At 44.5% G+C, this 57,671-nt stretch carries 50 protein-coding genes, 2 pseudogenes and 1 riboswitch (1 of these 53 running past the window's edge); of the genes and pseudogenes, 37 read left to right on the top strand and 15 right to left on the bottom strand.

Features of this window, described 5'->3' with window-relative positions:
• Together QUA25_RS11990 and uvrB are read right to left on the bottom strand one after the other, a co-directional pair.
• Nucleotides 1–76: the 5' end (the start) of a DUF433 domain-containing protein gene (locus tag QUA25_RS11990; RefSeq protein WP_333037911.1), read on the bottom strand. 128 nt of this gene lie to the left of the window's left edge; the window shows 76 of its 204 coding nt (coding positions 1–76); the start codon lies at nt 74–76; the stop codon falls past the left edge of the window.
• Nucleotides 77–92: 16 nt separating this feature from the next.
• Nucleotides 93–2,105 carry an excinuclease ABC subunit UvrB gene (gene uvrB / locus QUA25_RS11985; RefSeq protein WP_333037910.1) on the bottom strand — a complete coding sequence of 671 codons (2,013 nt, stop codon included), beginning with the start codon at nt 2,103–2,105 and terminating at the stop codon, nt 93–95.
• A gap of 180 nt (nt 2,106–2,285) precedes the next feature.
• On the opposite strand from uvrB, the gene QUA25_RS11980 reads away from it, so the two are divergent.
• A complete protein-coding gene (locus QUA25_RS11980; protein WP_333037907.1) occupies nt 2,286–2,768 on the top strand; it encodes a hypothetical protein in 483 nt (160 codons plus the stop codon).
• Nucleotides 2,769–3,196: 428 nt separating this feature from the next.
• Nucleotides 3,197–3,889 carry a histidine phosphatase family protein gene (locus tag QUA25_RS11975; protein ID WP_333037903.1) on the top strand — a complete coding sequence of 231 codons (693 nt, stop codon included), beginning with the start codon at nt 3,197–3,199 and terminating at the stop codon, nt 3,887–3,889.
• Between the two features lie 673 nt (nt 3,890–4,562).
• Here the strand turns inward: QUA25_RS11975 and urtA are convergent.
• Both urtA and QUA25_RS11965 read right to left on the bottom strand, forming a co-directional pair.
• The gene (gene urtA, locus QUA25_RS11970) at nt 4,563–7,493 is read right to left on the bottom strand and encodes an urea ABC transporter substrate-binding protein (protein ID WP_333037902.1); all 2,931 of its coding nucleotides are present in this window, start codon (nt 7,491–7,493) and stop codon (nt 4,563–4,565) included.
• Between the two features lie 1,435 nt (nt 7,494–8,928).
• The gene (locus tag QUA25_RS11965; protein WP_333037901.1) at nt 8,929–9,162 is read right to left on the bottom strand and encodes a hypothetical protein; all 234 of its coding nucleotides are present in this window, start codon (nt 9,160–9,162) and stop codon (nt 8,929–8,931) included.
• Between the two features lie 311 nt (nt 9,163–9,473).
• Between QUA25_RS11965 and QUA25_RS11960 the strand changes: the two genes are divergently transcribed.
• The 11 genes from QUA25_RS11960 (at nt 9,474) to QUA25_RS11910 (ending at nt 20,991) form a co-directional block, all read left to right on the top strand.
• Nucleotides 9,474–9,773 carry a hypothetical protein gene (locus tag QUA25_RS11960; protein WP_333037898.1) on the top strand — a complete coding sequence of 100 codons (300 nt, stop codon included), beginning with the start codon at nt 9,474–9,476 and terminating at the stop codon, nt 9,771–9,773.
• 970 nt (nt 9,774–10,743) lie between these two features.
• The gene (locus QUA25_RS11955) at nt 10,744–13,887 is read left to right on the top strand and encodes a peptidase domain-containing ABC transporter (protein ID WP_333037896.1); all 3,144 of its coding nucleotides are present in this window, start codon (nt 10,744–10,746) and stop codon (nt 13,885–13,887) included.
• A 180-nt stretch (nt 13,888–14,067) separates the two neighbouring features.
• Nucleotides 14,068–15,876 (top strand): HlyD family efflux transporter periplasmic adaptor subunit, encoded by a 1,809-nt coding sequence (locus QUA25_RS11950; RefSeq protein WP_333037894.1) that lies wholly within the window; start codon nt 14,068–14,070, stop codon nt 15,874–15,876.
• A gap of 59 nt (nt 15,877–15,935) precedes the next feature.
• The gene (locus tag QUA25_RS11945) at nt 15,936–16,406 is read left to right on the top strand and encodes a HetP family heterocyst commitment protein (protein ID WP_333037893.1); all 471 of its coding nucleotides are present in this window, start codon (nt 15,936–15,938) and stop codon (nt 16,404–16,406) included.
• A gap of 404 nt (nt 16,407–16,810) precedes the next feature.
• Nucleotides 16,811–17,086 (top strand): hypothetical protein, encoded by a 276-nt coding sequence (locus QUA25_RS11940; RefSeq protein WP_333037892.1) that lies wholly within the window; start codon nt 16,811–16,813, stop codon nt 17,084–17,086.
• Nucleotides 17,087–17,162: 76 nt separating this feature from the next.
• Nucleotides 17,163–17,438 (top strand): hypothetical protein, encoded by a 276-nt coding sequence (locus tag QUA25_RS11935; protein ID WP_333037889.1) that lies wholly within the window; start codon nt 17,163–17,165, stop codon nt 17,436–17,438.
• 76 nt (nt 17,439–17,514) lie between these two features.
• The gene (locus tag QUA25_RS11930; RefSeq protein ID WP_333037887.1) at nt 17,515–17,790 is read left to right on the top strand and encodes a hypothetical protein; all 276 of its coding nucleotides are present in this window, start codon (nt 17,515–17,517) and stop codon (nt 17,788–17,790) included.
• 322 nt (nt 17,791–18,112) lie between these two features.
• On the top strand, nt 18,113–18,355 hold the full coding sequence (locus QUA25_RS11925; RefSeq protein WP_333037883.1) for a hypothetical protein: 243 nt from the start codon (nt 18,113–18,115) through the stop codon (nt 18,353–18,355).
• Between the two features lie 40 nt (nt 18,356–18,395).
• Nucleotides 18,396–18,716 (top strand): TonB-dependent receptor, encoded by a 321-nt coding sequence (locus tag QUA25_RS11920; RefSeq protein ID WP_333037880.1) that lies wholly within the window; start codon nt 18,396–18,398, stop codon nt 18,714–18,716.
• Nucleotides 18,717–18,859: 143 nt separating this feature from the next.
• Complete coding sequence (locus QUA25_RS11915; RefSeq protein ID WP_333037878.1) at nt 18,860–20,626, top strand: GNAT family N-acetyltransferase; 1,767 nt, start codon at nt 18,860–18,862, stop codon at nt 20,624–20,626.
• A 41-nt stretch (nt 20,627–20,667) separates the two neighbouring features.
• On the top strand, nt 20,668–20,991 hold the full coding sequence (locus tag QUA25_RS11910; protein ID WP_333037876.1) for a hypothetical protein: 324 nt from the start codon (nt 20,668–20,670) through the stop codon (nt 20,989–20,991).
• 140 nt (nt 20,992–21,131) lie between these two features.
• Here QUA25_RS11910 and QUA25_RS11905 read toward each other — a convergent pair whose 3' ends face one another.
• Nucleotides 21,132–21,329 (bottom strand): hypothetical protein, encoded by a 198-nt coding sequence (locus tag QUA25_RS11905; RefSeq protein WP_333037874.1) that lies wholly within the window; start codon nt 21,327–21,329, stop codon nt 21,132–21,134.
• A 537-nt stretch (nt 21,330–21,866) separates the two neighbouring features.
• Here QUA25_RS11905 and QUA25_RS11900 point away from each other — a divergent pair.
• Both QUA25_RS11900 and QUA25_RS11895 read left to right on the top strand, forming a co-directional pair.
• Nucleotides 21,867–22,874: a calcium-binding protein gene (locus QUA25_RS11900; RefSeq protein ID WP_333037873.1), complete on the top strand. Its 1,008-nt coding sequence runs from the start codon at nt 21,867–21,869 to the stop codon at nt 22,872–22,874.
• An 85-nt stretch (nt 22,875–22,959) separates the two neighbouring features.
• Nucleotides 22,960–23,700 (top strand): peptidylprolyl isomerase, encoded by a 741-nt coding sequence (locus tag QUA25_RS11895; protein WP_333037871.1) that lies wholly within the window; start codon nt 22,960–22,962, stop codon nt 23,698–23,700.
• A gap of 119 nt (nt 23,701–23,819) precedes the next feature.
• Here QUA25_RS11895 and QUA25_RS11890 read toward each other — a convergent pair whose 3' ends face one another.
• The 3 genes from QUA25_RS11890 to recQ are packed head-to-tail and all read right to left on the bottom strand — an operon-like array spanning nt 23,820 to nt 27,886.
• Nucleotides 23,820–24,506, bottom strand: a complete 687-nt coding sequence (locus QUA25_RS11890) for a hypothetical protein (protein WP_333037869.1) — start codon at nt 24,504–24,506, stop codon at nt 23,820–23,822.
• Nucleotides 24,503–25,630: an AAA family ATPase gene (locus QUA25_RS11885; protein ID WP_333037866.1), complete on the bottom strand. Its 1,128-nt coding sequence runs from the start codon at nt 25,628–25,630 to the stop codon at nt 24,503–24,505. Before QUA25_RS11885 ends, QUA25_RS11890 begins: the two co-directional genes overlap by 4 nt.
• Nucleotides 25,631–25,690: 60 nt before the next feature.
• On the bottom strand, nt 25,691–27,886 hold the full coding sequence (recQ, locus tag QUA25_RS11880; RefSeq protein ID WP_333037864.1) for a DNA helicase RecQ: 2,196 nt from the start codon (nt 27,884–27,886) through the stop codon (nt 25,691–25,693).
• Nucleotides 27,887–27,983: 97 nt separating this feature from the next.
• Here recQ and QUA25_RS11875 point away from each other — a divergent pair, with 97 nt between their 5' ends.
• Nucleotides 27,984–28,268, top strand: a complete 285-nt coding sequence (locus tag QUA25_RS11875) for a DUF427 domain-containing protein (protein ID WP_333037862.1) — start codon at nt 27,984–27,986, stop codon at nt 28,266–28,268.
• 68 nt (nt 28,269–28,336) lie between these two features.
• Here the strand turns inward: QUA25_RS11875 and QUA25_RS11870 are convergent, their stop codons facing one another.
• Entirely contained in the window at nt 28,337–29,002 is a 666-nt protein-coding gene (locus QUA25_RS11870; protein ID WP_333037860.1) for an L-threonylcarbamoyladenylate synthase, read from the bottom strand.
• A 75-nt stretch (nt 29,003–29,077) separates the two neighbouring features.
• On the opposite strand from QUA25_RS11870, the gene larC reads away from it, so the two are divergent.
• The 6 genes and pseudogenes from larC to QUA25_RS11845 all read left to right on the top strand — a co-directional run bounded on the left by larC (nt 29,078) and on the right by QUA25_RS11845 (nt 34,132).
• Nucleotides 29,078–30,487 (top strand): nickel pincer cofactor biosynthesis protein LarC, encoded by a 1,410-nt coding sequence (gene larC, locus QUA25_RS11865; RefSeq protein ID WP_333037858.1) that lies wholly within the window; start codon nt 29,078–29,080, stop codon nt 30,485–30,487.
• 409 nt (nt 30,488–30,896) lie between these two features.
• Nucleotides 30,897–31,196, top strand: a complete 300-nt coding sequence (locus QUA25_RS29470) for a helix-turn-helix domain-containing protein (RefSeq protein WP_445304865.1) — start codon at nt 30,897–30,899, stop codon at nt 31,194–31,196.
• Nucleotides 31,197–31,351: 155 nt separating this feature from the next.
• Nucleotides 31,352–31,783, top strand: a pseudogene (locus QUA25_RS11860) (transposase); the annotation flags it as partial.
• Between the two features lie 25 nt (nt 31,784–31,808).
• Nucleotides 31,809–32,165, top strand: coding sequence for a tyrosine-type recombinase/integrase (locus tag QUA25_RS11855; protein ID WP_333037855.1), 357 nt, complete (start codon nt 31,809–31,811; stop codon nt 32,163–32,165).
• Nucleotides 32,152–32,340, top strand: a pseudogene (locus QUA25_RS11850) (transposase); the annotation flags it as partial. The gene QUA25_RS11855 and the pseudogene QUA25_RS11850, both read left to right, overlap by 14 nt.
• 37 nt (nt 32,341–32,377) lie before the next feature.
• Nucleotides 32,378–34,132, top strand: coding sequence for an ATP-binding protein (locus QUA25_RS11845; protein ID WP_333037854.1), 1,755 nt, complete (start codon nt 32,378–32,380; stop codon nt 34,130–34,132).
• Nucleotides 34,133–34,808: 676 nt separating this feature from the next.
• Here the strand turns inward: QUA25_RS11845 and QUA25_RS11840 are convergent.
• Both QUA25_RS11840 and QUA25_RS11835 read right to left on the bottom strand, forming a co-directional pair.
• Complete coding sequence (locus tag QUA25_RS11840; protein WP_333037853.1) at nt 34,809–37,157, bottom strand: alkaline phosphatase PhoX; 2,349 nt, start codon at nt 37,155–37,157, stop codon at nt 34,809–34,811.
• Nucleotides 37,158–37,651: 494 nt separating this feature from the next.
• Complete coding sequence (locus tag QUA25_RS11835; RefSeq protein WP_333037852.1) at nt 37,652–37,975, bottom strand: hypothetical protein; 324 nt, start codon at nt 37,973–37,975, stop codon at nt 37,652–37,654.
• Between the two features lie 289 nt (nt 37,976–38,264).
• Here QUA25_RS11835 and folK point away from each other — a divergent pair, with 289 nt between their 5' ends.
• The 5 genes from folK to QUA25_RS11810 all read left to right on the top strand — a co-directional run bounded on the left by folK (nt 38,265) and on the right by QUA25_RS11810 (nt 42,589).
• Nucleotides 38,265–38,753 carry a 2-amino-4-hydroxy-6-hydroxymethyldihydropteridine diphosphokinase gene (gene folK / locus QUA25_RS11830; RefSeq protein ID WP_333037851.1) on the top strand — a complete coding sequence of 163 codons (489 nt, stop codon included), beginning with the start codon at nt 38,265–38,267 and terminating at the stop codon, nt 38,751–38,753.
• A gap of 181 nt (nt 38,754–38,934) precedes the next feature.
• Nucleotides 38,935–39,483 (top strand): NUDIX hydrolase, encoded by a 549-nt coding sequence (locus tag QUA25_RS11825; RefSeq protein WP_333038012.1) that lies wholly within the window; start codon nt 38,935–38,937, stop codon nt 39,481–39,483.
• 149 nt (nt 39,484–39,632) lie between these two features.
• On the top strand, nt 39,633–41,084 hold the full coding sequence (locus tag QUA25_RS11820) for an FAD-binding domain-containing protein (RefSeq protein ID WP_333038011.1): 1,452 nt from the start codon (nt 39,633–39,635) through the stop codon (nt 41,082–41,084).
• A gap of 115 nt (nt 41,085–41,199) precedes the next feature.
• Nucleotides 41,200–41,847 (top strand): Uma2 family endonuclease, encoded by a 648-nt coding sequence (locus tag QUA25_RS11815; protein ID WP_333037849.1) that lies wholly within the window; start codon nt 41,200–41,202, stop codon nt 41,845–41,847.
• Nucleotides 41,848–41,941: 94 nt separating this feature from the next.
• Nucleotides 41,942–42,589 carry a Uma2 family endonuclease gene (locus tag QUA25_RS11810; RefSeq protein WP_333037847.1) on the top strand — a complete coding sequence of 216 codons (648 nt, stop codon included), beginning with the start codon at nt 41,942–41,944 and terminating at the stop codon, nt 42,587–42,589.
• 102 nt (nt 42,590–42,691) lie between these two features.
• On the opposite strand, the gene QUA25_RS11805 is transcribed toward QUA25_RS11810, so the two are convergent.
• Complete coding sequence (locus tag QUA25_RS11805; protein WP_333037845.1) at nt 42,692–43,141, bottom strand: hypothetical protein; 450 nt, start codon at nt 43,139–43,141, stop codon at nt 42,692–42,694.
• A gap of 97 nt (nt 43,142–43,238) precedes the next feature.
• Here QUA25_RS11805 and QUA25_RS11800 point away from each other — a divergent pair, with 97 nt between their 5' ends.
• Genes QUA25_RS11800 through QUA25_RS11790 form a run of 3 tightly spaced genes read left to right on the top strand, consistent with a single transcriptional unit; the run spans nt 43,239 to nt 46,103 of the window.
• Nucleotides 43,239–43,565: a hypothetical protein gene (locus tag QUA25_RS11800; protein WP_333037842.1), complete on the top strand. Its 327-nt coding sequence runs from the start codon at nt 43,239–43,241 to the stop codon at nt 43,563–43,565.
• 15 nt (nt 43,566–43,580) lie between these two features.
• A complete protein-coding gene (locus QUA25_RS11795; RefSeq protein ID WP_333037839.1) occupies nt 43,581–45,713 on the top strand; it encodes a pentapeptide repeat-containing protein in 2,133 nt (710 codons plus the stop codon).
• A 57-nt stretch (nt 45,714–45,770) separates the two neighbouring features.
• A complete protein-coding gene (locus tag QUA25_RS11790; protein ID WP_333037836.1) occupies nt 45,771–46,103 on the top strand; it encodes a DUF2834 domain-containing protein in 333 nt (110 codons plus the stop codon).
• A gap of 396 nt (nt 46,104–46,499) precedes the next feature.
• Here QUA25_RS11790 and QUA25_RS11785 read toward each other — a convergent pair whose 3' ends face one another.
• From QUA25_RS11785 to QUA25_RS11775, 3 genes are read right to left on the bottom strand one after another with little or no spacing between them, the layout of a single operon-like run.
• Nucleotides 46,500–48,074, bottom strand: coding sequence for an FAD-dependent oxidoreductase (locus tag QUA25_RS11785; RefSeq protein ID WP_333037834.1), 1,575 nt, complete (start codon nt 48,072–48,074; stop codon nt 46,500–46,502).
• 9 nt (nt 48,075–48,083) lie between these two features.
• Nucleotides 48,084–48,302, bottom strand: coding sequence for a hypothetical protein (locus QUA25_RS11780; protein WP_333037833.1), 219 nt, complete (start codon nt 48,300–48,302; stop codon nt 48,084–48,086).
• A 20-nt stretch (nt 48,303–48,322) separates the two neighbouring features.
• Nucleotides 48,323–49,063, bottom strand: coding sequence for a Uma2 family endonuclease (locus QUA25_RS11775; protein ID WP_333037831.1), 741 nt, complete (start codon nt 49,061–49,063; stop codon nt 48,323–48,325).
• Between the two features lie 174 nt (nt 49,064–49,237).
• Nucleotides 49,238–49,384, top strand: a riboswitch (cobalamin riboswitch).
• Nucleotides 49,385–49,445: 61 nt separating this feature from the next.
• Between QUA25_RS11775 and QUA25_RS11770 the strand changes: the two genes are divergently transcribed.
• The 7 genes from QUA25_RS11770 to QUA25_RS11740 all read left to right on the top strand — a co-directional run bounded on the left by QUA25_RS11770 (nt 49,446) and on the right by QUA25_RS11740 (nt 57,449).
• A complete protein-coding gene (locus tag QUA25_RS11770; RefSeq protein WP_333038009.1) occupies nt 49,446–50,165 on the top strand; it encodes an energy-coupling factor ABC transporter permease in 720 nt (239 codons plus the stop codon).
• Nucleotides 50,166–50,168: 3 nt separating this feature from the next.
• Nucleotides 50,169–50,501, top strand: a complete 333-nt coding sequence (locus tag QUA25_RS11765; protein ID WP_333037829.1) for an energy-coupling factor ABC transporter substrate-binding protein — start codon at nt 50,169–50,171, stop codon at nt 50,499–50,501.
• Nucleotides 50,498–51,298 carry a cobalt ECF transporter T component CbiQ gene (gene cbiQ, locus QUA25_RS11760; protein WP_333037827.1) on the top strand — a complete coding sequence of 267 codons (801 nt, stop codon included), beginning with the start codon at nt 50,498–50,500 and terminating at the stop codon, nt 51,296–51,298. The genes QUA25_RS11765 and cbiQ overlap by 4 nt, the downstream gene beginning before the upstream one ends.
• 385 nt (nt 51,299–51,683) lie before the next feature.
• The gene (locus tag QUA25_RS11755) at nt 51,684–52,706 is read left to right on the top strand and encodes a DUF2207 domain-containing protein (protein ID WP_333037825.1); all 1,023 of its coding nucleotides are present in this window, start codon (nt 51,684–51,686) and stop codon (nt 52,704–52,706) included.
• Nucleotides 52,707–53,139: 433 nt separating this feature from the next.
• Nucleotides 53,140–55,233 carry an SPFH domain-containing protein gene (locus QUA25_RS11750; protein WP_333037823.1) on the top strand — a complete coding sequence of 698 codons (2,094 nt, stop codon included), beginning with the start codon at nt 53,140–53,142 and terminating at the stop codon, nt 55,231–55,233.
• A gap of 93 nt (nt 55,234–55,326) precedes the next feature.
• Nucleotides 55,327–55,998, top strand: a complete 672-nt coding sequence (locus QUA25_RS11745; RefSeq protein ID WP_333037821.1) for a leucine-rich repeat domain-containing protein — start codon at nt 55,327–55,329, stop codon at nt 55,996–55,998.
• 464 nt (nt 55,999–56,462) lie between these two features.
• Nucleotides 56,463–57,449, top strand: a complete 987-nt coding sequence (locus QUA25_RS11740; protein ID WP_333037818.1) for an ABC transporter substrate-binding protein — start codon at nt 56,463–56,465, stop codon at nt 57,447–57,449.
• Nucleotides 57,450–57,671 lie beyond the last annotated feature (222 nt).

Below are 57,671 nucleotides of genomic sequence, written 5' to 3'. Positions count from 1 at the left end.
CAGTAATTCGCATTCCTCGAATGCAAGCTCTTCCTCCCATAATTTTTGGATCGAAGGTAATGCGATCGAACATCATATCCTCCCACTCTTCCTTAATGTCCCAATAGCTTATCCCGCAAATGCTTAATCCGATCGCGCAATTTACCCGCCTCCTCAAACTCCAACTTCTTAGCCGCCGCCTTCATCTGCGCTTCCAACCGCCCGATTAACTGAGGAATCTCATCCAAAGATAACTCGTTTACCTGTTCGTAAACCTCCTCCAACTGCTGAGAATTCAGCTTGCGCGACACGTCCAAAAACGCCAAAATCGCATTACTTGATCGCTTTTTCGCGATCGGCTGCGGCGTAATTCCGTGCATCTTATTGTACGCTAGCTGAATCCCCCGGCGGCGGTCCGTTTCGTCGATCGCCTTAACCATACTATCCGTCAAATTATCCGCGTACAAAATAGCCTGTCCCTGAACGTGCCGCGCCGCCCTTCCAATCGTTTGAATCAACGAACGTCCCGATCGCAAAAACCCCTCTTTATCCGCATCCAAAATTACCACCAGCGAAACTTCCGGCAAATCCAAACCTTCCCGCAGCAAGTTAACACCAATCAATACATCAAACTTACCATCCTGCAAATCTTGGATAATTTCGATGCGTTGAATCGACTGAATTTCCGAGTGCAAATACCGGACTTTAATCGCCCTCTCCTGCAAATATTCGGTTAAATCTTCCGCCATCCGCTTCGTTAAAGTCGTCACCAACACTCGCTCGTCCCGACTTACTCTCTCCTTGATTTCCCCCAACAAATCATCAATTTGTCCTTCCGTCGGGCGCACAAAAATTGTCGGATCTACTACTCCCGTAGGGCGAATTACTTGCTCTGCAACTCTGCCTTCCGATATTTCCATTTCCCAATCCCCAGGCGTAGCAGAAACAAAGATGCACTGATTCTCTTTTGCCCAGAATTCCTCTGCTTTTAAAGGGCGGTTATCGGCCGCGCTGGGCAAGCGGAAACCGTGTTCGATCAATACTTTTTTGCGCGCTTGGTCGCCGTTGTACATTCCCCGAATTTGCGGCACGGTGACGTGAGATTCATCTATCACCAACATCCAATCTTTCGGGAAATAATCAATCAAACATTCTGGCGGTTCCCCCGCATTTCTCCCTGCTAAATGCCGCGAATAATTCTCGACTCCGTTGCAGTAACCTACCTCGCGCAGCATTTCTAAATCGTAGCGTGTGCGCTGTTCCAACCGCTGAGCTTCTAATAGTTTCCCCTGTTTTTCAAATTCTGCCAGTCGGTCTTCTAATTCGAGTTCTATTCCTTGGCAAGCAGCCTCTAATTTATCTTCTGCCGTGACAAAGTGGCGCGCTGGATAAATATTTAAAGCCGTTGAACTTTGCAGGATTTTACCTGTTACGGGGTCAACGTAGCGAATGGCATCAATTTCGTCGCCGAAGAATTCAACGCGAATAATTCTATCTTCGTAAGCGGGGCCGATTTCCAAAACATCGCCTTTGACGCGAAATTTGCCTCTGCCTAAATCTATGTCGTTGCGGCTGTATTGGACGTTAACTAAATCGCGCAAAACTTGCCGCTGGTTGACTTCCATTCCTACTCGCAAAGGAATAGCCGCTTTCAGGTATTCTGCGGGCATTCCCAAACCGTAGATGCAGCTAATTGAAGCAACTACAATCACGTCGCGGCGTTCAAAGAGCGATCGCGTGGCTGAGTGTCGCAACATATCGATCTCGTCGTTAATTGCTGCTGTTTTCTCAATGAAAGTATCGGTGACGGCGATGTATGCTTCAGGTTGGTAGTAGTCGTAATAACTGACAAAGTATTCGACTGCATTGTTCGGGAAAAAATTTCGCAGTTCGTTGCACAGTTGAGCTGCCAGGGTTTTGTTGTGTGCTAGGACTAAGGTTGGTCTGCCAACTTTTTCAATCACCGAGGCAATGGAGAAGGTTTTGCCCGTACCTGTAGCGCCGAGTAAGGTTTGAAATCGATCCCCGGCTTCGATGCCTTTGACAAGTTGCTCGATCGCTAGCGGTTGGTCGCCTGTGGGCTGGAAGGGCGCTTGCAATTGAAAAGATGCTGCCGCAGTTACCATAGGAAAATGTAGCTATTACCCATAAATCTTAACAAAAATGCAGAGATTCTGCAATTTCGTTAAAAAAATAGTTAGACTTTGTAATATTATTTTAATCATCGGCCGAAATAGAAAGCAGAAAGCCCACAAAAGCAGTTGTCCGAACCCAGCAATCAACAGCAATAAACGAGGAAAAGAATTATGGATACGAGGAGCACAGGTACAGGCAAAGGCAAAGCGATCGCCCGCCGCGGCAAAGGAGGTTCCAAAAGCCAACCGACAGAACCCACGGATGCCAAAGCAACAGGAATTCAACTTTATCAGCCGCCACACCTGCATGACAACCGCCCCGTGGGGCCAGACGATTTTACCATCAGCGAGATCGTCTCGATATCGGGGGAGCGCCCGATCGGCACTAGCACCCTGCACATCAGCGAAACCTACGGCATTGTAGGCAATCGCCCGGTCGAATCCAGCGACTTTGAAGTGGTTGCTACACTCGGCAATCGCCCGATCGGTTCCAGCGCCATGCAAGTCAGCGAAATGTTCAGTATGTCCGGTGCCCGCCCTATTGGCATCAGCACTCTGCACATTGATGAAGTTTACTCCACAATGGGAGGAAACCGCCCTATTGCCTCAAACGAAATTGACGATAGCTCGGCATTAATGGGCTTCTTAGATTAATTAGTCATTAGTCATTAGTTATTAGTTTTTCGCTGTTAACTAATGACTGATTAAACTTTTTATACAAGTTATTGAGGAACCGGATCGAGCAATTGAATCGTCTCAAGTGATTTATTTAAACCTGCCAATTTTAATAGTCGGCGTTGCGGATTTATGGTATGAACAACTCAATCTGCAAAAAATGAAACAAGCGCTTCAGGGGGCATCTCAAGGAAAGCAGCCAAGCCCAAAATTGGAGTTAGGAGCCAGGAGGAAAGAGTAAGAAGGAAGGAGGAAGAAGGATGGAGCCAGAAGAAGTGTTTTTACAAATAAGAGATGCTCCCGCGCTTCAGAACATTTTCGGAATTTCCCAGTTATCTATTTTCATCCCGTGATTCATCAACGCCCTAGAAGTGATTTTTACCCTAAATGAGAGGGAATATCAAACCGTGTCTATTTGGATTATTCGTCATGGTCAAAGTCAATCCAATGCAGGGTTGGCAACTATTGGACCCCATGAAAACGCCTTAAGTGAATTGGGCGATCGACAATCAAGATGTATTCCAACCGCCGTTAAACAAACTCCCGACTTGATTGTGACTTCACCTTATCTAAGAACACAACTCACTGCTCAACCATTGATTGAAAAATTTCCACATACACCCGTTGAGGTTTGGCAAGTTCAGGAATTTACCTATCTGGGTCTACAGTTCGACCAACCAACCACAATCCTGGATCGCAAACCTCTGAGCAAAGCTTACTGGGATCGCTGCGACCCTGAATATGTCGATGGAACCAACGCCGAATCCTTGGTCCAACTGATGGAACGAGTCCGAACTTTCATAAACCAGTTACAACAACAATCCGGTTTTGTAGTTGTCTTTTCACATGGATTTTTTATCAAAGCAATGCTGTGGCAGATGTTGGCTAACCCAAAGTTAATTGATGCCGTTGCGATGAATCGGCTTTTGGGATTTTCGCGAGGATTTCCAGTACCGAATGCGTCAATTTTGCAGATGGAATTTGATTCAGGTGGGATACCTCATTGGAGTTCCTTCATGACCAATCATCTGCCACCGGAGCTAGAATCGGTAGCACCTGATGCAACTGTGGCCAGTGATGCAGGCGATCAACCCTCGTAACCTACCTTCACTGGAACAATGCCCCAACTAACGCCTGAGTGGCGTTCCTGATTTATGGTATGAACGACTCAATCTGCAAAAAATGAAACAAGCGCGTCAGAACATCTTCGGAATTTCCAACTTATCTATTTTCATACCGTGACTCAGCAACGCCAACAATCTTTTCGCCATTGTTAAATACATCAACTGGGTCATGAAAAGCACGAGCGAAAAAGCGCTACAAATCTCTATTCCTAATGCGGTCACAGGTTAGCCAAAGAACTTGAGTTCGCTGGCAAAGCGAACTACTCAATCCACAAAATCTCACTTTTTAGTTACAACAAGAGTGTCCGATATGTTGGCAGGAGAGCGATTAAATATTAAAATATTTTTGGTAAGTGGTAACAGTTCTAGCAGAAGACCTTCGGCAGAAAACTATCCCAGCAATAATTTCAACAATTAATAACGTCCTCAGCGTCTTCGCGGTTGCTATAACTCTTAATAATTCACAACATTTAACAGTTGATATTTCACATTTGACAGTTCAAGGGCTAATGACTACTGATATCGTTTGCGGTTGCATCGGTATTGTTTAAATGTCTAAACAGTCAGTTGTTCCGAAATCATAATTTTAGTCAACAGTCAACAGTCAACAATATCTTGCTCGTGCAAGCAGAATAGATATGACTAATAACTACTTCCCCAGACCCTGATATTTGCTCAATAAAGCAGCAAAGCGCTTGTAATCCACAGGCTTCCTCACATACTCCGCCGCTCCCAATTCCAAACCCTGATTTTGGTCGTCCAAAAAAGTTATCATAATCACTGGAATATCAACCAAATCTCGATCGGCTTTCAACGCCGACAGCACCGCCCAGCCGTCCATACTTGGCATCATCACGTCCAGAATAATCGCGTCCGGCAGCAAATTCTTAGCCAACATCAGCCCCCCTTGACCGCTAGCCGACGATCGCACCCGAAATCCCTGTTTCGACAAGCAGCGGGTCATCAAATCCCGCGCGTCCGGATCGTCGTCAATCACTAGGACAGTAGCAGCATTGGGCAGCTCCAGCGCTTGCGATCGTACTGCTTTTTGCTTCGCTTCAGTCGATTCTGCACTCGTTTCTAAATCGTCGTCGGAAGACTTCGGCTGCATTTCTGCGGTTTCTCGATCGTCCTGCGCTTCTTTCGGGCTTGTAACCGCAATCGGCAACCGGATCGTAAAACTAGAACCGCAGCCAAACTCGCTATCAACCGTAATGTCGCCGCCCATCATCTGGCAAAACTTCCGGCTAATTGTCAGCCCCAAACCGGTGCCGCCGTATTTGCGGGTAGTAGAATCGTCCGCTTGAGCGAAAGCTGCGAACAGCCTCGACACCTGATCCTCAGTCATGCCGATGCCGGTATCGGTTACTTGAAAGACGATCGCAGGCTGTTGACACCGAGAAAAAGCTGCCGAGAGTTCTTCGGAATTGTCGAGCGGCAAAACCTCCCCTTCTTCTTTCCAAACATTAATCGTAATTTTGCCTCGATCGGTAAACTTAGCAGCATTGGTCACCAAATTCAACAGCGCTTGCCGCAGCTTTGACAAATCGGAGTATATCGTGCCAATATTGCGATCGCAATTGACCATCAAAGTATTGCCATTTTTCCCTAGCTGGGGTTGAACAGTAGTGACAACCTCCTCGATCAAATTCCACACCTCAAAAGTCTCCAAGAAAAGAGTCACCTTTCCTGCTTCAATTTTAGAAATATCCAGGATGTCACTAATAATGGTGAGCAACTGCTTGCCTGCCATATTAATGCTTGCCAAATCCATCACAAACTCTTCTTCGCCGAGTTCCAGAGCCTCTTCTTGCAGCAGCTCGCTGTACCCAATAATCGCATTCAAGGGCGTCCGCAACTCGTGAGTCATATTTGCCAAAAAAGTGCTTTTCGCCCGGTTAGCAGCTTCGGCAGCGTTCTTAGCAACTTCCAATTCGCGCGATCGTTCCTCTAGCTGCCGCTGCCGCACTTCCAAACCGTTGAGCAAACTGCTAATTTGCTGAGCCATTGTATTGAGAGTAGAAGATAGCACCCCGATCGCGTCATTAGAAACCACCGGCGATCGAGCCGTCAAATCACCGCTCGCCATCTCTTCGGCAGTTTCCCGCAGCAAGCCGAGATTCCGAATAATTGCCGACACCGACACAAAAGCCACTATCCCCGCGATCAAACTCAAACCCAAAGCTGCCAGCAGCCAGTGCTGAGTGCGGCTCGCCACAAAGAGAGTTTGCTGCACCAGCACCGCCATTGCTGCCTCAGAAACCCCAGCCCCCGGATGTGAGGCAGCCTCTATTGTCAGCAAATAGTTCTTCATCTCCACAGAACCCATCCACCCAACTCCCACCGCCATCCAAGTTATCAGCACCAAGATCACAAACAACCCGCTCAAAGACGCCCGAGTTCCCAGAGCAATTCCCCTCGTAGCCAGTGCCGCCGCCCAAGGATAGCCTTTGAGAAAAGGATCTGGCTGCACCGGTGCGCCGGAATTCCAAATTTCCTCAATTTGACCGTCCAACCTCACCTTACCAATCCGTACTGTTTTCCAGGTATGCTGCGTTTGGGCATCTATTTTTACCTTGCCCGATGGCGCTGCAAACTCAATATTTTTAGCAGCAGCCCTGACTTTAACCACATCTGTCGAACCAGCTTTTTCTACTGCTTGCTTCCACAGGTAAACGCCCAAATAAGCCGCTTCGATCGGGTCATCCGTGACTCGATTTTCCCCGTATCGGGCTTTATAAGCCTTGACAAATTTACGATTTTCCGGTGTATCCACCGTTTGAAAATAGTTCCACACCACCAAATGTCCGGCAATATTGGACGGCCCGATCGCCCGCACTTCTTCTTCTGCTACGCTGACCGACATCACTGGCAAATCATCGGGTTTCACGCCAGCTTCCCGCAACTTTTGGAAAAAAGCCACATTGCTGTCCCCGTTGAGAGTGTTGAGAATAGCATCTGGTTTCACTGCTAAGATATGTGCGATCGCCTCGCCCACTTCCCTCGATCCCAGCGGCAGATACACTTCCCCCGCTAACTCTCCCCCCTGTGCAGCCAGTTGAGCTTTCACAATCCGATTTGCCGTGCGGGGAAAGAGATAATCCGAACCCAACAGGAAAATTTTCCGCTTCCCCTGTGCCAGCAAGTAATTCACCCCAGGCACAATCTGTTGGTTTGGGGCAGCACCAGTGTAGACAATATTCGCACACTGTTCTAGCCCTTCATATTGCACCGGATAGAACAGCAACCCTTTGCCCTGGTCGAAAGCCGGCTGTACAGCTTTGCGGCTCGCCGAAGTCCAACAGCCAAATACCACCGCCACCTGAGCTTCTAAGAGCAATTGCTTAGCTTTTTGAGCAAAAGTTTGCAAATCGCTGGCTCCATCTTCTATAACCGCTTCCAAGGGGCGTCCGAGCACCCCTCCTGCCACATTAATTTCCTCAACAGCCAACAGCGTCGCATCTTTAACAGAAATTTCGCTGATGGACATCGTGCCCGTCAGCGAATGCAACACACCTATTTTGATCGGCTCACGAGTCGGGCCGGCTGCTGCGAGGGGTTTACTGCTCCTTGATCCCATAGGGTTTTAGATAATTTTTACCAAAAAATGGGGTTTAAAGCCCCGCACTTAAGTGCGGCTTTTATCTAGGACTTTCCTTAATAAAAAGTGCTGAGGTTTGATATAATCATACCATGATAGTAAGAGAAGCCAAGCTAAAAAATGGAACGAGAGACCAATACTGTGCACTTGATGAAGCCATCCGAACAGGCGAGTTCATTAGAAACAAAGCTGTCAGATTTTGGATGGACAACGCAGATGTTAGTAAGGCCATCTTGTACGTACTCGGCAAAGATATTGCCTGCATAGCGCTTTCGCGAAAAAGCTCTAGTCAGCCGCCCGTCAAGCCAGTGCCGAATGCGCTGGGGCTTCTCTATCTAGCTTCTATAGCCGCTGTAAAAAAGGCGAGAAAAGGAAGGGTTATCCTAAATTCAAAAAGCACTGTCGCTCTGTACAGTACAAGGTGTCAGGCTGGAAACTAAGCTGTTGTACATTTAAAGTGTGATACGATCATTACCCTTGTTTTTGATTTTTCGCTCCCATTGAATTATTAATTGTCCTTATTTTAAGAGGATCTTCCATAAATAATCTAGCTCTTCAATTGATGTAAATAGCCTATGGGCAATACATTCTTTGGTCTAAGGCAATACTAATTCAATTTAGTTATAGTCTCTGCTGTATTTTGGAATAAATTATAAACAAAAATCACGCATTTCTGTTTCATTTTTTTTAGGTAGTCTTCTTTCTTATGAAAACTAGCATTATCAAAAAAACTCACTATTTTTGCTTTGTTTTTAGCCACTTGTGAGGCTGGATTACCTGTTTATACCCATTCATTAAGTAGCTCTTTATGAAAAACTTTTAGCACTTAATAAAAATTATGTGAATTACCTTTAGTGATAAATTCTACCCACCTTTTTTTATCTGAATACCTCACTCCTCTTATTACATTAACTATTCCCTTTCTTCTGTCTCCTCTGACATTTTTTCGGATGCCTTTTTTACACCTGTTCTTTCTTCAGATGACTCTTAAACTAAATCCACTCTCCTACCCCAACCCGACCTGTAATCGTTCTGTAGTTAATTTTTCTATTTTTAAATATTCCGCTATTTTTATTTTAAACGCTTTTATTTCGGGATTTCTATGGGACTCTAGGCTATACTTTCCCCAAATGTAAACATACTTTTTTTTCTTTAATATCCTCCGAACTTATCCTCCACTTAATTTTATTCCTGTGGATTCCTCTAAGTATGTTGCTAGTCTCTGCGAGAGCATCTCCTATTTGTAATAACACTTCTTCTGGCTCCTTCCTTCTTCCTCTTTCCTCGCAGCAAGAGAGCCTCGCAGCAAGAGAGCCTCAAAACTCCAATTTCTAGCTTGGCTGCTTTCATTGAGATGCTCCCGTCTCTGCGCTGTTTATCTGACAAAATCATCTCCTAATTCTTGAGGGTCTCTTTATATGGTTGTTAATAATATTTCTATCAATCCCGGTTTCAACAGTGTCGGTAATTGAAAATACAAATAATTGCCACTACCCGTCGGCATGACAATCATCATATCCCGTTTTTGTAAAGCAGCTTCGACAATTTCCTGCAGCCCCGAGTTCAAAGAGTCATAGCCAAAAAAATTTTTGAGCACTTGTTCCAGGGACAGTGGCACAGAAGATGTTGGCGGATGAGACGCTGACATTTGCAGTAGTTGGTTGTTGGATTCTACAGTCTTTCATGCTTTTGGAGAACAAATACACTGAGTGCGATCGCACAAAATTCGTTAAGCAGAGAAACGGATACTTTTAATCCGGGTTTAGACCCATAGTGATGGGTAGGGATAGTGATGGGTAGGGGCCCTCACAGAAGTCACCCCCAAATGAAAGGCCGTTATCAACAGCAGAATTTTCCACTTTACTTTAATTCGTTACATACCCAGGGTAAGGTCATCTAATTTGGTATAGTATGAACTTGACAAATCAAACAATATCAGCATAAGTGACATGGTATAATATGAACTTGACATCAGAGCAAGATAAGTGTGATAACACCAATACGGCCGTTGAAACACTCAAAAAATTAAGTTTTATGTCGGAAGGATTTGATACTCAATCTGCCGAGACCAAGAAAAGTTTTCTTGCTCAGAAAAAGCCTACAAAAGTAGCATTCATTGGAGCTATTCAACAGAGCTTAGTGGAGTATTTTGGAGAGTTCAAATACCCAATAATAGAGCGGACTAAGAAATATCAACTCACAGACATTATCGCACGAAAATTCGTCAAGTCTGGTCTGCTCCAGTTGCTGCCATTGTAGTTCTTTACCAGCCTCGACTATGGGCAGGACTTCAGAGTGTTGTTATGGTTGTCCGGATGCGTCATCTTTGGAATCAAGCTAGCCGTGAAGTTCAGTTTTATCTGATTTGTTTACACAGTGATGCTCAACTTTTAGGTCGAGCTATCCAAAAAGATTCGGGGATGGAAAACCACGCTCACTGGACAGGTTTATTGTACTTTTGCAGAAGATTCTTGCGGCATTCGCTCTTTCCACAGTCCCCATAATTTTTCTCTCCTCCGGCGCATTGCTCTCAATGCCCTCAATCGCGAATCGGCTTACAAACGTAGTCTCGGACCAAAAATGAAGCGGACGGGTGTGGACAACAATTATATGATTAGAGTTTTCCCTTCTTGTTTCATTGACTCTACATTAGATTCCTCTGAGTCCTTATGTCAAGCAGGATTGAGCTGCTTTTAGCCTGGGTCACATAGCCAGATTAGATGGTAAATTAATTGCTTGAATTGCTGCTACAAACTAACAGCAATCAATATTTCTTTACCACGATCGGGCCCTGGACTTCACAAACAAGCGCCGAAAATTGATGGTTTTTTGCATCCTGAAGGGAAATTTTTACGTAGATATACGTATACCGGGCAGAACATTGACCTCCCCAGCTTCACAGAATCTTCATAATTATGCCGTAATAATACGGTAGATTTATAAAGATTCGGTAAAGATTGCCCTTACAGGTAGCCAAAATCACGATTCTGTAAGTTAAACTGGGAGCCAACCAAAACCACACTTACGTAATCACCACACAATCCTGAAAAAACGCAATTTTATATATCCTAAAGGCGTTGAAGGGATGTCGTAACTAAGGGGTATTCGTCGGACATATCGACAAACAGTTTTTAAGCCAACTAGGTTGCAACTAAACCAATAAAAATTGCTCATAACCGGGTTAGTTGTAATTCAAAAAAAATGTTTCTTTTTTTTTACAGGGTAAGTTATGAAAAAAAAATTAGGGGTTGAAAATCACATTTTTAAAACCAGAGAAGCCTTGGAAAATTTTCCGGCTATTCAGAATTTTTTCGAGGAAGTCGGTGCAGAACCGACATTAGTGACGAAATTAAATACAGCCTGTGAAATTTGTGAGTTTCAGCTCGGAGATGAAATCACTCAATATCAAACATCAGATAGCAACAATTTCATTGAAAAAGAACAGAGCGATCGCAATTTTTATTTAGTTTGCGAGGGAAGAGTCAGGCTACTAGCGGTAGAAGCCTCTCAACAGCAGGAAATTTCGGCGGTGGTACTGGAAGTCGGAGCAATATTTGGGACAGATAACCTATTTCTTGACAGCGGACTGCCTTACAGGGCAATTGCGGCTGGCACTTGCCAAATCGGTCGAATAGCGGCCACCACCTTGCAGGTTATTTTAGAGGAATTCCCGCAACTGCAACAGCACTTGCAGCAAGAATTTCAAGAGCGACAGCGGTTAATATTTTTCAAAACACAAACAGATTTGCGATCGCTCGCTCCCCATCAACAACAGCTTCTGTGGCCGCACTTACTTCCTTACATAGAAGAAAGCCGAATTCCTGCCGGAGTTTCCCTCGCTGAGCATTGCCAAAACTCCAACAATCATTTTTGGCTCCGCAGGGGTCAAATTCAAGGTCAAGCACCGCCAATTCTCGGCAGTAAGTGGGAACATTCAGACGTAAAGAGCGACTGGATAGCGGTAACAGACCTGCTAATTTACCAGCTTAGCAGCGAACAGTGGCAAATCGCCAACGCCACAATTAATTCCGAAAGCAATTCCCGCCCTAAAATCATCCGCAAACCTCCAATTTTAAGCTTAGTAACGCCGCCCCAAGATGCTAGCTCAACCTCACCAACCGAGCCATCAAAATTAACCGCAGTTGCTCAGCAAAAACCCGCAACCGGAATCATCAGCTTTCCCAAACCCAAGCAGCGGCGCTGGTTGAGCAGCAGACACCCATTCATTCAACAACAGAGCTCAGCAGATTGTGGAGCTACTTGCTTAGCAATGATTAGCGAATATTGGGGTAAAAAATTCAGCCTAAATTACTTGCGGGAATTGGCAGAAATCGGCCGCAGTGGCGCGTCGCTCAAAAGTCTGGCAAAAGCAGCGGAAAGGATGGGATTTCAAACCCGTCCCGTGCGAGCTTCTTTAACTCCGTTGCGGAATCAAAATCCCTGGATCGCTCACTGGCAAGGCAATCACTACGTGGCAGTTTACCGCTTTAAAAATCAACAGGTTTTAGTGGCCGATCCGGCGGCTGGCAAGCGGTGGATGAGCATTAAAAATTTTACCGAAAATTGGACTGGGTACGCCTTAATTTTAGACCCGACAGCGGAACTATACCGCAATCACAGTGCCGAACATCAAGGCATTAAAATTAAAGATTTTGTTGGCATAGTCTGGCCCTACCGCGCTGCAATCGCCCAAATTCTCATCCTCTCCTTGTTGCTCCAAATATTTGGTCTAGTTACTCCCCTATTTACCCAAGTAATTCTCGACCAAGTGGTTGTCAGCAAAAGCATAGTAACTCTGCACGTTTTTGCGCTCGGACTGCTGCTGTTTAGTGTTTGGCGAACGCTGTTGGGTGCAACGAGACAGTATTTGCTGGATTATTTGTCGAACCGCATTGACCTGACTTTAATTAGCGGCTTTATCAGTCACACTCTCAGTTTGCCGATCAAGTTTTTTGAATCTCGTCAGGTGGGCGATATCTTGACGCGGGTTCAGGAAAATCAAAAAATTCAGGCATTTTTGACTCGCCAAGCTATTACGGCTTGGTTGGATGCTTTGATGGCTGTAGTTTACATCGGACTGATGGTTTACTATAACTGGCGTCTGGCTTTGTTGGTGCTGGCGTTGATTCCGCCGATCGTGATTTTGACTTTAGTCGCAACTCCCTTTCTGCGAAAAGTGTCCCGGGAGATTTTTACCGAAAGTGCCAAGCAAAATTCATCTTTGGTGGAAATGATTACTGGGGTGGCGACGGTTAAGGCAACTGCTGCTGAGCGAGAAATGCGCTGGCGCTGGGAAGACCAATTAACCTGCATGATTAATGCTAAATTTCGCGGGCAGAAGTTGGCGAATTCTTTGCAGGTGATTGGGGGTGGGATTAATACTTTGGGGAGTACGGCTTTGCTGTGGTACGGGGCAATGCTGGTGATTCAAGACGAGTTGACAATCGGTCAATTTGTTGCTTTTAATATGATGATTGGGAGCGTGATTTCTCCTGTGCTTTCAGTGGTGGGACTTTGGGATGAGTTTCAAGAAGTGCTCGTTTCGATCGAGCGTTTGGATGATGTATTCTCTGCCCAACCTGAAGAAAGCCCTTACAAGCCAATGCTGGTGCTGCCTCGCCTTCAGGGAAACGTCAAGTTTGACAATGTTTCTTTCCGTTATTCTCAGGATGAGGAACGCAATACGCTGCAAAATCTTTCCTTTGAGGTGCAAGCTGGAGAAACTGTGGCAATTGTCGGCCGCAGCGGTTCCGGTAAGAGCACTTTGGTGAAGCTGTTGCAAGGTTTCTATTATCCAGAAAAGGGGCGGCTGACAATTGACGGCCACGATATTCGGCACATTTCTTTGCAGTCGCTGCGAGTTCAGTTGGGTGTTGTCCCGCAAGATTGTTTCTTGTTTTCGGGAACGATTTTGGAAAATATTACGCTGTATAAAAACGGAAACGATGTGGCTTCTGCAAGCTTGGAACAGGCGATAGAAGTGGCGAAGCTAGCAGAAGCTCATGCTTTTATTCAAGATATGCCACTGGGTTATCAAACTCCTGTGGGGGAAAGGGGAACGAGTTTGTCTGGGGGCCAGCGACAACGAATTGCGATCGCCCGCGCTCTTTTGGGAGATCCCCGGATTTTGGTTTTGGATGAAGCAACTTCTTCGCTGGATACGGAGTCTGAGCGCAGGTTTCAGCAAAATCTCGCCCGCATTAGTCGCGATCGCACTGCGTTTATTATCGCTCATCGGTTGTCTACGGTGCGTAATGCCGATCGAATTTTGGTTCTAGACAAAGGCATTTTAGCCGAACAAGGCAACCACGAGGAATTGATGGCTGAACGCGGACTTTACTATCACCTCGCTCAGCAACAACTCGATATTTAAGTCATTAGTCATTAGTTATTAGTCATTAGTCATTAGTCATTAGTCATTGGTCATTAGTCATTAGCAACCTACACAAGACTAAAGATAATTTTCACTTACTCCTGACTTCGGATTCCTGACTTATAGCTCCTAACAACTGCCAACTGCCAACAGTCAACAGACTAATTTGGAGGAAATACAATGTTTTCACAAGATGAGAAAGAATTAGGCCGCGCTCCTAACGAAATAGGTGAAGTCTATGGAGGCGTAGCTTCTAGGCAAGAAAACGAACCCAGAAAAAAAGACCGCTCTTTAGAAGTTGTCGAATCTAAAAATCGCTCTTCTCAAACTCATGACGGTATCAATATTGCCAAATTACAGTTACGGCAGCCTGATGCGAATAATTGGTCTACTTATTTGCACTCGGTACTCGACCAGCCACCAGTATCTTTTCCGCAGCGTTTGATATTAGGAGGAATGGTTTTTTCCGTAGCTTTTGGAGCGTGGGCAACTTTGGGAAAAATTGACGAGGTTGGTCATGCTCAGGGCAAATTAGTTCCCAAAGGCGCTGTTTACAAAATTCACCCGACGGATACGGGAAAAATTATTAACCTCGCTATCAAAGAAGGCCAAAAAATCAAAGCTGGACAATTATTGGCTGAATTAGACCCGGCGAATGCCCAGAGCGAGGTGGAGCGTCTTGAGAAAATTCTGGACGCTTATCGGATTCAATTGATGCAAGAGATGAGTTCGATCGAGAGAACTCGACTGGAAGTTGAAGCGAGCCAAGCTATTGCTGCTGCAGACCAGCGGGGGGCTGAAGCTGCGATCGCCCGTGCTCGCGCTTCAGCGGCCACCACGCAGTCTCAAATCGAGCAATTGCAAGCAGATTTAGTGTCTCAGCAAGCGCGCAAGCAACAGCTCAAACCTCTGGAAAAGAATGTGCAAGACTTGCTCTCGCAACTGAAAACAGATATTAACTCGCAGCAAGGGCGGCGCGATCAGGTGAAACCATTGCAACGCAAGACTCAAGAATTGCTGGTGCAATTGCAAGCAAAAGTAGCGGCTCACAAAGAGCGGATCGCGCGTCTCAAACCTTTGGTAGATGAAGGTGCACTGTCAAAAGACGTATTGTTTCAAGCTGAGGAAGCTCTGCGAGAAAGCGAAAATGCGGTGATTAGAAGCCAGTTGGGGGAGACTACTCAGGCTGACGATCGCGCCTTTGAAGTCGAGCAAACCGTTCGCGACAGGCAAAGTGCTGCGATCAGGAGTCAACTGTCTGATGCAACTGGGGTTAAGGAAAGGTTGTTTGAAGTCGAGCAAAATTTGCGAGATCGAACAAGCGCCATTTCTAAAGCCCAAGGTGAATTAGCCCAACAACTGGCAGAAGTCGATCGACTGCAAGCCGAAGCCGCCAGCAAACAAGCCGCAGCGCGCCAAACGCAGTTAGAAAAAGAGCAAAAAATTCAGCAGTTGGAAATGCAATTAAATCAAGTCAAATCCAAAATTGCCGAAACCCAAACCCTGCTCGATCAAGCAAAAAATCAGCTCAAACAAAGATTTCTCTACGCACCCGTCAGCGGAGTGATTTCCGCACTCAATATTCACAACACCGGCGAAGTAGTTCAACCGGGTCAAACTATTGCAGAAATGACTCCGAATCAGGCTCCTCTGGTGCTGGAAGTCAGTTTGCCGAACCGAGAAGCGGGATTTGTCAAAACCGGAATGCCGGTGCAAGTCAAATTCGATGCTTTTCCTTATCAAAATTACGGCGTCATTCCGGGAAAAGTTTTATCTATTTCGCCCGATGCCAAAACAGACGAGCGATTGGGTGTTTTTTACCGGGTGGAAGTGAGTATCGATCGAGACTCAGTGAAAGCCAAAAACCAAACCTGGAAACTCAAAGCTGGCCAAACAGCTACTGCGGAAATTGTCATTCGCCAGCGCAGCATAGCCGACATTTTGCTTGACCCTCTCAAGCAGCTACAAAAGGGCGGCATGAGTTTGTAGAACTTAGTTAAGTGGTTGTTGTCCTTTGTCACTCTTTATACACAAAACAGGATAAAATAATGACTTCCCAATTCCACCATTCTGCCAATCATTCCCAAGTTGGAATCAAACCCGAACAATTGGATGAGATAATTTCAGCGATTCTGGCAGGAAAGTATTCTTGGGCTTGTTTTTTACTTTTGCGGTGCACGGGTTACAACCCTCTAGACTATATCCCTTACCGTACTTCCAACCGCTTGCTTAAGGAAAACAGTCAAATCAGCAAGTCGAGTAAATCGGAAACTAAGCCTGCATTGGGCAAAATTGCTGATTTAGATCATCTGGAGGTGGTGAGGGAAAAACGAGCCGGAGTTCGAGGGGGTTATGTAACTGAGGCTTTTAGCGAGTTGCACTCAGATACCAGAGGTTTTGGACTTGAAGTCAAGGAAGGGCAATATCTCGCGATGCAGAAGGTTGAGTGTTTGCCAATTCCCAGTCAAGGATTTTTTGCTGGATTTAAGACGCGCTTGTCTAATTGGGCGGGTAAGTAATTTAGTCGATAGACCGACAACCCGATTGCGGGCGTTGGGTGTACCTGTTTTTTGGTTGACTCACCGCGGGCGATCGGGTTTTTGAGTATCGAAAATCCGCGCTTTCAATAAATCTGCCAAAATGGCAACCTTAGCCAAATTAATTACTTTATACTCAGAAACCCGATTTTAGCTATTGTGGATTTATACTTCTTTGCGATCGATTTTAATACAGTTAGCCCTCTGTTTAGGCAATGCCAGTCTTACTCAATTTGATTGAGTAGCCTCCCTTTTTCGTTTTCAGTGCCTGTCAAAATTAATCTGCCAAAATGGCAACACAGGTCTGATTAGCCTAGCTATATTAAATACAGAACAACTAAAGGTTGCTTCTAGCAAATAAATCACAAACAACAAGGAAAAAAGCCATGATTATTTCCGACCTGAATTACTTGGAAACTGCTGAAACTTCTGCTGTAGTTGGTGGTATCTTTTTCGGCAAACTCAACTCCAATGTTTATGCCAACCTCAATGTTAAGGAACGCTTTGACGTTGACAAGATTTACACACAATATGTTGACGTTAAGGGCAATCTAGCGACAGCTCAATCTGAAGCTTTTGGGAAAAATACCTCCACCCAAATCTTTACTACTGTTGTAGAAGGTAAGTATTCTGCGTCCACTGGATTTTCGGCTGCTAGCTAGCCTAGAACTCCAATTCATACAGAACAACCAAAGGTTGCTTCTAGCAAATAAATCACAAACAACAAGGAAAAAAGCCATGATTATTTCTGACCTGAATTACTTGGAAACTGCTGAAACTTCTGCTGTCGTTGGTGGTATCTTTTTCGGCAGACTCAACTCAAATGTAAACGCCAAACTCAATGTTAAGGAACGCTTTGACGTTGACAAGATTTACACGCAATATGTTGACGTTACGGGCAATCTAGCGACAGCTCAATCTGAAGCTTTTGGGAAAAATACCTCCACCCAAATCTTTACTACTGTTGTAGAAGGTAAGTATTCTGCGTCCACTGGATTTTCGGCTGCTAGCTAGCATAGAACTCCAATTCATACAGAACAACCAAAGGTTGCTTCTAGCAAATAAATCACAAACAACAAGGAAAAAAGCCATGATTATTTCCGACCTGAATTACTTGGAAACTGCTGAAACTTCTGCTGTAGTTGGTGGTATCTTTTTCGGCAAACTCAACTCCAATGTTTATGCCAACCTCAATGTTAAGGAACGCTTTGACGTTGACAAGATTTACACGCAATATGTTGACGTTAAGGGCAATCTAGCGACAGCTCAATCTGAAGCTTTTGGGAAAGATACCTCCACCCAAATCTTTACTACTGTTGTAGAAGGTAAGTATTCTGCCTCCACTGGATTTTCGGCTGCTAGCTAGCATATAACTCCAATTCATCAAGTCACTTGGTAATTGGAATAAGTAGGTGGGCAGAAACAATTCTAACTATCTGGTTTGTAGTAGGGCTTCAGAGTTCAAGCCCTACTAATAACTTAATACAGAGACTTGAGGTTTTATTACAGAGTCAGGTTGATTCTGACCGCCTTACTTAGATGATTTACGTAGTTAATTAATTGACTTTTAGCCAAGTAATTAACTGGCAAAATCTTGTTTTAAATGAAGCCGTAGGTAATTACCATCTACGACTCACAAATTTAGGATTTATCCAATTTTATAATCAACAAAAATCGGTGTTAAACTCATGACTGACTATAAAGTTGTTGTCAAACGCCTAGTCTCACCCGATGGTAAAGTTATTGCTGAGGCGAAAAGCGTAGTCGAAGCATCTGGCGATGATCGAGGTGAAATTAGTCAAAGCGTTTCTGTAAAGGTTTCATCTAATAGCTCCAGCAGTTACGCCAAATCGAGTTCTAGTAGTTCTTCTTCATCTAGTTTTAGCAGCACTTCATCAACATCTAGTTGCTCTAGTATATCTTCAATTTAATAATGAATTTAGTCTGCTAAAAAGTTCTCTTGATACTGCCATGAAATATTGCTTAATTATCTCTGACTTAAGTTATTTAGAACCCATTAACGAAAGCACAGCTATAGTAGGTGGTGGCAATGTTTACGCGGATACATTCGCCACAACAAAAGCAGAGCCTGGATATGCGATCGCTGTTGCAGGTGGATTTGCCATTGGTAATCAAACTTATACAAATACTATAACCAACACAACGGTTAAAGACTTGGGTAGTCTTGAGTATAGTAAAGCCAATGCAACAGCCACAGCCTATGCAAGGACTGGAAACCAAAGTGCTTCATCTACAATTCGCAGTACTTCTATTTCATTTTTTGGGCGTTAATAGTCTCACCCGATAGGAAGATGATCGATACTGCGATTTTAATGTTGCACAAGATACTTGTTAGACATCCTCTCAGGAGGATTAGAAGAATCTAGTCTTAATCGACAAATATGGGAAGTATAATTGGTGAGGGAAAAAATCATATGCAGATTGAGAAAATTGATAATTTTGAAACATTTAATAAAATTAGAGAAAATTGGAATTCTGTATACGCTGCAGATCATCAGGCTCAGTTCTTCCTATCCTGGATTTGGTTATCTGGATGGTTGCAGATGGTGTATGAGCCGTGGTTCATATTAGCTGCCAAACCAGATACCCATGATTCATCCTATGTGGCTTTTTTTCCTCTAAAAATTTTATTAACCCACCAGGATGGAGGCGGCTTTGAAACTGAAATCTGCATGGCCGGAAATAGCATGGCAGATTACACAGGACTTATTTGTCTGCCTGGTTATGAAGCAGAAGTAATTCCTGCTTTTGCTGCTTACATCCAGCAAAAGTTAGTATGGTCGAGTTTTAATATAAAAAGTATTCTAGAAACCGACACACGGATGTCTCTATTCTTGAGTAATTTCTCTGCCGATAGTTTTGAACTCCGTCAACTCCGCATTCAAAGTGTGAATGAAGAAGAACCCGATATTTATCTTGCTCCTTATGTTTCATTACCAGATGACTGGGAGCAATATCTGCAAAACTACGTCGGTGTCAATACTCGCCAAAAAATAAGACGCTTTTTAAGGCAAGTTGACAGCTCTAACGAGTTTTATATCACCCAAGTTGACGCAGACAATTTGGAATCTCATATTGAGATACTACTCAATTTCTGGGAGTCCAGATGGAAAAAGCAAAAAGGAGATACCTGTGAGGTGATTTTGGGTTACAATCGCCTTATTTTACGTCATTGTTTTGAAAATAACTGTCTGTATCTTTCGGTTCTGTGGAAAGGAGACAGACCTTTAGGGGCGATCGCCAACTTTGTGGATTTTCAGCAAAAATCCATGCTATTTGTGATTACAGGTCGCGATCAAACCTTTAAAAATCCTCCACCTGGGCTTATCCTCCATGCTGATGCGCTCCGATACGCGATTCAAAATGGATTTAAAGTGTACGACTTTTTAACGGGGAATGAGGAATATAAGTATTCTTTTGGAGCTAAAGATCGCCACATTCAGCATATCGTAGCCACATACAAGAATGGTCAGAACAGACAACAGGATGTTAGGGATGTTATTTCTTTAGCACTTCAGATCGCTGTTCGATATCATCGATTGAACCGACTCACCAAAGCTGAGCAGCGATACCATCAGATTCTGAAAGCTCAATCAAATCACCCAGAAGCACTCTATGGACTGGGGGTGTTGATGAGGCAAAAAGGCGAGTACCAAACTGCAGAAAATTTACTGAAAAACCTGCTTCAGGTGCAGCCAAACTCTATCAAGGCTTTATTTGGTTTGGGGAATTTATATCAAACTCAAGATCGGTTATCCGAGGCGATAGAAACCTATCATCAAGTCTTAGCTCTACAGCCTGATGCGATCGCCGCATACAATAACCTTGGCTATGCTCTACAGCAGGAAGGCAAATGGGAAGATGCGATCGCCTACTATCAAAAAGCACTAGAACTAAAGCCTGATTGCGTTGAAGCTGAGGTTAACTTAGCCAATGCACTTCATGCTCAAGGAAAGCTCTCCTTAGAGAAACAAGCTCATTACGCGGCAATGAACAATGATTTAGGCTCGAAATGTAAACAAGTAGGCGATTTAAAAACAGCGATCGCCTACTATCGCCAGTCCATCTCTATGAAACCAGATTTAGCAGAGGCTCACTATAATTTGGATCTGGTGCTGCAAGAACAAGGTGAATATCAAACTGCAAGTACCTGCGAGCGAAAAACTCCCATACCTGCTTAGTCCACAAATGAGTTTTGATTAGTTTACAAAGGAGGAACCTTATGTTGATATATGATTTGTCCTACATCGAAAATGTTGCAGAAAACAAGTTGATTTTAGGTGGTGCTGCATTGGGATTAGATGCGTTTTCATCAGTAGACAGTGGAAACACTTTGACTGCTATAGACATTATTTTTAGAAACCAAGGCAAAGTTACGAAAGCAACGGGTACGGGAACAGCTATAGCGATGGGCACTGACCCTCTAGCTGGTGTTGGTGTTTACTACGCAGGCTTTGATAAAGTGAAAATAAAAATTAATTCAGGAACACGAGCAAACTATGCTTATGAGACGGTTACTGTAAAGGCGATGGACTTGCCACACTAACTGTGATGGCTTGTAGTAAAGGCTTAAGCCCTTTTTAGCTTTTAATGATTGACCACTTCATCACGGGTACGAGCGGTTTCTGGCCGAGGAAAGAGCCGATCGCCCCAACTCGCTGAATGCCAATTCTAATTACTTCCGCATCATGGCAGGTGCAGGGCGATCGCGATCGCCCTGCACCTGCCATGACTCCCCATCCATTCGATCGCGATCGTATTCAAATCGGCTAAATCCGTCGCCTTCCCGGCTGATGCAAGCCCCTCCAACGGCCGTTCCAAGTCCCCTCCGATCCGCTCAACCACAGTCCTCAAACTGCTGCCAAACCCCGCTCTGTTAATCACAATTCAGGAACGGGAGCAGCGGTGTGTCGATCGGGCCTCAACACCAGCAAGCGTGCGCCCGGATAAAAAGAGTGTAAAAATTGAAAACTTGCGTAAGTCATATAATTTCAAACAAATCTGCCAAATTGGCAACATACCTCTAATTAGTCCAGATATATTGAGGTAAATCGCCATAAAACACGGTTTTTGCTCATCTTTAGCAGTCCGCCTTAATACTTTTTGAGTACGGGCGAGTGCAAGGAAGGTGCAGTTTAAATTTATACAAGCCTTTTGAGAGTGATGGTGATGGCTAAATCAAATGCCATTGGCAATCAGTACCGATCGCCCAGATTGGTATTGTTAACAATTTTTTCCTGTCCTATTTTCTGGATGCACCAAGGTTCATTTATTAAAAACATTTCAGTCTTTAGTCTGAAGTCAAAAGCAATTGTTTCACACTCTTTAAAATCCTACATGGGCATTTATTGAGATTCGCAATGTCGGCGCTCGTGCAAGTGATTTTCGTCTTTACATACAAGTAAAAGGAGATAAATCGCGATGCCTCCATTCGATTCATTAGCTCCTGAGCCCTTAAATAATATTGTTGGAAACAGCAATAGTTTAAACACCTTGAATTCGGTGGCGAATAACCCTGGTGCGGGCAGCAGCAGTAGTTCCAGCACATCTAGTGCCTTTGTAGATAACAGCGGTGCAGGCAGTACCAGCAGCGCGACAGCAACTTCCCCGATGGGAAGCAGTACAAGTAGTGAGACTGCTTACGCTGTGGGGGCTACATCTAGCAGTGGCAGCGCGATAGCGAGTGCTTCTACAGTGGCGCCCCCAACTACTAACGCCACAGCCCCAACACCCACAGCGCCAACACCCACACCGTCAAATAATGACGGTTCAACGTTCACCCCCGTGACTGGTGGCACTTCTAGCAATTCAAGTCCATCTAATTTCTCTCCAGACAGTACGGGTACTGGCGACGAGAGTACGATCGACAGCAAGGGCGACGGATATTGGCTGGGCACCAACGACAGCGATGTGATTACTGGCGATAGCGGGAGTGATCGAATTTTTGCAGGAAGCGGCGACGATATTGTCCAAGCTAACAGAGGTGATGATGCGATCGATGGAGGCGATGGAAACGACACTTTGCGGGGAGGGAAAGGTCAAGATTTGCTAATTGGCGGCAACGGCGACGATTTTCTTTGTGGCGACTTCGGCACCGATACATTGATTGGAGGTAGTGGCGCTGATACCTTTGCATTTCAACCCGAAACAGCGAGTGCAGCAGCTAATCCATTGTTAGCCGATCGAGTCGTTGATTTTAATCCTGCTCAAGGCGATCGAATTGGGCTGATAGGGGGAATTTCGGTAACAGACTTGACACTCGTCGCGTTTGATACGGATGGTGACGGTACGACAGACGCGACTGTGCTCAAGTTTAGTTCAAATAATGGCGATCGAATTTTAGCTGTTGTTTTGGGAACAGTTAACGCCGCGGGTGCAACAACTTTGAGCAATGCTGATTTTATTAGTTTGCCAAATAACATCTTGTAGCTAACCGTTAACCCTTAACCCCAACTACCCCGCAGGAAGCGTCGGGGGATGAAGTTAATAAAGTTATATAGGTTGAGAGAGAAACATGAAGGACTTTTACGGACCCTTGATTGAAGCAAGTGAAATCATCGAACAACTCAGACAAGAGATGCAATTAAAAACATTTAGTCAAAAGGTTTTGCAGAAAAAAGTTATTGAGAAAGCCGCCCGGGAACGGGGGTTAACTGTGACTCCCGACGAAATTCAAGCTGTGGGCGACCAACTCCGCCGCGAGAAGCGTTTGGAGAAAGCGGCGGACACGATTGCTTGGCTGGTCGATCAGATGATTTCTGTAGAAGATTTAGAAGCCGGGATTTGCGATCGGCTCCTCAGCCAAAAACTAGCAGAACACTTGTTTAGCAAAGAAGTAGAAAAGATTTTTGTTCAAAACAAACTGCAATTCGACCAAATAATTCTTTATCAAATAATTGTTGCCAACCGCCAGCTTGCTCAGGAACTATTTTATCAAATTCAAGAAGGAGAAATCAGCTTTTTTGATGCCGCTCATCTTTACGATATTGACGAAAATCGTCGGCATATATGCGGTTGCGAAGGCAAGGTTTATCGGTGGGGTTTAAAACCAGACATAGCCGTCGCCGTATTTAGCGCTAAACCCGGAGAAGTGATTCGTCCAATTGAAACAGAGCTAGGATATCACTTGTTCCTGGTTGAAAAGTTTCTCCCGGCGGAATTAACCCCTGAACGGTATCAAGAAATCTTGCACAATCTGTTTAACGAATGGTTGGCGAACGAAGTCAACTATTTATTGTACAGTTCTAAAGTGTAGGTAGCGCGCGGAGCACAGAGAAGCCTAAGTGGTTTGACGCGCTACTTATAGCGCTAAGGTGTGGTGTACATGGAACCCTACATATAGAGGTTCTACATAAGTCGTATAATTGTTGCCATTTAATTTTGTAATTTGGATTTAACTATATTACAAAAATCCATGAAATGTCGAAAAGTAGTAAGTTGTTCTGGGTGAACTTGAATTCTTGCCAATAGCTGTTCTAAATAAAATTGCTTGAGAACATCTCCAGGTCGTTTCTTAGAATAGGTAATATTTTTAGCTTCAAATAACAATCTCAAATAAGCTCCGTGAAACTGAGCGTGAGTATTAAAATCTCGATATTTTCCCATGTTTTCAGGACAGTTAACTGAAACATCATAATATTTAGTATAATCTAATAAAGGTTTGTTTTGAGGATTTCTAGAATAAATCTTGCGATTGCCCAGCAGCCAACTTTCCAAGCAGCGATTCTGAAATATCAGTACAAGTTCTGCATTGTTTAATTTCAATTTTTGCTGACTTAAAAAATCATCAATTTCAGTTGTAAGTTCGGCAACAGTATTTTCCTCGGCATCCAGACACACTACAAAATAGCTGTATTTTCCGTTTGAGTTGATTTCCGCTATCGCAGGCGGGATAAAATTGTATAACGAAGGATATCCTTCACCGCTAATCAAGTAATAATTTTTTTCCTTCACATCATCGCAATTGTCAACTCGCTGCAATTCCGGTAAAAGATAAGCCAGCCAAGCAGGATAAACTTTTCTCTCCGATTGTGTTCCTTCAACCAAAAAATACAGATTCATTCAACTTTGATTCCTTCGCTATATTCTTCAAGATTAATCAGTTGCATAAAAGCTTGATGCCTAGATTTTCCCAAATTCAAATCTTTAGCATCTATCACAGTTACAACCCCACCTTTGCGAGTGACTATTTTCCAGTGTTCCATCCCAATATTATTGATTATGTAGGGATGGTGGCTGGTGAGAATGAATTGGATATTTCTATTTTCTACAATCAAATCTGTCACAACATCTATACAGTTAATTCCCAAGCTGTTTTCAAACTCATCAATCAGGATTACAGTGCCTTCGGGCGACAAGTACAATTCGCTAATATGAATGAGAGTTTTCCGCATTCCCGAAGAAATGTTAAATTGAAAAATCCAATCCTTAACTCCTTTTTCTTTAATTTGGATAGGAAAAAGAGGATGAGAAGGATCATTTTTATATCTCACAGCTTCTATTTTTACATCCTCAACTTGAGGGAAAGTAGCGATAAACTTCTGCTTTATTTTATCAAAAATATCGGGATTATTGTGAGCAATCAAAAATAGTTTAATAGAGATTGACATATTACTTTCTTGAATACTATTTAATTCAATATTTTCTTGCAGTATTTTTGACATTTCTATTTCCGGCATACCATAAATGCCATTAAGTGAACTAGAATTATCACTGTAAGTTATTTTGTTAAAAGCTTGCCGAACAGGTGAAATTTCTTCTTCTTGATTTAAAATTTCAACTACACTTTGAAACGGCGATAATTTTGGAGTTTGTTTGCCTTGAAATAAAATTTCATTAGGTGTCCTTTCTATAATTACCTTTTCCTCTTTCAGTAGATGTTCTCGAACAATTCTAAATTTATTAATTTCGTCTTCCTCATTAGTAATTATTCCTGGATTTTTTTTTGTTTCAAATTCGCCTTGCCAGCGGTACTCTACATTATTTAGTGTCGAAAATGTAACGTCCCATGCCAAACCGTTTAATGAATCACCGTTAGCTATCTCTTGTAAATTCACAATTCTTTGCAAAACTTGTGTTTTGCCGACACCAGACACGCCAACTAATAAAGCCAGATTGGAAAAATATATCGGTTCAAAACGCCACTCTCGTAAATTATCCCAAAAAGCTACTTTTTTAATTTTCATTTCTCCCTCCTCTCTATTAATTATCTGCGTCCACCAGCGTTCATCAGCCTACATCGGCGGTTAAAAACCTACATAATTTTGCCGCCACCAAGCGCGCACAAACTTAATCTCTTCAAACGTATAACGTTCTTCTAAAAAATCATAAATGGCTCTTAGTTTCTCATCCCCCATAACTTCAATTGCGTACACTATCGCCTGCTGGCGTTCCGGTTCCACCAACAAATTTATATCAATTTCCCTGCCCAGTTCCATCAATTCTATCAGATGCCCAGAAATAGTATTAGGGCTCATACCCCGCGCATTAGCTATTCCTTGAACTGTCAAACCTTGTCGGTATAATTCCCAGGTTTGCATCTGCGAATAAGACGCAACGTTAGCAAGATTGGGAAGATTCGCTGCCGCAGAAGATGCAGCGGCAGTTGGCAATCCTTGTTCTTGGCAAAAATTGCGAATTGCCTCCAAAAAAACCTTACCGTACTTATCTCGCTTGTTGCTGCCAACGCCGTAAACTTCCTCGAATTCTGTGAGATTTTGCGGGCGTTTTTCTGCCATGTCTCGCAAGCTTTTATCCGCAAAAACTACGTAAGGTGGCACAAATTGTTCGTCGGCAATTTGTTTGCGTAGCGTCCGCAGTATGGTAAATAAAGCTTCTACTTCTACTGCCAAAGAACGAACTTTTCCCTGTACTTCCCGCTGGGGTTCAATGGCGATTTCAACTTTGCGCTGACGTTTCATAATTTCCCAACTTTTTTCATTCAGTTTCAAAATGGGAAACCCGTCTGTTTTTTCGTCTAAAAAACCTTGATTTAACAGCGAACGACTCAGTTTTTTCCATTCATCAGCACTTCTATCTTTGCCAATTCCGTAAGTAGAAAGTTGGTGGTGCTGGTATTGCAATATTTTTTGATTCTTTGAACCGCGCAGCACGTCGATGATGTGATTCATGCCGAATTTTTCTTGGCAGCGGGCGACGCAAGAAAGAAACTTCATTGCCTCAATCGTCCAATCTTCTACGGGTTTTTGGTTGCAACAGTTATCGCAAGTACCGCAGTTTCCGGGGAATGAATCGCCAAAATAACTTAACTGGATTGTACGACGGCAATCGGTGGATTCTGCATAGTTGATGACTCGACGCAACTGTTGGCGGGCAATTCGTTGTTCTTGTGGATCAGGTTTTTGCTCGATGATGTAGTCGATCATTTTGACATCGCCGTAGCCGAAAAATAAGCTGCAATGGGCGGGTTCGTTGTCTCTGCCTGCGCGGCCTGATTCTTGATAGTATCCTTCTAGATTCTTGGGCAAGTCGTAGTGAATTACAAACCTCACGTCGGGTTTGTTAATGCCCATACCGAAGGCTATTGTGGCTACCATTACTTGCACGTCGTCGCGAATGAAGCGGGTTTGATTGGTTGCGCGATCGACATCGTTCATTCCGGCATGGTAGGGTAAGGCTTGGATACCGCTTTGTTGCAATTTATAGGCAACTTCATCAACTTTTTTGCGGCTGAGGCAATAGATAATTCCCGAACCGCCTTTTTTTTGGATAATTTGCAAAACTTCGGCAAAACTGTGTTTGGTTTTGGGGCGAACTTCGTAGTATAAATTGGGGCGGTTGAAGCTGGCGACGTGGATGTAGGGATTTCGCAGAGTTAGCTGCTGGATAATGTCTTGGCGGACGCGCTCGGTGGCGGTGGCTGTTAGTGCCATAATGGGAATGTCGGGATATCGATCGCGCACTCGTTGCATTTGCCTGTATTCTGGTCGAAAGTCGTGCCCCCATTCCGAAACGCAGTGGGCTTCGTCGATCGCAAATGCCGAAATTCCTAACTTATTTGCTACTATATCTAAAAATGGTAAAAATCTCTCACCCAGCAAGCGTTCGGGTGCAACATAAAGCAATTTAATCTTACCTTCGAGAATCGCAGTTTCGCGCGATCGGGTTTCCTGACTGCTCAAAGTGCTGTTGAGAAAAGTCGCCCCAATTCCATTATCCTGCAAAGCTTCCACCTGGTCTTGCATCAGAGCAATTAACGGCGAAACAACCACTGTCAATCCCGGTTTCAACAATGCCGGTAATTGAAAACACAAAGACTTGCCACCGCCCGTCGGCATGACAATCATCATATCCCGTTTTTGTAAAGCAGCTTCGACAATTTCCTGCTGCCCCGGGCGGAAAGAGTCATAGCCAAAAAAATGTTTGAGTGCTTGTTCCAGGGGCAGAGGCACAGAAGATATTGGCGGATTAGACGCTGGCATTTGCAGTAGTTGGTTGTTGGCTTCTCAACTATTCTATGCCTTTTGAGCACAAATACAGTTACAATAATTGAGAATCTCAAGTTAAGCAGAAAAACAGATGCCGAAAGCAATTTGGAATGGTGCCGTTTTGGCCGAGAGCGACAAGTGCGAAATTGTAGACAACAACTATTATTTCCCCGCCGATGCCATCAACCGTGAGTATTTCAAGGACAGCAGCACTCACACTACTTGCGGTTGGAAAGGTGTTGCTAGTTACTACAATGTCGAAGTCGGCGGACAAGTTAATAAAGATGCTGCGTGGTACTATCCTACTCCCAAAGATGCTGCTAAAAATATTGCTGGATATATTGCTTTTTGGAAAGGAGTTAAGGTAGAGGCTTAAAGCAGTTTTGAAAGAAAAAATGGGGCTGGTTGTGGGCGAATTTGGCGCTTAACCTGCCCCTTAAAAATTTAATCTTTTTCCCAAACGGCGACAGCTTCCGAACCTAAACCACGGCGAACAACAATCGGTTCGCTTTGTGTCAAATCGAGAATGGTAGAAACTTGATATCCCGGATCGGAACCGTCATCGACAATGACATCCACTAGCTTTGAAAAACAGTCAAACAGCTCAGCTTTGCCAAAGCTTTCTGCTTTAGATGCAGGCACTGGTGCTGCACCTTCATCATCCGTTGTAATGTGAGCGGATGTTGAAATAATTGGATTTCCCAAGGCTTCCAACAGTGTAAAACAAAGCCGCTGGTCGGGAACGCGAATTCCAGTGGTTTTCCGTTTTGGGTTCATTACCAACCGTGGCACTAACTTGGTAGCTGGCAGCAGAAATGTATAAGGCCCAGGTATTAACCGCTTGATAATTCTGTATGCTTCATCGCTGACTGTAGCATAGTCGGTGATATTTGACAGAGAGGAACACAGGAACGTTAAAGGCTTATCATTGGATAGTTGCTTGATCTGCCTGACTCGTTCTACCGCAGACTTGGAGTTGAGATCGCAGCCGATCGCATAAACTGTATCTGTCGGATAAAGCATCACCGCCCCATCTTTTAGAGCTTTTGTAATCTTCTCGATCCGGTCTCTTTGGGGTGCAACTGGATGCACTTCGTAAATAGTTGCCATGTTAAGATATTGCAGGCTAAGTGGGCGATCGAAATATCGAGTGAAACAATCAATGTTGAAAATTAATTGTTAACAATGAATAAAATAGCTTATTTTGACTGTCCAACCGGCATTGCTGGCGATATGTGCATCGGAGCTCTTGTTCACGCTGGCGTTCCTTTAGACTACCTAATCGAAAAACTCAATTTGCTCGGCATTTCGACAGAGTACCAGTTGCGGACGGAATTAGTCCACCGGAATACTCAACAAGCAACTAAATTTTATGTAGATTTAGCTCCGGATTTGTGCTTAAAATCCAAAAATTCCGCTACCGAACTCGATCCCTCGGAAACGGAATCCCCGACTTTCGACGCCCGCCGCCACCATCATCACGGGGAAGAACATTCTCACAGTCACGGGGAAGAAGATGCCGAAATTAGCCACACTCATCACCGCAATTTGCCCGAAATTGAGCAAATCATCGTCTCTGCAAAATTGCCTCCGCGCGTGGAATCTTGGAGTTTGGCTGTATTTGGCAAATTAGCAGAGGCAGAAGGTGCCGTACACGGTATCCCGCCAAGCGAGGTTCACTTTCACGAGGTGGGGGCGACGGATGCAATTATTGATATTGTCGGTACTTGTTTGGGTTTGGATTGGTTGGATATTGATGAATTTTACTTTTCGGCGATGCCGACTGGTGCAGGTACGGTGAAGGCGGCCCACGGTAAGTTAGCGGTGCCGACGCCGGCGGTGATGCGGTTGTGGGAAACGCACCGAGTGCCGGTTTATAGCAACGGGATCGATCGCGAATTGTGCACTCCTACGGGAACTGCGATCGCCTGTACTCTCGCCTCCGGTTTCGGCGCGCCACCGCCGATGCAAATTCAGGCGATCGGTTTGGGTGCAGGTTCTCGAATGCTGGCAATTCCTAATATTTTGCGCCTCTGGATTGGGGAGAAGTCAGAAGGGGAGAGGGGGAGAGTGGGAGAGTGGGAGAGTGGGAGAAAGACGGCTACTAATGCCCAATGCCCAATGCCCAATGCCCAATGCCCAATGCCCAATTCCCTAGAAACTATTACGGTATTGGAAACGCAAATTGATGATTTGAGTCCGCAGGCGATCGGCTATGTTTTTGATGCTTTGTTTGCCGCCGGAGCTCTGGATGTTTTTACTGCCCCAATTGTGATGAAAAAGTCGCGGCTGGGGGTTTTGTTAACGGCGATTTGTCATCCCGAATTTCAGGATGCTTGTGAAGCAGTTATCTTTCGCGAAACTACTACTCTGGGAATTAGGCGATCGACTCAACAGAGAACTATTTTACACCGAAAAATCGAGACTGTTCAAACAGAACACGGCGAAGTGCAAATAAAAGTTGCTAAGTCTGGAGAAACGATTGTTAATGTACAGCCGGAATACGAAGATTGCGCGGAAATTGCCCGACTTAAAAATATTAGCTGGCGGGAAGTTCACCGCTTGGCGCTGCAAAGTTGGTACGATCGCACTTAATCAATTACAGTGACTTACATGAGGAATTGAGTCCCTGACGGGCTGACAACCCGTCACACCCAGCAGGCTTGAGGAATATCTAAATCAGAGGAATCAAAACCTCTGATATCATGTCCGGTCGATTGCCCTAATAAGGTAGGGGCGGGTTCACGAAAAATATCTGGCAATAATTGACAATCTCAAAAACCCGCCCTTTTAATCGCTTTTTCTTCAAGCTATTCTAGAAACATACTTCATTTTCGATCGCATTATGGTTGCCTTACCCAATCGCCCATCGATGAGTGCAGAAGAATACAGCACTTCCGGATGTTATGAGGTACAATAGAATCGACTAAAAATAATATACCAATGAAAGCATACTCAATAGATTTGCGCTTCTTTCATAGTAGCAGCCCATATCGAGCAGAATCTGTCGATCCGAAAAACAGCAGCGATATTTTCCGTCAGTAAAAGCTCTGTTCAAAAACTGGTCAAGCAACAAAAAATCGAGGGAAATTTAGAGCCGAAACCCAGGGGGAAACCGAGATACAGTCATTTGAATAATTCCACAGCTTCTTTGAGAGAAATAGTGGCAGCACATCCTGATGCAACCTTACTAGAATTGTGTGAGTTATTTGGCCAGAATACTGGAAATTGGGTGGGTAGAACAGCCATGTGTAACGCCTTACAAAAGTTGGGATTAAATCGTCAAAAAAACAGTGAGAAGTAGCCAAGCCGGAACAGAAAAAGTCATGAAGTTAAGGTTAGAGTATTGGGAAAAAGTCAAGCTGATCGACCAAAAAGATCTAGTTTTTTTAGATGAGACAGGAGTATTACGCTTGTTTAACCAGAACTCATGCACGTTCTCAATGAGGAACGAGAGCCTATGCGGTTAAACCTTTTTACCGAGGTAAAAAAGTCACAGTAATTGGTGCAATTAGTTTGAAGCGAGTAGTGGCGCTCATGACAATGGATAACTCAATGGATGGCAAAGCATTTGAGGTATTTATTGAGCAATGTTTAGTGCCACAATTGTCGTCGGGAGCAGTAGTAGTGATGGATAATTTACCCGCTCATAAAGTAGATTCAATTACATCGATGATTGAATCTGTGGGTGCTTCTATTTTATGTTTGTCCCCATACTCTCCGGATTTTAATCCGATTGAATTATGGTGGTCGCAGCTTAAATCTTTATTGCGACAGTTTTCGCGAACCACCACTAAAAGGGTTGATACGATAATTGCTCTGGCTCTTGATTTAATTAACCCGAAACATCTCAAGAACTGGTTTACTAATTGCTGCTACTGTACCTCATAACATCCGGAAGTGCTGTAACACTCGCTTGGGACACATCACCAGCGACGCGGCCGGCTTAATCTTGCGACAGGCTTTTAAGCGAGTTGGCATCGAGGGAGCCAGTTCTCACAGCTTCCGCAGGACTGCCCTTACCCAGATGTCTAATGCTGGCATCCCCTTAAGAATCGTGCAGGAAGTGAGCGGACACAGGAATTTAGAGCAGTTGCAAAGGTATCTGGAAGTCAAGCCGGAACAGATCAGAGGAGCTGTGGCCAGTCTCTCTATGTTGAGTCATGGCAAAATCGAAATATCTCTATTTCCCGATCTAAAGCCAGAGTCGGAAACTTTGGGGGAATTTTTTTCGGTAGCAACGATAGAGTGGGGTACGAGTGGAGGTGATTGAGCGGACATCAAAGGAATTTGAGATTTTGCCTAAGCGCTGGATTGTCGAGCGTACTTTTGGCTGGCTCAATCAGTTTCAACACTTGAGTAAGGACTATGAACTATACACCCAGACCAGTGAAGCGATGATTTACGGGTCGCTCATCCGTTTGATGACCCGCAGGCTGTCTGCTTAATCTTTTGTTTACAAATTAGCTCTAATATAATAAGAACGTGAAAATCAGGTACTTACCCTATCTAGCAGCCTTTTTAACAGCGACGCTCGTTTTAGCGATCGCCGAGCTATTCATTCGTTTAGAAAACGAACATTTCCAGCAGGAAAACCGCGTTGCTGTACTAGACCAACTTAGCACGGTGAGAGCTAAGCTTGAAGGTTCTTTAAACCAGCGATTATTTGTAATGCAAGGTTTGGTAGCTTATATTTCAGTAAGCAATCCAAATATTAGCCAAGCAGAGTTTGAAAATTTGACTAGAGTTATCGTAGCCAAGCAACCCGGTATTCCTAGCGCTGCATTGTTCAAAAATTCAATTGCAACCCATCTTTATCCTTTAGCAGGTCAAGAAGGTGCTTTAGGATTTGCACCCCTGAAAATACCAGAAGAAAAAAAGCCATTTCAAAGAGCAATTGATACTAGAAACACTGTAGTTTCGGGGCCAGTTAAATTAATCGAACAGGGTAACATGGCTTTGATTACTCGTACCCCAATTTTTCTGACTCCTGTCGGCAAACCTCCTGAAAGCGGTCGCTATTGGGGAATGGTAAGCATTGGTATTGATTGGAATATTTTATTAAAAGAAGCGGGACTGTTAGACTCATCTGCCAAGCTTAAATATGCGATTCGGGGGAAAGATGGATTGGGCGCTGCTGGAGAAGTATTTTTTGGAGATGCTAAGGTTTTCCAGCGATCCCCTGTTACTTTAGAAGTAACTTTACCTAATGGCTCCTGGCAGTTAGCAGCTATTCCAAAAGATGGCTGGATTGAGAATTCACCTATTTCTAAATGGTTATGGATAGCTGCTAGTTTCAGTGCTATATTAGCTGGAGGTGCAATATTTGTTTTGGTAAGTACGCCAGCAAAACTAAGAGAAAGAGCTTTACAGTTAGAATCTCTTTTGGAGGAACTACGACGTACCCAAACAATGATAATTCAAGCTGAAAAAATGTCGAGTTTGGGTCAGATGGTAGCAGGTGTCGCGCATGAAATTAATAATCCAGTAAACTTTATCCACGGTAATATTAGTTATTCCAGCGAGTATATAGCTGATTTAATTCGTTTGTTAAATTTGTATCAAAAATACTATCCCGAACCAGCCAAAGAAATTAAACTAGAAGCTGATAATATAGACTTAGAATTTTTAGTTAAAGACTTACCAAAAACTATCAATTCGATGAAAGTTGGAACCGAACGCATCCAGCAGATTGTCCTGTCATTACGTAATTTTTCGCGTTTAGATGAGTCAGATCGCAAAAAAGTAAATCTCCATGAAGGCATTGATAGTACGCTATTAATTTTGCAAAATCGCTTAAAAGCTAACTCGCATCACTCGGAAATTAGAATTGTGAAAGAATATGGAGATTTACCAGCGATAGAGTGTTATGCAGGACAATTAAACCAGGCTTTTATGAATTTAATTAACAACGCGATCGATACTTTGGAAGAGAAGCTGTCGTTGCCGAATTCTAAGGATCTATATTTCATTCCGACGATTCAGATTGCTACTAAAATTGAGGGCAAAATGGCCGAAATTCGGATTTCAGATAATGGATCGGGAATGAAAGAAGAAGTCCGACGGAAAATATTCGATCCATTTTATACTACTAAACAAGTAGGCAAAGGTACGGGAATCGGCTTATCAATAACTTACCAAATTATAGTAGAGAGACACGGCGGAAAAATCGAATGCGTCTCCGAACCAGGAAAGGGAACGGAATTCGCGATCGCTATTCCTTTAACTAACAAAAATTAGTTACAAAAATTATGGTTGGCAATACTTACGATCTTAGATAAAACCGTTTTTAGAAGTAGCGGAATCCTACTTAAAATTTGTGAAGCTCAGACAAGACTTATAATAGAATAATGTTCCGAATACCACAGATCGATGTTGCTGAATTCAGGTATGAATCAGGTGGGAACAGGGACATCCAAGAACTTGAGATAATGAATTACAGCACTTCCGGATGTTTCGGCGCGATAGACAAGGGCAATGGGTTCTCTCCCAGTATGGTTTTGGCGATTCCTTGCAACTTGAATCGGTGAATCTAGAAATTGCGATCGCCGACTTATATCGCCAAGTACAATTTTCTTAAAAATTTCGCGCTCAAGGGATTTGATATTAATTTTCCTAGGGCTTTTTTAAATTATTTGAACGAACGGCGAAGACGAGAAGAGCGCGAATAAAGAACAGTATCTTCTTCCTTCTCTTTCTTCGCGTCCGCGTGCCTCGCGGTTCATTCAATCTTACTCCAGATTCGTAAAAACCAGGTTTCTGGCCCCGGATGCGTAAGTCCTATTTAAACTTAGATGTTGCACCATTTTCAATAAGCTTTTTAGGAACAGGCTTTGCGGCCTGTTCCACAAGAAAATTTACTCTTTGTGGAACAGGCTTTCCGGCCTGTTCTTGAGTATGGTGCAAGATGTGAGATTTAAACAAACTGACCCGTTGGAGTCGATCGCACCCGACGCATTCCAATCACCGACGGCATCGGCGATCTGCGCGCATCATTCGAGATATTACTGGGCCACAAACTGCCACGAGAAACACTACGAGTCTGATTGAAAACAGCACCGTTCAAATCCAACATTTCAATTTGCCGACTGAGTACAGTACCATCATCGATCGGGCAATCTTCCCCCGGATGCTGCACCGAAAGCAACAGCGTATCTCCGACAAAAGTCGGCCCCGTCATTTCGCACCGATTCGGGCCGTAAGCAAACGGAATTACAGTTCCTGCATTCTGCCCAGAAGTCGGGATATAAAACAGCCAATTGTTGCCGAAAACACCAGTAAAATCTGACACATTTCCAGTCTTGTTGTGGTCGATCGTCGTTGGGTTTCCAGCCGGACCCACATCAAAACCATTGTGCGTGCTCGTAGACATATCAGTCACGCCCCAAACATTGCCTTGAGTGTCAAAAACCAAATTGTCCACATTAGCAAATCCCGCCCCAGCTACCGCACCCGCCTCTCCACCTTGAGCCAAACGCTGCCAGCGGAAGGTCAAACCTTCACCATCAGGACTGTCTTCAATTATCTTATACAGTCCTCCCGACTGCTGAGTGCTGTTGACTGCGCTATCGTATTTAGCAACAGTAAAAATGCGAGAATCTGGATAGCCGTCGCTTCCGGGTGCGGCGTCAGTATAAGCAATGAAAACTTCCTTAGTAGTAGGATTAACTTCCAAATCTTCCGGCCGCGCCGTCGGAGTGCCACCACTCAAATTAGCCGCTAAGAAAGCATCCACTAAAAGTGCACCTTGGCTGCTGTAGAAATTAGCAAGAGTTTTATTTGTGTAGGCGGGAAGTGCTGTTGCTTCATTAGTTGTATCTACTACAAAAGAACCGCCGTCTTCGGTTTGCTCGGCAATTCCGGCGCGTTTGGGCAAGCGAGTATTGGCATCTCTTTGAGCCTTGCCCAAACTTGCTAATTCCGCCTCGCCAACTTGAGAAGGACGCACCGGATTTGTGGGACTATTTAGAGTGAGTGGCAACCATTTTCCTGTACCGTTGCTGTGATATTGGGCAACGTACAAAGTGCCGTCTTCAAACAAGCGGCTGTTGTTTTTATCTGCGGGATTGGTGACAGTACCGCTGCTGACAAATTTCCAGGTGTGTCCGCCGCGTCGATCCTCCCCCATGTACACTACTAATCTGCGGCCTGCTTCAGCGCGAATCGCGACGTTTTCGTGGCGGAAACGGCCTAAAGCCGTGTGTTTGCGGGGGCGGAAACTCGAATCTTGAGGGTCGACTTCTACCATCCAGCCGTATTTTTCGCCGACTAAGCCGAATTCCTCGCCGGTAGTGCCCTTGGCGTAGCCGGTTTGGCTGCCGTTGGGTTTGACGTTTTCCTGAACTCCCACAAAGAATAGTTCGCTACCTTGGAAATTTTCTTCGCCGGAGAGGATTGTGCCCCAAGGGGTTGTGCCGCCGGAACAGTTGTAGGCTGTACCGATGATGCGGTTTCCAAGTCCGTCGGTGTTTACTTGCGCGAAGACTTGGGTGGCTGCCGGGCCCGTACCTGTAAGATAGTTGTCGTCGCCTTGTCTGGTTCCCCAGGAGGTGACATCTTTGTATTTGTCGGTACGCTGGCTGTTGATGCCGAGGCCGGAAAGTCCGTGGATACGGCGGTTGATGGGATCGCGGGCGATCGCCCCAAAGCGTCCGTTGGCTTGTTTGGTGATGCGAACTATCGAACCGCCGAGATTGTACAAAAATTCGCCGAGGGTAGCCTGATTTTTTACGGATAAGTCTATACCGAGGACGGCGCGATCGCTCGCCGGGAACGATGCCACATCTGACTGGGTATCGGGTGCCGCTTTCGACATCGGAAAGCATACGTACTCGTGGTTTACCCAGAGATAGCCATCGTGATTGCTGCCGCGAAGGGGCAGGAAGGCCGTGTAGTCGCAGTTGTAGCCGAAATAGTCTGCCGGATCAAGGAAAACTCGATCGCCCCAGCGGAGAATCACGTAGCGTTCGTATTCCGGCGGCACAACCACATCGTCAACAATTCTGTAACTCGTTAATTTAGTATCCTGTGAGGCAGCCATCACGGTTCCCTCTCCGTTTAAGCCCGTCGGCATAAAGCTGGGCATTTCTCGATAAATTGGCAGCGGGTGGGGAAGTCTTAACGGAGTGAAAGATAGCGGAACTACAGCTTCCGCCGAGGTGGAATTGATGCCGAATAGTGTTTTAGTTAGTTGAGGGGCAAGCACAGTGGTAGCTGCACTGCTGCCGAAGAAAATTAGCAGTTGTCGGCGAGTTATTTTAGACATAAATTCCTTATTCAACCCAACATCCCTAATCAAATGATTCTGTATGCAACTTTATCACTATTAAATTAAGCGGAGTTAACCTGAAGGTTAATTAAAATCACATTTTATTTGGGTTAATAATAAGGGTTCTCCCATAGTGGTGGTGATAACGCCAGCTTATAATCTAGCTTTCTCAAGGTTTTCAGCCTTCATTGTCCCCAAAAAATGTATCAGCTACTGCTTTTTACCCCAAACATCCGGTAGAGCCATAATAAGTTATATAAATTGGTTAGTGGTTATTTTTTAGTGGTTATTGGTTGTTTGTTGTTTGTTACCAATTCTCCATGCCCCCTGCCCGATTACCACTATTTCAATCATCTCGAAAACCCGGATCGTTTTTTCGGGATGTCGAGCGACAGGGCGCAGGTACATTAATCACTTGCGAAGACCCATAATGTGCAGGCGAAATATTGCCGTCTCTGAATCCCAGCAGCAATTGAGCATCGGCAAAATATCTAGTTCAATGTTCGATTCTCGCATCTTTCTGCCAGTCGTGGCTGCGATACTCTCGATCGCAAAACCGGAACTCTTTGCCGGCTGCGATCGGCTGTAATGATGATTGTAACTTCTGTTAATGCCGGATTTTCTTGAAACTCGCGGGCGATCGACTCTTTCGCTAAATCTTCCGCCTGCTGCACTAAACTCGCAAAAGATTGACTGCCGTCCGAATCTAGGGTAATGTAGCGCTCTTTTGTTTCAGCCAAACCTATTGATATACTTGCTGCTAAACTAATAATTGCTAGAATGATAGCCGACAATAAGCGTAGGTACAAATTCATTATTTTTGAAACTAAATACTAACACTTGTCAATGATAGTTAATAAAAATTAACAGTATGTTAATATTTGATTAAAATAAAGTTTTGTGTCACCATATTTCCCTAAAAAAGTGTCCTGTCAAATCAATTTACCACCAAAAATTAGGCTTTTAGGGGCGGGTTTTACTCGAAATATTTGTCGGTAGTAAAGGAGATCGATCAACCCGCCCCCGCGTTACTCTTCTTCCCTCTTCCTTCTTCCTGACATCCGTTACATCCGTTACACAATCCGTTGCCGAACCTTCTTCTTTATGAAATCAACAAAATGTGCGATCGCCCTCGGTAGCAACTTAGGCGACTCCCTCGCCACACTCAAAAGCGCGATCGTAACCATCAACAACAGCACAGGAATAGCCGTAAAATCTCATTCAAGCTGGTATCAAACCGCCCCCGTTGGACCGCCGCAACCCTATTACATCAACGCCTGTGCCATCCTCGAAGTGGCACTAGAACCAGAACAATTGCTAGCAACTTTATTAAAAATTGAAATAAAATTTAATCGAATTCGCAGAGAAAAATGGGGGCCAAGAACCCTCGACCTAGATTTGCTGCTGTACGACAATTTAATCCTAGAAACTCCGACACTGACTCTACCTCATCCCCGGATGAGCGAAAGAGCTTTTGTATTAGTACCTTTAGCAGAAATTGCCCCGGATTGGGTGCATCCGGTGACGAAAAGTGCGATCGTCCAACTCCTGCAAACCGCAGACTGTTCCGGAGTGCAAAAATTGCAACTGTAAAAATTGAGTACAATTCACGGATCGTAGCAGTTTCACAAAAAATGCAACCGTAGGTAAGCTCCAAAATGTGAGAGTTATCAGTCATTCCCAATGTAAAATCTAAAATCTCAAATCTAAAACCGTATGAGATCGCCTATGATGTCTAAAATCGGTGCACTCAAACATTATTCGCTTGTCGCTTATGTCGATCGGTCAAGAACTACCCCAACTCCTCAAACAACGCCTATTTTACCAAGGGCGCAAATTCAACTTTGACGTAGCCACCCTCCGTCTTCCCAACGGTTCCGAAGGCGAGTGGGAATGTATTCGCCACCCGGGCGGAGCACTTGCAGTTCCCGTCACACCCGAAGGTAAACTCGTCTTGGTACGCCAATATCGCTTTGCCACAAAAGGGCGAATTTTAGAATTTCCCGCTGGTACGGTAGAAATCAATGAAAATCCCGCCGAAACTATCAAACGCGAAATCGAAGAAGAAACCGGATATCGCGCCGGAAAATGGCAGAAACTAGGGCAATTTTTTCTCGCCCCCGGTTATTCCGACGAAATCATTTATGCTTTCTTAGCCCAAGATTTGGAAAAACTGGACAAGCCACCAGCACAAGACGATGACGAAGACATGGAGACAGTTTTATTCACCCCGGAAGAATTAGAGAAAGCTATCTTAGCTGGGGAACCCATTGATGCAAAATCTATTTCTAGCTTTTTCTTGGCACGTCCCTTTTTGATGTAAATCCGATATGTGAGTGACAGATAAAAGGTCGTTGAAATAGCGGTAAGGTGCGCTCTTCGCACCCTACTTAATATATCGTAGTAAGGTCGCCGATACGCACCCTACGGCGAAATGTATAAAGTTAAAATTTAATCAAAAAAATGTCCGATATCTCCAATCTAATTTTATTTTGGCACCGCCGCGACTTGCGTATTTCTGACAACATCGGACTGGCAGCAGCGCGCCAGCAAAGCCCGAAAGTAGTCGGAATTTTTTGTCTCGATCGCAATATCCTAAATCGGGATGACGTAGCGCCAGCTAGAGTCACATACATGATCGGCTGCTTGCAAAAACTCTCCGCGCGTTACAGGGAAGCCGGCAGCCAATTGCTGATAATTCAAGATGACCCGAGTCTAGGAATACCGAGATTAGCAACAGCTATAAATGCTCAAGCAGTATTTTGGAACTGGGATGTTGAACCCTACGCAAAACAGCGCGATCAGTCCGTATCAAACGCCCTCCAACAAGCAGGAATTCAAGTTCAAAATTTCTGGGATCAAGTCCTGCACGCCCCAGATGAAATTCGCAGTGGTACAGGGACTCCCTACACAGTTTATACACCATTTTGGAAAAAATGGAATAGTAAACCCAAAGCCCAACCCGTAGAGACACTGCCGATAACTTATCTGGAATCAATGACCGGATTAACTGCCGAAGAACAAGCAATCGCGAACCAAGCAGGTGCAATGGAAACAGTGCCAACTGCCTCTAGTTTGGGATTTATTTGGGAAAATCCATTAGTAATAGAACCCGGAGAAGACGCAGCGCAACAAAAATTAGAAGAATTTTGCGATCGGGCAATTTACGAATATCAAGAACAGCGCAATTTCCCCGCCATTAACGGCACATCCCAACTCAGTGCAGCCCTCAAATTTGGCGCAATTGGCATCCGCACTGTTTGGCAAGCTACCCAGATAGTAATGGACACTTGCCGCAGCGAAGAAGCGTGTACAAGCATCCGTACTTGGCAACAGGAAATAGCGTGGCGGGAATTTTACCAACACGCCATGTATAACTTCCCAGAATTAGCAGACGGCCCCTACCGTCCAGCATTCAAAGACTTTCCGTGGGATAACGATGAAAAGCTCTTTCAAGCTTGGTGTAAAGGCAAAACTGGCTATCCTATTATTGATGCAGCAATGCGGCAGTTAAATCAGACAGGTTGGATGCACAATCGCTGCCGCATGATAGTCGCCAGTTTCCTCACCAAAGATTTAATTATTAACTGGCAGTGGGGTGAAAAATACTTCATGCAAAAATTGATAGATGCCGACCTTTCTGCTAACAATGGCGGCTGGCAGTGGAGTGCATCGAGCGGCATGGACCCGAAACCTTTGCGAATATTCAATCCTGCGACTCAAGCTCAAAAATTTGACCCGGAGGGCGAATATATTCGGCACTGGGTTCCAGAATTGCGCCGCGTTGATACTAAAGTTTTGCTAACAGGAAATCTTTCACCTTTAGAGCGCCGACTTCTTCATTATCCCTCTCCGATCGTAGATCACAACCAGCAGCAGCGCAAGTTTAAGGAACTTTATAACCAGCAAAAAAACGCAGATTAGACTTCTCGATTTTTGGCGACCGTTACCAGTAAATTAAGTTGAGGCGGCGCCGTGTACCCACTCAAATTAAAAGATTGTATTAGTTATAATAAACTTAAATAAATCGGAGGTTGAAATGGTAGCTCTGCAATTAAAACAAATCAGTGTACCCCCAGGACATAGAGTGCTGTTCCATGATGTCAACTGGCAGGAATTTGAAGCAATTTTAGAAGAGTTGGGAGAACACCGTCCCTCTAGAATAGCTTACAGTCAAGGAACTTTAGAGATTAGGATGCCACTACCAGAACACGAGAAAGCTAAAATCATTATTGGCTATTTAGTGAAAATTTTGTTTGAGGAACTAGAAATAGATTTTGAACCATTTGGTTCGACGACTTTCAAGCGAAAAAGTATGTTACAAGGAATTGAACCTGATGAATGTTTTTACATTCAGAATTACGCTCTAATGATTGGTAAAAAGCGGATAGACTTAACAATCGATCCGCCGCCAGACTTAGCAATTGAAGTCGATTTAACTTCCAAGACTCAACTGGACGCTTACGAAGCTCTGGGAGTACCTGAAATATGGCGCTATGAAAATAAGAAGCTTCTGATTAATGTGCTTCAAGATGGGAAATATGTTGAATCGGAAATTAGTCCTATTTTTCCCAATCTGCCAATTATTGAAGCTATTTCTCAATATTGCGAACAAAGCCAAACAGTGGGGACGAGTCAAACTCTCAGATTGTTTCGGCAATGGGTTAGAGAACAAATCAGGCTTTGATGACTGAAGTCCTCACTACAAACCTGACTGTTTCCCAATGCCCAATTACCGATACAGACAAGTTATCATAAACTTAAATAAATCGGAGATTCAAATGGTAACGCTGCAATTAAGACAAATCATTGTACCACCTGGACATAGAGTGCTGTTAGATGATGTCAAGTGGCAGGAATTTGAAGCAATTTTAGAAGAGTTGGGAGAACACCGTGGCTCTAGAATAGCTTACAGTCAAGGAACTTTGGAGATTAGGATGCCACTACCAGAACATGAATTCAATAAGGAAATCATTGGCGATATGGTGAAAATCTTACTCGAAGAACTTGAAATCGATCGAGAATGTTTTGGTTCGACGACTTTTAAGCGAAAAAGTATGTTACAAGGTATTGAACCTGACAACTGCTTTTACATTCAGAATTATGCTCGAATGATTGGTAAAAAGCGGATAGACTTAACTGTCGATCCGCCGCCAGACTTAGCAATTGAAGTCGATTTAACTTCCAAGACTCAACTGGACGCTTACGAAGCTCTGGGGGTACCTGAAATATGGCGCTATGAAAATAAGAAGCTTCTGATTAATGTGCTTCAAGATGGGAAATATGTTGAATCTGAAATTAGTCCGACTTTTCCCAATCTGCCAATTATTGAAGCTATTTCTCAATATTGCGAACAAAGCCAAACAGTGGGCACGAGTCAAACTCTCAGATTGTTTCGGAAGTGGGTTAAAAACCAAATACAAAATTGATAGGAAATCCCTAGTTAACGCACTTGCTGTTAAAAAGCAGGCTTCTTGACGATCGCAAAAAAGCCATTTTCTAACAGCCAGCCTCCTAATTCCGTTGTATTTTTAATTTCGCTTTTGGGAAATAGAGAGAGAGTAAGGGTGTTGACCTTGAGATCGATCGCCCACAAAAATAACATAAGTCCCCTTGTCCCCATAACCGGAAAATTCTACATTCCCCGCAGCAGCATTCGCCGGCAGCACGCAGAAACGCCCCCTCGGCCCTTGAATCATTAAACTTGGAGCTCCAGCGGTTTGTACTGCAATCCGCCAGTAAGGCAAATCCTGCGTTACTTCGATGACGTGGTTCGGTCCTTGGGAGACAAAACCGCAGTCGCCACTATTGTTCGGGCCGCCGGAAACTCCAGAAACTCCCAGCGGTTCGGGAAATCCCGGAGCAATTTGTAGCGGTTGGCTCCGAAGGGCACCGGCATCCGCTAAAATCATTGCCAAGGCTACGGTCACGATCGGGCTAAACCACAGTTTGCCGCGATCGCCCGGATAATGGATCTTCATGTTTCCTCACACAATGACATTTGGTTCTAGTTCTTTGACGGTAGAGGATAACGGCTGTTCCAAACACATTAATCTAAAATAACTTCGGAATTTTTTTATGAATCCTCAAAATAACTTCAATTGGCAGCAAGCGTTCGGAGAACTAAAAGCTAAAGTAGAACGATCGCCAATCATCACACAAAATTCAGACAGCTATCAAGCCGTCGGAACCTTCTACAATCAATTACTGGACAAGTTTCAAAGACTCCCCAAACCGGGGCAGGTGGCAGCCTTTGCCGTCGGAGCGATAATTGTCCTGACAGTCTTTAATAGCGTCGTACAGCTAATTTCAGCGCTGATGACTCTTGCCGTTCTCGGAGTGCTAATCTACATAGCGTATAAATTGGCAATTTCCCCCCAGTCCTCAAATACTAACGACAAATAATAGGAATTTCTAAATATGGCTAACCCCACCGCGCCCAGCGGCATCAATCAACCCGATCCGTCTTGGCAAACACAATCCAAGCAAATGCCACTGCTGGTTCGCAGGTGCGGCGCTTGGGCAGTGGAAATTTCGTTAATTGCGGCCAGCGCCCTCGTTCCCTTCAGTATCGGGGCATTGGTCAACCAGGAATCTCAAACCGTGCCGCTCAATTCCTCAGTAGCAGCAGCATCCGAAACCGTCGCCCGTACCTTGGGCATACCCGTGCGCGATCGCAGCCCCAGAGTCGCACCCCTAACTAATCTATTATGGTCAGCGGCGCTGCTGGCACCGGCAGTTTTAGCGGGGTGGCAACTGTTTTTGCTTGCCAGAACCGGTCAAACTCTCCCCAAACGCTGGTTCGGCGTCAAAGTTGTCACAGCGTCGGGTATTCCTCCGGGTTTTGGGCCAGTGCTAATTCGCGAAAGTTTGGGGCGCTGGGGAGTGCCTCTGGGCGTCGCTTACGGCATTTGGCGCTTGAGCGGTGCGTTTCCTGATTTGCTGATTTTAGGGGGACTCAGCGGCTTGGCAGTGCTCGCAGACGGCGCTTTTGCATTGCGCTACAAACGCCAATCCGGACACGATCGCCTAGCGAATACTTTGGTCGTCAACGCTCGATCGAATCAACTGTCTGACAATCCTGTCAAGAGTCCAGATTGGACTGAGGAAGACGCGCAGATTGCGGCTTTGGTTGTGACTCCACAAAGCGGGCTGAAAGTAAATCGCAGTTTGTGGAATTGGATGCGCCAACACCCGGGCACCACTTTAGTGATAGTTACCGTCGGCAGCGCGGGATTGATTTTAACTTTGTTTGTCGGCACTCTCATCTACACTCAAAGTCAAGCAAATATGCGGGATTCCCGGCAGCGGAACGACGAATTATTTGTAGCTTTAGTCAGCAAATTGTCTCCCACATCGGCTAGCGGGGCATCGGGCAGGCGATCGGCTATTTTGGCTTTGGGGGCGGTGGAAGACTCCCGCGCCGTACCCCTGCTAGCGGATTTGCTAGCTCAAGAAGACAACCGCGCCATGTTGGACGCGATCCAGCAAGCTTTAGTCAGTAGCGGGCCGAAAGCTTTGCCTGAGTTGCAGCGGTTGAATCAGGCCCTCAGCAACGACCTCGATTCCCTGCGGTTTGGCGGCAAGGCCCCGGAACGCGAGTTAGCGGCCGCCCGCCAGCGAACAGTACAAAGGGCGATCGGCAAAATTCTCACAGTGTATAGCAGCCAGCTCAACGGTGTCGATCTCAGTCGCACGGATTTAGCTCAAAGTCCTGCCGGCCCGTCTCAGTTTACTTTAGTTTTAAACAAAGTTGACTTGTCGGGAATTAAGTTGAGAAATGCCAATTTAACCAATGCCAGCTTGCAGGGATCTCGCTTTTACGGCACCGGCGAAGACAGGCGTCCGGCTACCTTTGACGATTGGATTTCTGACTTGAGCGGCGCTAATTTGGAAGGAGTAAATTTGACCGGGGCGTCTTTAAACAGTGCTGTAATGAACCGGACTAATTTTGTGCGCGCTGTCATGAACAAAGCTAATTTGTCAAACGGCAATTTGAATGCAGCTAATTTCAGCAGTGCTATTTTAATTGGAGCCAATTTGCAGGAAGCACTGTTAAAAAATGCAAGTTTTACCGGGGCAGATATAGGAAGCGCGAATTTGTCAGGAGCAGATTTGTCAGGCGCGCGTTTGGCAAAAGTGAAGGCTCAAGGCGCTCAGTTGTCCTTGACAAATTTGTCTAAATCGGAATGGCAAGGTGCTGATTTGTCCGGTGCTGATTTGAGCGGCGCAAACTTACAAAATGCCGATTTGAGTTCGACTAAACTCGCCAACGTGAATTTAAAAGATGCTCGGTTGCAAGATGCTAATTTGCGGAATGCGGAGGTGAGTTCGGTTGATTTTAGGGGCGCAAATTTAGCGGGCGCGAATTTTAAAGGCGCTGTGTTTCTGGGGAAAACAGCTTCGGATCAATTTATTCAAAGTCCGACTGGTAGTAAATCCGGTCGATTCCTAGGAGTTGATTTTGCGGAGGCTAAGAATTTAGATAAAAGTCAAATTGCTTACATTTGTTTGCAGGGGGGGATTCATCCGAAGTGCCCGCAGAAGAAGTAAGGATTGGTTGTTAGCGAGTAGGGTAATACACTCGATCAAAGAACAGGTAGGGTAATTATGAGCGTTAAGCGAATCATTTATCTCATCCTAGCAATTCTGGGACTTGTGCTGCCTGGGTACTATAACTTACAGTTTTTTAGCAATGCTGGCTTGCTCGACTTTGTAAACGAGAGTTCGGCTAATCTTGCTGCAAAATCGGTAAGTTTAGATTTGTTTATCGCAACTGTAGCAGGAAGCACTTGGATGTACGCTGAGTCAAAACGATTGGATATAAGTTTTGTAGGGCTGTACATACTTCTGGGTGTGCTTGTTTCGTTTTCATGTGCTTTCCCGCTTTTCTTGTTTGTGCGGGAAACCAAGCTGGAAAAATCAAGCCAAGTCTCAAGTTGAAAAGTTGTTCACCGGTTAAGGGCGCGCAGCACAATAATTCGGTGCAGGCGATCGAGGTATTATATAATTTCCGGTAAAATCACCGTTATAGGTTTGTAGTGACGGCGGAAGTGCTCAGAATTTTATGAGGATTAAATTCCTCACTACAAACCAAAGTGATTTTTGTCGTTCGAGGTAGCATAATACTAATAGCAATTTCACTCATTTTTTGCTAAATTTTTTTGGCTTGATTTTCGTTCCACCTGCCCAATTTACTACTGCATTGTTTATTGAAATTGCTATTATATCGTTTCCGGTTGTATCGGTATTTTTCAAAGGTTCAAACAGTCCGTTGTCCCGAAAGCATAATTTTAGTCAACAGTCAACAATTCCGGAGGACTGCAACCGGAATTTATATTACGCAATAGCATCCGAATTGGCAAGAGTCTCGAATTGCGCCAATAGCATTGCCTCACCATTATTTGGAGTTCCAAAAATTTTAGGTAACTGACCTGTTTGGGCGAGAACTTGTCTCACTTCTCGGTTAGATACATCGGCTAGATTTTTGTTATTTAGAATAGCATTAACCGCAGCGATACCCACACCTTGACCAACTGCGGCGTTGAATTCAACAATTCTGCCGACAGAACAGGCAAACCCTTCAAATCCAGAACACGGACTTACCACTGCCAGGTTAGGAACGTTTTTAATTAATGCGTGGCGGATGCCAATATTAAAGATAGGGTGTTTAAAACTCAGACTTTTAAACCATCCTAGACGAGTTGCTTTATCGCGAATACCCTGGATACCTCCCCGTACATCAAAATGATAGCTAAATGTTGCCAGGGCTTCATTAGCAGGTACGCCACCTAACAGCATTTGTGCGCCAGTTAAAGGTTCTACAACTCCCGTCACATTGCCAGCGTGTCTGATATAAAGTTCTGACGCAGAAGTAACAGAAGTAGCCCCCAAACTCTTCAGCCAAGTTGTAATAAATAAGATCTCTCTTTGCATATTAGCCGTGGGTTTGCTCCCGCTTCTGGCTAAGGCTTCCGCTTCGCTGGCGGTGACTGCGAATAAAAGCGCATTCCACGAAAGTCTGTCATTTGGAAGTATGGCTATATTTCCCTCATCTAAAATTACGCCAGTTTCAGAAAAAGATAGTTTTCTTCCTCTAAAAGAGTGGTAAGCTACAGACAGAGCCGGCGAGCGAACATCGATGTAATCGTTACCCGCCCACAGAGTTTTGAGATTGCCTTTAGTGTCCTTCATTTCCCGCCGGAGTTCTTCTGCTAGTAGGGCATCTTTGTCGGCAGCGTACAGCACAAATTTTTGACTCTCTGAATCGGCCAGGTTGGTGAAGCGTTTTAGATAAATATAATCGAATTCTTTTAGGGTTCTTGCACTGAGTCCTTGGGTTTCAAAAACGAGGGTGACTGGAAGTTCTGAGTTAGGCAGACCCAATGTTTCAAATCCATTCAGCTTTTTCACACCTGCAGCTTGAGCTAATTCGCCATTGACAGTGGCATCAATAAATTGCTTGCCGGCATAAACTACCCCTTGAGAGGTGGTTATACTGGCAATTTTTTGGCCTGCTTTAGTGACTGATTTAATTTCTACTTTGCTGAGGAGATCAGCCCCAGCTTGCACTAGCATTTCTTTCAGCGCTGCACTGGCTTTGCGGGGGTCAAGTGCAATTGCCTTAACACCGGATTTTTGCAGGAACTCTTTATAGATTGTCGCCGGTGAACCAAAGGTATCTAACTTTAAAGATTGTTGAAGTTGTTCACTAATCTGACTTCTATCTAAATAAGCAAGGCCACCTCTTACCAAATGCCCGCCAATTCCTTCTTGCAAGCTTCCTTTAGACATCAGCAGAATTCGCGGATAACGCTTTGTGCGGCGAAGATATTCTCTGGAGGCAGAGACAACAGCTAGAACTCCTGGAACTTCATCACCAAAACAGATGACATCGTAAGAACGCAGATCCATGACCATTATTTAATAACCTCTGCTGATTTTCATTTTTTCGAGCTGCATCTCAATGTTTCCCGTCAAACTCTCTGTTTTTCCCAAATCTAGCTCGATATTTCCTGATTTTTGCGATAAATATTCACACTTTTCTGGACGCAGCAACCGGGTTTTTTCCAGAAAATCTTTCGTTGAGGACGATCGATCTCGGTTGCAAAACCCGGTTTCTGAGCGTCTAGAGTCCGTCACTCTGGTAATCTTGATTGCCATCAGGTGAGATTATCAGGATCTATCCCCAACTCCCGCAATCGCTGAGCTAGTCGATCGGAACGTTGGGCCAGTCGATCGGCGCGCTGGGCTTCTTGGTGGGCGCGCTGCGATTCCTGTTGGGCGCGCTGCGTGGATTCTTTCACCTGTTCTTCAGGAGTCAGATAACGTTTTCCATCGGCATCATACCAATACAACCACTCCCTTGTCACCCCAGAATAACTTCCTCTTTCACAACCAATCCCCAAACCAATTTCAGGCATCCAAACTGGATGTCCTGGCTGTAATTCATACTTCCCATTGACTAACTTGTGTACTTCCAAACGCGGTTTACGGCGGCGGCGGGAAGAATAAATGACGTAATAAAGTACGCCTAAAGCTTGATATTCCTCCAACTTTGTGCTGTATTCCTTGCGATAAGTTGGGGAAACTACTTCCAGCACAAAAGTCGGCAAAACATTTTCATCCCACAGCACGTAACTGGGACGCAATTCTTCATCATAAAACCTTTCTACACCTAAACTTAAGAAAGCATCTGGGACAATGGGCGGTTGATCGGGGTGATAATAGATACCCATATCTATGCCAAAAAACCAGTCCATGCGTTCTGCCCAAAGTATCAGCAAGATTGCTTTTAACAACCCTGGTATTAGTTCTTGCAGTTCGTTATCCACAGGCGTTTCATCCGAGTCTGGTAGTTCATCGGCGGAGGGCAAGTTCCTCGGCAAGTTGTACTGTAACATTGCGGCTTTCCTCAAAACTCACTAATATTATACCGTTGATTTGTTGAGCGATAGTATTTATTGAACGAACCGCGAAGAAGCGAAGGAAGAGAAGAGAAGATGATAGGTAATTTTGACTTAGTTAATCGGAAGTAATTTTTGTAAAAGATTTGCTGAGACTTACACGATCGACTAAACTATGTCTAACCAGTCGGTTCTAATGGGGAGCAGCCGTTAGAGGAAACGGGGAAAGTTCGGTGCAAGTCCGGCGCTGTCCCGCAACTGTAATGAGAGTCATGTCGCTTTCTGAGTCAGGATGCCCGCCGATGTGTTAGTTTACATAGTCTCATCTGCGAGGTTCAGCGTGAAGACCAGAAATCGGAAATTGGTCAGCTTGGGATTGATGGCTGGCTTGAGTTGTTATATTGTCCTGGCTTCGGCAACGCCCGCCGCAGCTATGCACATTTCGGAAGGTTTTTTGCCGGTGCAATGGGCTGCATTTTGGTGGATTGTGGCGTTGCCTTTTTTTGCCTTTGGGTTGCGATCGATTACTCGCATTACAAAAGAACACCCGGAACTTAAACTATTGCTTGCTTTGGCGGGTGCGTTTACTTTTGTGCTTTCTGCTTTAAAAATTCCCTCGGTAACGGGCAGTTGTTCTCACCCGACGGGTACGGGTTTGGGCGCAATTTTGTTCGGCCCTTCGGTGATGGCTGTACTGGGGGCTTTAGTCCTGTTGTTTCAAACGTTACTGTTAGCGCATGGTGGGTTGACAACGCTGGGAGCGAATATGTTTTCGATGGCAATTGTCGGCCCTTTCGCTGCGTATTTTATCTATCGATTGCTGTTGCGAACAGGCAGCCAGCGGGCGGCAATTTTTTGTGCGGCAGCTTTGGCAGATTTACTGACTTATGTGGCGACTTCGATTCAATTAGCGTTAGCTTTCCCCGCAGCAAGTGGCGGTTTTATCGCTTCGTTTTTAAAGTTTGCGGGCATCTTTGCTATCACTCAAGTACCCCTGGCTATTAGTGAAGGGTTGCTGACTCTATTGGTCTGGAATTGGCTGCATTCTTACGGGAAGCCAGAGCTTGAAACTTTGAAATTATTGAGACAGGAGTCATAAGCCGTGAATCAAAAACCTACAAAAAATTACCAATCTACTTCGCGGCAAAATTGGCTTTTGGCTGGTGCTGTGATTGTTCTGGCAGCGTTTCCTCTCGTTTTTGTGCGGGGTGAATATGGCGGTTCCGATGACCAAGCTAAGAAAGCAATTACCGAAATTCAACCGGGTTATAAACCTTGGTTCAATCACTTGTTTGAGCCGGCTAGCGGAGAAATTGCCAGTCTATTGTTTGCGTCTCAAGCGGCGATGGGGGCTGGCGTAGTAGGGTACGTCATTGGGTTGTATAAAGGCCGATCGCAATCTCGGCAGCAGTCTGATAATAAATCGTCGGAATGAACCATCAGATTGATAGTCTGGCTTATACCAATCGCTTGCGGGGGTTGCCGCCATCTCACAAGTTATCCTTTGCGATCGCCCTGTTAATTCTGTCTCTCGTTTCTGGGGCGATCGTCCAATTGTCGATCGCCGTGTGGTTGGCCGTCTGGATCGTCGTCTATGCGGGTATTCCGGGGAAACTGTATTTGCGGTTGCTGTCGCTACCGTTGATGTTTTTGCTGACAAGTTTGCCTGCTTTGGCGCTGGGTGCGGTTGCGGGCGATCGTATCCCCGCGATTCAGTGGGATATTTGGCAAGGTTGGGGCATTAGCATCGGCACTTTTTATCTGTATGTGAGCCGCACCGGAATATACCAAGTGAGCTTGCTATTTGCCCGCGCCTTCGCATCGACAAGCTGTATGTATTTCATTCTCTTGACGGTGCCATTTACCGAAGTCTTGCAGATTCTCAGACAATTACGCTGTCCAGAGTTAGTCACAGAACTGCTATTACTAATGTATCGGTTTATTTTTAGCTTATTGGCGATCGCCGATGAACTTTGGATCGCCCAAAACTCGCGCTGTGGCTATCGCACTTGGAAGCGGGGAATGCACAGTTTAAGCATTTTAATCGGGCAATTGCTTCAGCGAACTTTGGAAAACTACCGTCAAGTTTCGCTGAGTTTAGCGTCACGGGGCTTTAATGGAGAACTGCGCGTGTGGAATTCTTACCCTTACAAACCTTCGCGAAGATATGCATTTGAAGCCGTGTTTGGTTGCACGGTTTTAAGTTTGTTAAGTGTCGTATTTCAACGCTAAATTTATTAGGAATATTGATATAACCCACAGTTAGCACACGGCACTGCCGTGTCCCTACAATTAATCGGGCGATGGTTACATCTTTCGCGGGGATGAGCGATGATTTTGAGGTAGGGAAACGGCACTGCCGTGTCCTCCGACAATTAATCGGGTGATGGTTAGATGCGAGGGGAGCGATCGATTATTTTGGGGTAGGGAAATGGCACTGCCGCGTCCTCCGTTACTATTTAGGGGTACGGGTTTCAACCCCTGCAGGACTAAAAAAATGACTTTTATGAACTAAAAAAATGACTTTTATGAACTAAAGTAATGACTTTTATGAATTGACCTTACAAGAAATCTATTGAATGATTGTAATCAATAGATTTCTTGTAGGAATTATATTATGAAAAAAGGACAGTTCAAAAAAATACTTTGTTTCTTAATGACCTCCTTGACCGTCTTTCTGGTCACAGTCACTCAGGCACGGGCCCAACAACTACCGTTTTACTGGGATAACATCAACGTCACAATCGACGTTCAGACCAACGGAGATATGTTAGTTACGGAAAATCAAAAATATGTGTTCACAGCCGACTACAACACTGAACGATATCGCTATATTCCTTTAGATAAGGTAGATGAAATTAAAGATGTCATCGTTCAAGAAAACAATCAAATAATTCCCAGTAGCACGGGCATTGAAAACAATGAACTTTGGATTCGTTGGCAACATCAATTAAAAGCGCCAGAATCACATACTTTTGTCATCAAATATCGCGTGGTAGGCGGATTGCAGGTAGATGGTGAGAATACTCTAGTTTATTGGAAAGCCATTGCAGCGGGTCGCAAAGCTCCGATTAAGACGGGAAAAGTTACGGTGCAATTACCAGAAGCTTTGTCAGGGAAAGTTCTCTCGTTTACGAATTTTGGTACAGCCGCAGTTCCGCGTCAAGTAGATCCTAAAACATTTGAGTTTGTGGCAACTCAGCCTATTCAACCCCAACAAGAATTAGAAGTGCAAATTGCATTTACCCAGCAAATTCTGAATATACCTCAACCTGGTTGGCAACAAACTGGAAACCCTCAAACTTCTGCTGGAGAAGAAGGCTTTTTTATAGACCCCTGGACCCTTTTTTTTCTAATGTTGTTCGGACTTTTTCCAGCTTTAGCAATTATCACATCCATTGCAAATCGACGCTGCCCTGAGTGTACAAAGTTCAATCTCAAACGAACTTATAAAGTTTTGATTCCTGCAACTACTAGCCGTTCAGGAAAGCAGCAAGTTACCCATCACTGCGGAAGCTGCTCTTACCATCGCGAGTACGAAGAAGTAATTCCAGTCATTAGCCATAACAGTGGCGGTGGCGGTGGGGGTGGCGGCGGTGGCGGCGGTGGCGGTGGCGGTGGTGGCGGTGGCGGTGGTTAATATCAACGGGAGTTACGCATCACAACCAAAGAAACCGGGTTTTTACCGAATCTGTGGGCTGTAAAGAAGTATTGTCGCAAAAAACCCGGTTTCTGAGCACCCGTTGATATATTGATCTTACCCAAATTCAGGACACGGCAGTGCCGTTTCCCTACAAATAATCGGGCAGTGGTTACATTTTTTATGAAGTGCTCATGATTATTTTAGGGTAGGCAAACGGCATTGCCGTGTCCTCTTTTCAATATTTGGTAAAACTTTGATTCCCTCATTTTGGGGTACAACCGATCGCACTTCATGCACAATCATATTCCAAATATGACTTTTATGAATATAATTAATGACTTTAATGAATTGACTTCAACAAAAATTTATTGAATACTGATTGTAGTTAACAACTTTTCAGTACATTTGAGCTTAAAACAGGTTAAAAACTATGACTAAATCACGTTGGCTTCGCAAACTTTTACCATTAGCAGTATCTTTCGCAACTGCGATCGCAGCAGCAGGCGGTTTTGCCCCGCCAACTTCCGCTCAAAACAATCCGCCGCCGCAAGCCCAGGAAGTTCAACCAGCCCAAGCAGAAGGATTTAGCATTCCGATTTGGATCTATCCCGTAGGAGCAATGTTCCTAGTTTTCATCTTTATACCCAAGATTGGCTGGACTTTGGGATTAATTGCGATCGGCGAACGAGAAGTGGGAATTGTTGTCAAGAAATTTTCCCGCAAAAATTTGCCATCCAGTAGATTGATTGCTCTCGATGGCGAAGGAGGTTTGCAAGCAGATACCCTTCCTCCCGGCTGGCATTTTGGTTATTTCCCCTGGCAATATAGCATTCGCAAAGAACCAGTTGTGGTTGTCCCTCAAGATGAAATCGGTTTAATTATTGCCAATGACGGAGCCACCATTCCTCCCGATCGCATTTTAGGCAAAGTCGTCGATTGCGACAATTTCCAAAATGCCCGCAAATTCCTCACCGACGGTGGAGAAAAAGGACGGCAACTAGCCATAATCACAACTGGTACTTATCGGATTAATACGGCTGTCTTTGAAGTCATTACTTCAGCTAATGCCACTGCAAAGGGTATGCAGCCGTCGGAATTTCAACTATACAAACTTGCTCCAGATCGCGTGGGAATTGCGAACGTGCTAGACGGGATTCCGATTGATGAAGGTGAAATTGCCGGACCGATAATTCCCGGTCACGACAATTTCCAAAAAGCGCAATCTTTCATCAAAGGTGGCGGGCGCAGGGGCTTGCAAGAACAGGTGATTTTATCCGGTTCTTGGAACCTCAATCCCTGGTTTGTGCAAGTAGAACAGGTAAAAATGACGGAAGTGCCGATCGGCTATGTAGGGGTAGTAATTTCCTATGTGGGAAAATCGCACCAAGATGTAAGCGGCGCCGCTTTTACCCACGGCAATCTCGTCAACAAAGGCGATAAAGGTGTGTGGGTAGAACCGCTTTACCCAGGCAAACATCCCATCAATACAAAAGTGATGAAAGTAGAACTTGTTCCCACTACCGATGTTGTTTTAAACTTCACATCGCGGTTCAGCGGAGAACACGGCTACGACTCCAAGTTAAGTGCTTTGAAATTGCTTTCTTTTGACGGATTCACCTTTGAGTTAGAAGTTTTTCAGATCATTCATGTCGGTACTTTGGATGCACCGAGAGTCATTTCGCGCCAAGGTTCGATGCAAAATCTAATCGACCAAGTGCTGCGTCCAATTGTGGGCAATTATTTTCGCAATTCTTCTCAAGAATATACAATACTCGATTTTCTAATCGCGCGCAGCGAACGCCAAGCAGAGGCGGCAGAACACGTTCGTCAAGCCCTGCGGGCCTATGATGTGCAGGCTGTTGACACGCTGATCGGTTTGATTTCGCCGCCAGGAGAGTTAATGCAAACATTGACCGATCGCAAAATTGCTCAGGAACAAGAAAAAACTTACGAAGTGCAGCGCATTTCAGAGTCGCAACGTCAAGAATTGGTGCGTGCAACTGCGATCGCAAACATTCAAAATCAGGTGGTGGCGGCAGAACAAGGGGTGAAAATTGCCCAACTGAGTGCAACTGCTGCGATCGAACACGCTAGTGGTGAAGCAGAAGGGATTCGGCTGATGGGACAAGCAAAAGCGGATGCTTATCAAGTTGGTGTCAACGCTTTGGGTACGCAGAGTTACACGCTGTTGCAACTGATGCAAGCGGTTTCGGATGGTAGCGTTCGCGTTGTTCCCGATGTCACAGTGAATGGTAACGGCGGTAGTGGGGGTTTGCTGGACGGTTTGATGGCAATGTTGCTGCGGAATGAAACCAGTAAGAATGGAGAAAATGGACTACATTCACCTGTAATTAATGTCAAAAAATCTAAGTCTGTTGTTGTGGAACCTGTGGCTGAATCACCAGTAGTAAATGGGTATTCGGTGAAGTCGCCGGAGTCTCCTAATCATTCACCAGTTGCTCAATCTGTGGCTGTTGCGGAGATTGATATTGATTCGGCATTTGGTGAATTGTTAGATATTTGAGTTGATGTGTGCAGTTTGTAGAGAGGACGGTTGTCCTCTCTTACAGCTTTTCTTCTAAAACTTTACTGTTCAGAGAATTAGAGGTGCAAGATTATGAAGTTTATGGTTATACAGAAAGACGTGAATTTGTCAACCTTGATGGTGGTAGCTGCTTTTAGTGCGATCGGTCTAGGATCATGTGGAAATGGACTTTCGGTTTTAGCAGCAGAAACGCAAAGCGCAAACAAAACATTTGGTGATTGGTGTCGCGAAAAAGCTTCTCTGAGTCCTGAAGCTAAGCATACTGTTGAAGTGTTGTTGCGGAAATCTAAGACTACTGAGTGCAATGCAGCCGAGCGGAAACTTTCGAGTCTCACGCAACTCTACCTCGACAACAATGAAATCAGTGATATCAAACCATTGCAATCTTTGACTCAACTGACTGAACTACACCTCAGCAGAAATGAAATAAGCGATATAAAACCGCTAGAATCATTGACTCAACTATCTTTGCTTGAACTCGATAACAATCAAATCAGCGACATCAAACCGCTAGCATCCTTGACTCAATTGATTTTTCTCGGACTCAGCGACAATAAAATCAGCGACATCAAACCATTGCAATCTTTGCGTGAACTGGATTATCTCAGTCTTGACAACAATCAAATCAGCAACATCAAACCATTACAATCTTTGACTAACCTGAATTATCTATCCCTGAGTGGAAACGTAATTACTCCCAAAATTTGCCCGATGACCAAGCCAGAGTCTATCTGTAGTTGGTAACTCATAAATTAAATGCTCAAACCTTACTACTCTGAAAATGACAGGCACAAGATTATGACATTTATCTAGCAATCATAAATGAGTCGTAAAGGTTTGACCCCACCCCAACCCTCCCCTTATCAAGGGGAGGGAGTAAAAACTTCACAAATGATTTAGGATGGCTATAGTTGGACAGAAACACATGAATTTACCCAAGTCGATCGCAATTACTTGTAGTGCGCTCATCGCCCTAGCATTATCTGGAAATGCGCTGTGTACGATCGCACCATAAACGCGCTCAAAAAACAGTCAATTCTGCTGAAACCCTTGTGGAGCAAGCATCCTGCTTGCCTAAAAAAACAAATATGACTTTTATGAACATAATTAGTGAATTTAATGAATTGACTTTAACAGAACTCTCTTGAATACTGATTGTAGTTAACAGCTTTTCTGTAGAAGCTGTATAAATTATATAAGGAGAAAACATGATGTCCCAACATAACAATAACAGCAAAAGTCCGAGACCTACATTTTTTATTATTACTTTCGGATTAATTGCGTTTGGTGCGTACAAGTTCCTTCCCAGTTTATTCGCATCCAAAAGTTCACATATATCTACTTCTATTTCTACTTCTACACCTACATCGCGTGCGAGTCCATCAGGTGCGAGTCCGTCGGGTGCGATCGCAAATCGCATCAGTTTAGGAAATCAAATATTGGTAGCCTCCCAAACAACAGCAGCAAAACAAGCAGGAGTTCAAGCTTTTGCTGAGGCAAATTACCAAGCTGCCGCCGAATCTTTTGAGAAATCGCTGCAACAAAATCGCAACGACCCGGAAACCATTATTTATTTGAATAATTCCAAAGCAAGCAATGGTTCTTACTTGAAAATTGCTGTCAGCGTCCCCATTGGTACCAACCCCAATGTCGCCCAAGAAATCCTTCGAGGTGTCGCCCAAGCTCAGGATGAAATCAATAGTAGCGGTGGCATCAACAGCGCCCAACTGCAAGTAGAAATTGTCAACGATGACAACAGTCCAGAAGTGGTGAGAGAAGTTGCAAAGACCTTAGCACAAGATCAGAATATACTAGCAGTAATTGGACACAATGCTAGCAACGCATCTCTCGAAGCGACTCCGATATATCAGCAAGAAAAACTGGTAATGGTGACACCGACGAGCTTTGCCAATAATCTCTCAGGATTTGGCAGCTACATCTTTCGGACAGTACCCAATATTAGCGTAATGGCAGCTCCCTTAGCAGAATATGTAGTTAAAACAGAACGCCAAACTAATATTGCAGTTTGTTATGACTCGCAAGCACCCGATAACATATCATTTAAAGATGAATTTGTTGCCTCTCTTACTGCTGCTGGTGGCAAATTAGTTCCCACTGTTTGCGACTTTTCTTTACCCTCTTTTAATGCGGAAAATGCCCTAGCCGATGCTGTCAGCAAAGGTGCACAAGGGTAAGGATTCAGGTAAAAAATAGTTCCGCAGAGAGCCGAAAAATATGGTAATGTAGTCAGATGAGCGAAAAGCCAGAGTTATCAGCAGCACTAAAATTAGAAATGGTTGACCAGTTGAGCCACCAGGAGCTGGTCAAAATTGTGCTCACCCAACAGAAGCTGATTGAAAAATTACAACTCCAGCTCGAAAAGCTCCAAGAGAGACAGCCTAGCAATAGCAAAACAT

Origin of the sequence: Microcoleus sp. Pol17C6, from assembly GCF_036701145.1 — a bacterium.
Lineage (GTDB): Bacteria > Cyanobacteriota > Cyanobacteriia > Cyanobacteriales > Microcoleaceae > Microcoleus.
This window is presented reverse-complemented; position numbering and strand designations above follow the sequence as displayed.

Excerpts from the sequence above, each read along its gene's own strand:
- uvrB (WP_333037910.1), bottom strand. The coding sequence starts at position 2,105 with ATGGTAACTGCGGCAGCATCTTTTCAATTGCAAGCGCCCTTCCAGCCC.
- QUA25_RS11980 (WP_333037907.1), top strand. The coding sequence starts at position 2,286 with ATGGATACGAGGAGCACAGGTACAGGCAAAGGCAAAGCGATCGCCCGC.
- urtA (WP_333037902.1), bottom strand. The coding sequence starts at position 7,493 with ATGGGATCAAGGAGCAGTAAACCCCTCGCAGCAGCCGGCCCGACTCGT.
- QUA25_RS11965 (WP_333037901.1), bottom strand. The coding sequence starts at position 9,162 with ATGTCAGCGTCTCATCCGCCAACATCTTCTGTGCCACTGTCCCTGGAA.
- QUA25_RS11960 (WP_333037898.1), top strand. The coding sequence starts at position 9,474 with ATGAACTTGACATCAGAGCAAGATAAGTGTGATAACACCAATACGGCC.
- QUA25_RS11955 (WP_333037896.1), top strand. The coding sequence starts at position 10,744 with ATGAAAAAAAAATTAGGGGTTGAAAATCACATTTTTAAAACCAGAGAA.
- QUA25_RS11950 (WP_333037894.1), top strand. The coding sequence starts at position 14,068 with ATGTTTTCACAAGATGAGAAAGAATTAGGCCGCGCTCCTAACGAAATA.
- QUA25_RS11945 (WP_333037893.1), top strand. The coding sequence starts at position 15,936 with ATGACTTCCCAATTCCACCATTCTGCCAATCATTCCCAAGTTGGAATC.
- QUA25_RS11940 (WP_333037892.1), top strand. The coding sequence starts at position 16,811 with ATGATTATTTCCGACCTGAATTACTTGGAAACTGCTGAAACTTCTGCT.
- QUA25_RS11935 (WP_333037889.1), top strand. The coding sequence starts at position 17,163 with ATGATTATTTCTGACCTGAATTACTTGGAAACTGCTGAAACTTCTGCT.
- QUA25_RS11930 (WP_333037887.1), top strand. The coding sequence starts at position 17,515 with ATGATTATTTCCGACCTGAATTACTTGGAAACTGCTGAAACTTCTGCT.
- QUA25_RS11925 (WP_333037883.1), top strand. The coding sequence starts at position 18,113 with ATGACTGACTATAAAGTTGTTGTCAAACGCCTAGTCTCACCCGATGGT.
- QUA25_RS11920 (WP_333037880.1), top strand. The coding sequence starts at position 18,396 with ATGAAATATTGCTTAATTATCTCTGACTTAAGTTATTTAGAACCCATT.
- QUA25_RS11915 (WP_333037878.1), top strand. The coding sequence starts at position 18,860 with ATGCAGATTGAGAAAATTGATAATTTTGAAACATTTAATAAAATTAGA.
- QUA25_RS11910 (WP_333037876.1), top strand. The coding sequence starts at position 20,668 with ATGTTGATATATGATTTGTCCTACATCGAAAATGTTGCAGAAAACAAG.
- QUA25_RS11900 (WP_333037873.1), top strand. The coding sequence starts at position 21,867 with ATGCCTCCATTCGATTCATTAGCTCCTGAGCCCTTAAATAATATTGTT.
- QUA25_RS11895 (WP_333037871.1), top strand. The coding sequence starts at position 22,960 with ATGAAGGACTTTTACGGACCCTTGATTGAAGCAAGTGAAATCATCGAA.
- QUA25_RS11890 (WP_333037869.1), bottom strand. The coding sequence starts at position 24,506 with ATGAATCTGTATTTTTTGGTTGAAGGAACACAATCGGAGAGAAAAGTT.
- QUA25_RS11885 (WP_333037866.1), bottom strand. The coding sequence starts at position 25,630 with ATGAAAATTAAAAAAGTAGCTTTTTGGGATAATTTACGAGAGTGGCGT.
- recQ (WP_333037864.1), bottom strand. The coding sequence starts at position 27,886 with ATGCCAGCGTCTAATCCGCCAATATCTTCTGTGCCTCTGCCCCTGGAA.
- QUA25_RS11875 (WP_333037862.1), top strand. The coding sequence starts at position 27,984 with ATGCCGAAAGCAATTTGGAATGGTGCCGTTTTGGCCGAGAGCGACAAG.
- QUA25_RS11870 (WP_333037860.1), bottom strand. The coding sequence starts at position 29,002 with ATGGCAACTATTTACGAAGTGCATCCAGTTGCACCCCAAAGAGACCGG.
- larC (WP_333037858.1), top strand. The coding sequence starts at position 29,078 with ATGAATAAAATAGCTTATTTTGACTGTCCAACCGGCATTGCTGGCGAT.
- QUA25_RS11840 (WP_333037853.1), bottom strand. The coding sequence starts at position 37,157 with ATGTCTAAAATAACTCGCCGACAACTGCTAATTTTCTTCGGCAGCAGT.
- QUA25_RS11835 (WP_333037852.1), bottom strand. The coding sequence starts at position 37,975 with ATGAATTTGTACCTACGCTTATTGTCGGCTATCATTCTAGCAATTATT.
- folK (WP_333037851.1), top strand. The coding sequence starts at position 38,265 with ATGAAATCAACAAAATGTGCGATCGCCCTCGGTAGCAACTTAGGCGAC.
- QUA25_RS11825 (WP_333038012.1), top strand. The coding sequence starts at position 38,935 with ATGTCGATCGGTCAAGAACTACCCCAACTCCTCAAACAACGCCTATTT.
- QUA25_RS11815 (WP_333037849.1), top strand. The coding sequence starts at position 41,200 with ATGGTAGCTCTGCAATTAAAACAAATCAGTGTACCCCCAGGACATAGA.
- QUA25_RS11810 (WP_333037847.1), top strand. The coding sequence starts at position 41,942 with ATGGTAACGCTGCAATTAAGACAAATCATTGTACCACCTGGACATAGA.
- QUA25_RS11805 (WP_333037845.1), bottom strand. The coding sequence starts at position 43,141 with ATGAAGATCCATTATCCGGGCGATCGCGGCAAACTGTGGTTTAGCCCG.
- QUA25_RS11800 (WP_333037842.1), top strand. The coding sequence starts at position 43,239 with ATGAATCCTCAAAATAACTTCAATTGGCAGCAAGCGTTCGGAGAACTA.
- QUA25_RS11795 (WP_333037839.1), top strand. The coding sequence starts at position 43,581 with ATGGCTAACCCCACCGCGCCCAGCGGCATCAATCAACCCGATCCGTCT.
- QUA25_RS11790 (WP_333037836.1), top strand. The coding sequence starts at position 45,771 with ATGAGCGTTAAGCGAATCATTTATCTCATCCTAGCAATTCTGGGACTT.
- QUA25_RS11785 (WP_333037834.1), bottom strand. The coding sequence starts at position 48,074 with ATGGATCTGCGTTCTTACGATGTCATCTGTTTTGGTGATGAAGTTCCA.
- QUA25_RS11775 (WP_333037831.1), bottom strand. The coding sequence starts at position 49,063 with ATGTTACAGTACAACTTGCCGAGGAACTTGCCCTCCGCCGATGAACTA.
- QUA25_RS11770 (WP_333038009.1), top strand. The coding sequence starts at position 49,446 with ATGGCTGGCTTGAGTTGTTATATTGTCCTGGCTTCGGCAACGCCCGCC.
- cbiQ (WP_333037827.1), top strand. The coding sequence starts at position 50,498 with ATGAACCATCAGATTGATAGTCTGGCTTATACCAATCGCTTGCGGGGG.
- QUA25_RS11755 (WP_333037825.1), top strand. The coding sequence starts at position 51,684 with ATGAAAAAAGGACAGTTCAAAAAAATACTTTGTTTCTTAATGACCTCC.
- QUA25_RS11750 (WP_333037823.1), top strand. The coding sequence starts at position 53,140 with ATGACTAAATCACGTTGGCTTCGCAAACTTTTACCATTAGCAGTATCT.
- QUA25_RS11745 (WP_333037821.1), top strand. The coding sequence starts at position 55,327 with ATGAAGTTTATGGTTATACAGAAAGACGTGAATTTGTCAACCTTGATG.
- QUA25_RS11740 (WP_333037818.1), top strand. The coding sequence starts at position 56,463 with ATGATGTCCCAACATAACAATAACAGCAAAAGTCCGAGACCTACATTT.